Source organism: Ponticaulis profundi (genome assembly GCF_042659465.1).
Taxonomy (GTDB): Bacteria; Pseudomonadota; Alphaproteobacteria; order Caulobacterales; family Hyphomonadaceae; genus Ponticaulis; species Ponticaulis profundi.
In genome coordinates, this window is record NZ_JBHSSW010000002.1 from 1 (window position 1) to 57,671 (window position 57,671).

General features: G+C 54.8%; 50 protein-coding genes and 1 pseudogene (1 of these 51 running past the window's edge). 20 read left to right on the top strand and 31 right to left on the bottom strand.

Annotation, left to right across the window (positions count from 1 at the left end):
* Window positions 1-292, bottom strand: a pseudogene (locus ACFQDM_RS00905) (RNA recognition motif domain-containing protein); the annotation flags it as partial.
* 463 nt (window positions 293-755) lie between these two features.
* Here ACFQDM_RS00905 and ACFQDM_RS00910 point away from each other — a divergent pair.
* Entirely contained in the window at window positions 756-1,124 is a 369-nt protein-coding gene (locus ACFQDM_RS00910) for a hypothetical protein (RefSeq protein ID WP_377374255.1), read from the top strand.
* A 55-nt stretch (window positions 1,125-1,179) separates the two neighbouring features.
* Here ACFQDM_RS00910 and ACFQDM_RS00915 read toward each other — a convergent pair whose 3' ends face one another.
* The 4 genes from ACFQDM_RS00915 to ACFQDM_RS00930 are packed head-to-tail and all read right to left on the bottom strand — an operon-like array spanning window position 1,180 to window position 4,361.
* The gene (locus ACFQDM_RS00915; RefSeq protein ID WP_377374258.1) at window positions 1,180-1,728 is read right to left on the bottom strand and encodes a DUF3299 domain-containing protein; all 549 of its coding nucleotides are present in this window, start codon (window positions 1,726-1,728) and stop codon (window positions 1,180-1,182) included.
* Between the two features lie 12 nt (window positions 1,729-1,740).
* A complete protein-coding gene (locus ACFQDM_RS00920) occupies window positions 1,741-3,012 on the bottom strand; it encodes an ABC transporter permease (RefSeq protein WP_377374261.1) in 1,272 nt (423 codons plus the stop codon).
* A complete protein-coding gene (locus ACFQDM_RS00925) occupies window positions 3,009-3,737 on the bottom strand; it encodes an ABC transporter ATP-binding protein (protein ID WP_377374264.1) in 729 nt (242 codons plus the stop codon). Before ACFQDM_RS00925 ends, ACFQDM_RS00920 begins: the two co-directional genes overlap by 4 nt.
* Before the next feature lie 3 nt (window positions 3,738-3,740).
* Window positions 3,741-4,361, bottom strand: coding sequence for a ZrgA family zinc uptake protein (locus tag ACFQDM_RS00930; RefSeq protein ID WP_377374266.1), 621 nt, complete (start codon window positions 4,359-4,361; stop codon window positions 3,741-3,743).
* Between the two features lie 209 nt (window positions 4,362-4,570).
* On the opposite strand from ACFQDM_RS00930, the gene ACFQDM_RS00935 reads away from it, so the two are divergent.
* Complete coding sequence (locus ACFQDM_RS00935; protein WP_377374268.1) at window positions 4,571-5,284, top strand: ZIP family metal transporter; 714 nt, start codon at window positions 4,571-4,573, stop codon at window positions 5,282-5,284.
* Window positions 5,285-5,297: 13 nt separating this feature from the next.
* Here the strand turns inward: ACFQDM_RS00935 and ACFQDM_RS00940 are convergent, their stop codons facing one another.
* Window positions 5,298-6,134 (bottom strand): LD-carboxypeptidase, encoded by an 837-nt coding sequence (locus tag ACFQDM_RS00940; RefSeq protein WP_377374270.1) that lies wholly within the window; start codon window positions 6,132-6,134, stop codon window positions 5,298-5,300.
* Window positions 6,135-6,196: 62 nt separating this feature from the next.
* Between ACFQDM_RS00940 and ACFQDM_RS00945 the strand changes: the two genes are divergently transcribed.
* Window positions 6,197-7,594, top strand: coding sequence for a UDP-N-acetylmuramate--L-alanine ligase (locus ACFQDM_RS00945; RefSeq protein ID WP_377374272.1), 1,398 nt, complete (start codon window positions 6,197-6,199; stop codon window positions 7,592-7,594).
* 57 nt (window positions 7,595-7,651) lie between these two features.
* Here the strand turns inward: ACFQDM_RS00945 and ACFQDM_RS00950 are convergent, their stop codons facing one another.
* From ACFQDM_RS00950 to ACFQDM_RS00975, 6 genes are all read right to left on the bottom strand, one after another.
* The gene (locus ACFQDM_RS00950) at window positions 7,652-9,961 is read right to left on the bottom strand and encodes a TonB-dependent receptor (RefSeq protein ID WP_377374274.1); all 2,310 of its coding nucleotides are present in this window, start codon (window positions 9,959-9,961) and stop codon (window positions 7,652-7,654) included.
* A 252-nt stretch (window positions 9,962-10,213) separates the two neighbouring features.
* Complete coding sequence (locus ACFQDM_RS00955) at window positions 10,214-12,556, bottom strand: TonB-dependent receptor (protein ID WP_377374276.1); 2,343 nt, start codon at window positions 12,554-12,556, stop codon at window positions 10,214-10,216.
* A gap of 259 nt (window positions 12,557-12,815) precedes the next feature.
* Complete coding sequence (locus ACFQDM_RS00960) at window positions 12,816-14,204, bottom strand: sensor histidine kinase (protein ID WP_377374278.1); 1,389 nt, start codon at window positions 14,202-14,204, stop codon at window positions 12,816-12,818.
* On the bottom strand, window positions 14,201-14,872 hold the full coding sequence (locus ACFQDM_RS00965; protein ID WP_377374280.1) for a response regulator transcription factor: 672 nt from the start codon (window positions 14,870-14,872) through the stop codon (window positions 14,201-14,203). Before ACFQDM_RS00965 ends, ACFQDM_RS00960 begins: the two co-directional genes overlap by 4 nt.
* 8 nt (window positions 14,873-14,880) lie before the next feature.
* Complete coding sequence (locus tag ACFQDM_RS00970; RefSeq protein ID WP_377374282.1) at window positions 14,881-16,434, bottom strand: Do family serine endopeptidase; 1,554 nt, start codon at window positions 16,432-16,434, stop codon at window positions 14,881-14,883.
* Window positions 16,435-16,586: 152 nt separating this feature from the next.
* A complete protein-coding gene (locus ACFQDM_RS00975; RefSeq protein ID WP_377374284.1) occupies window positions 16,587-17,801 on the bottom strand; it encodes a bifunctional alpha/beta hydrolase/OsmC family protein in 1,215 nt (404 codons plus the stop codon).
* A 142-nt stretch (window positions 17,802-17,943) separates the two neighbouring features.
* On the opposite strand from ACFQDM_RS00975, the gene ACFQDM_RS00980 reads away from it, so the two are divergent.
* Entirely contained in the window at window positions 17,944-18,894 is a 951-nt protein-coding gene (locus ACFQDM_RS00980) for a radical SAM protein (protein WP_377374286.1), read from the top strand.
* Between the two features lie 16 nt (window positions 18,895-18,910).
* Window positions 18,911-19,969, top strand: coding sequence for a methyltransferase domain-containing protein (locus ACFQDM_RS00985; protein ID WP_377374288.1), 1,059 nt, complete (start codon window positions 18,911-18,913; stop codon window positions 19,967-19,969).
* Between the two features lie 9 nt (window positions 19,970-19,978).
* Here ACFQDM_RS00985 and ACFQDM_RS00990 read toward each other — a convergent pair whose 3' ends face one another.
* From ACFQDM_RS00990 to ACFQDM_RS01015, 6 genes are all read right to left on the bottom strand, one after another.
* Window positions 19,979-20,563 carry a periplasmic heavy metal sensor gene (locus tag ACFQDM_RS00990; protein WP_377374290.1) on the bottom strand — a complete coding sequence of 195 codons (585 nt, stop codon included), beginning with the start codon at window positions 20,561-20,563 and terminating at the stop codon, window positions 19,979-19,981.
* 2 nt (window positions 20,564-20,565) lie between these two features.
* A complete protein-coding gene (locus tag ACFQDM_RS00995) occupies window positions 20,566-21,000 on the bottom strand; it encodes a hypothetical protein (protein ID WP_377374293.1) in 435 nt (144 codons plus the stop codon).
* Window positions 21,001-21,004: 4 nt separating this feature from the next.
* The gene (locus ACFQDM_RS01000; RefSeq protein ID WP_377374296.1) at window positions 21,005-21,565 is read right to left on the bottom strand and encodes an RNA polymerase sigma factor; all 561 of its coding nucleotides are present in this window, start codon (window positions 21,563-21,565) and stop codon (window positions 21,005-21,007) included.
* A gap of 74 nt (window positions 21,566-21,639) precedes the next feature.
* The gene (locus tag ACFQDM_RS01005) at window positions 21,640-22,194 is read right to left on the bottom strand and encodes an EF-hand domain-containing protein (protein WP_377374298.1); all 555 of its coding nucleotides are present in this window, start codon (window positions 22,192-22,194) and stop codon (window positions 21,640-21,642) included.
* Between the two features lie 61 nt (window positions 22,195-22,255).
* Window positions 22,256-25,078: a bifunctional [glutamine synthetase] adenylyltransferase/[glutamine synthetase]-adenylyl-L-tyrosine phosphorylase gene (locus ACFQDM_RS01010; protein WP_377374301.1), complete on the bottom strand. Its 2,823-nt coding sequence runs from the start codon at window positions 25,076-25,078 to the stop codon at window positions 22,256-22,258.
* A 71-nt stretch (window positions 25,079-25,149) separates the two neighbouring features.
* Entirely contained in the window at window positions 25,150-25,587 is a 438-nt protein-coding gene (locus tag ACFQDM_RS01015) for an acyl-CoA thioesterase (RefSeq protein ID WP_377374304.1), read from the bottom strand.
* A gap of 68 nt (window positions 25,588-25,655) precedes the next feature.
* Here ACFQDM_RS01015 and ACFQDM_RS01020 point away from each other — a divergent pair, with 68 nt between their 5' ends.
* Window positions 25,656-25,937, top strand: coding sequence for a DUF3253 domain-containing protein (locus ACFQDM_RS01020; RefSeq protein ID WP_377374307.1), 282 nt, complete (start codon window positions 25,656-25,658; stop codon window positions 25,935-25,937).
* A gap of 1 nt (window position 25,938) precedes the next feature.
* Here ACFQDM_RS01020 and ACFQDM_RS01025 read toward each other — a convergent pair whose 3' ends face one another.
* The 3 genes from ACFQDM_RS01025 to ACFQDM_RS01035 are packed head-to-tail and all read right to left on the bottom strand — an operon-like array spanning window position 25,939 to window position 28,569.
* Complete coding sequence (locus ACFQDM_RS01025; protein ID WP_377374310.1) at window positions 25,939-26,769, bottom strand: hypothetical protein; 831 nt, start codon at window positions 26,767-26,769, stop codon at window positions 25,939-25,941.
* A gap of 58 nt (window positions 26,770-26,827) precedes the next feature.
* Window positions 26,828-27,724, bottom strand: a complete 897-nt coding sequence (locus ACFQDM_RS01030; protein WP_377374313.1) for a class I SAM-dependent methyltransferase — start codon at window positions 27,722-27,724, stop codon at window positions 26,828-26,830.
* On the bottom strand, window positions 27,721-28,569 hold the full coding sequence (locus tag ACFQDM_RS01035; RefSeq protein ID WP_377374315.1) for a TrmH family RNA methyltransferase: 849 nt from the start codon (window positions 28,567-28,569) through the stop codon (window positions 27,721-27,723). The genes ACFQDM_RS01030 and ACFQDM_RS01035 overlap by 4 nt, the downstream gene beginning before the upstream one ends.
* A gap of 91 nt (window positions 28,570-28,660) precedes the next feature.
* Here ACFQDM_RS01035 and ACFQDM_RS01040 point away from each other — a divergent pair, with 91 nt between their 5' ends.
* The 3 genes from ACFQDM_RS01040 to ACFQDM_RS01050 all read left to right on the top strand — a co-directional run bounded on the left by ACFQDM_RS01040 (window position 28,661) and on the right by ACFQDM_RS01050 (window position 32,403).
* The gene (locus ACFQDM_RS01040) at window positions 28,661-30,109 is read left to right on the top strand and encodes a hypothetical protein (RefSeq protein ID WP_377374316.1); all 1,449 of its coding nucleotides are present in this window, start codon (window positions 28,661-28,663) and stop codon (window positions 30,107-30,109) included.
* A 3-nt stretch (window positions 30,110-30,112) separates the two neighbouring features.
* Window positions 30,113-31,582 carry a hypothetical protein gene (locus ACFQDM_RS01045; RefSeq protein ID WP_377374317.1) on the top strand — a complete coding sequence of 490 codons (1,470 nt, stop codon included), beginning with the start codon at window positions 30,113-30,115 and terminating at the stop codon, window positions 31,580-31,582.
* 68 nt (window positions 31,583-31,650) lie between these two features.
* The gene (locus tag ACFQDM_RS01050; RefSeq protein ID WP_377374320.1) at window positions 31,651-32,403 is read left to right on the top strand and encodes a CPBP family intramembrane glutamic endopeptidase; all 753 of its coding nucleotides are present in this window, start codon (window positions 31,651-31,653) and stop codon (window positions 32,401-32,403) included.
* Here ACFQDM_RS01050 and ACFQDM_RS01055 read toward each other — a convergent pair.
* Both ACFQDM_RS01055 and ACFQDM_RS01060 read right to left on the bottom strand, forming a co-directional pair.
* The gene (locus ACFQDM_RS01055; RefSeq protein ID WP_377374323.1) at window positions 32,382-32,804 is read right to left on the bottom strand and encodes a GFA family protein; all 423 of its coding nucleotides are present in this window, start codon (window positions 32,802-32,804) and stop codon (window positions 32,382-32,384) included. The genes ACFQDM_RS01050 and ACFQDM_RS01055 overlap by 22 nt on opposite strands.
* 3 nt (window positions 32,805-32,807) lie before the next feature.
* Window positions 32,808-34,244, bottom strand: coding sequence for an amidase (locus tag ACFQDM_RS01060; RefSeq protein ID WP_377374325.1), 1,437 nt, complete (start codon window positions 34,242-34,244; stop codon window positions 32,808-32,810).
* A 289-nt stretch (window positions 34,245-34,533) separates the two neighbouring features.
* Between ACFQDM_RS01060 and amt the strand changes: the two genes are divergently transcribed.
* On the top strand, window positions 34,534-37,767 hold the full coding sequence (gene amt, locus ACFQDM_RS01065; RefSeq protein WP_377374328.1) for an ammonium transporter: 3,234 nt from the start codon (window positions 34,534-34,536) through the stop codon (window positions 37,765-37,767).
* Here amt and ACFQDM_RS01070 read toward each other — a convergent pair.
* Window positions 37,764-38,606, bottom strand: a complete 843-nt coding sequence (locus tag ACFQDM_RS01070; protein WP_377374331.1) for a metal-dependent hydrolase — start codon at window positions 38,604-38,606, stop codon at window positions 37,764-37,766. The two genes, amt and ACFQDM_RS01070, sit on opposite strands and share 4 nt — an antisense overlap.
* Window positions 38,607-38,684: 78 nt before the next feature.
* Here ACFQDM_RS01070 and ACFQDM_RS01075 point away from each other — a divergent pair, with 78 nt between their 5' ends.
* Window positions 38,685-39,302, top strand: a complete 618-nt coding sequence (locus ACFQDM_RS01075; RefSeq protein WP_377374333.1) for a TetR/AcrR family transcriptional regulator — start codon at window positions 38,685-38,687, stop codon at window positions 39,300-39,302.
* A gap of 36 nt (window positions 39,303-39,338) precedes the next feature.
* On the opposite strand, the gene ACFQDM_RS01080 is transcribed toward ACFQDM_RS01075, so the two are convergent.
* From ACFQDM_RS01080 to ACFQDM_RS01095, 4 genes are all read right to left on the bottom strand, one after another.
* Window positions 39,339-40,430: a glycosyltransferase family 61 protein gene (locus tag ACFQDM_RS01080; protein ID WP_377374335.1), complete on the bottom strand. Its 1,092-nt coding sequence runs from the start codon at window positions 40,428-40,430 to the stop codon at window positions 39,339-39,341.
* A gap of 48 nt (window positions 40,431-40,478) precedes the next feature.
* Window positions 40,479-41,435 (bottom strand): methylmalonyl Co-A mutase-associated GTPase MeaB, encoded by a 957-nt coding sequence (meaB, locus tag ACFQDM_RS01085; protein WP_377374338.1) that lies wholly within the window; start codon window positions 41,433-41,435, stop codon window positions 40,479-40,481.
* An 18-nt stretch (window positions 41,436-41,453) separates the two neighbouring features.
* A complete protein-coding gene (locus ACFQDM_RS01090; protein ID WP_377374340.1) occupies window positions 41,454-42,125 on the bottom strand; it encodes a hypothetical protein in 672 nt (223 codons plus the stop codon).
* 111 nt (window positions 42,126-42,236) lie between these two features.
* On the bottom strand, window positions 42,237-43,607 hold the full coding sequence (locus tag ACFQDM_RS01095) for a sensor histidine kinase (protein WP_377374342.1): 1,371 nt from the start codon (window positions 43,605-43,607) through the stop codon (window positions 42,237-42,239).
* A 173-nt stretch (window positions 43,608-43,780) separates the two neighbouring features.
* Here ACFQDM_RS01095 and ACFQDM_RS01100 point away from each other — a divergent pair, with 173 nt between their 5' ends.
* Window positions 43,781-44,191, top strand: coding sequence for a response regulator (locus tag ACFQDM_RS01100; protein WP_377374345.1), 411 nt, complete (start codon window positions 43,781-43,783; stop codon window positions 44,189-44,191).
* A 93-nt stretch (window positions 44,192-44,284) separates the two neighbouring features.
* Window positions 44,285-44,623: a carboxymuconolactone decarboxylase family protein gene (locus ACFQDM_RS01105; protein WP_377374347.1), complete on the top strand. Its 339-nt coding sequence runs from the start codon at window positions 44,285-44,287 to the stop codon at window positions 44,621-44,623.
* Window positions 44,624-44,687: 64 nt separating this feature from the next.
* Here the strand turns inward: ACFQDM_RS01105 and scpA are convergent, their stop codons facing one another.
* The gene (scpA, locus tag ACFQDM_RS01110) at window positions 44,688-46,856 is read right to left on the bottom strand and encodes a methylmalonyl-CoA mutase (protein ID WP_377374349.1); all 2,169 of its coding nucleotides are present in this window, start codon (window positions 46,854-46,856) and stop codon (window positions 44,688-44,690) included.
* 21 nt (window positions 46,857-46,877) lie between these two features.
* Complete coding sequence (locus tag ACFQDM_RS01115; protein WP_377374352.1) at window positions 46,878-48,905, bottom strand: methylmalonyl-CoA mutase subunit beta; 2,028 nt, start codon at window positions 48,903-48,905, stop codon at window positions 46,878-46,880.
* A 267-nt stretch (window positions 48,906-49,172) separates the two neighbouring features.
* On the opposite strand from ACFQDM_RS01115, the gene ACFQDM_RS01120 reads away from it, so the two are divergent.
* Window positions 49,173-49,361 (top strand): hypothetical protein, encoded by a 189-nt coding sequence (locus ACFQDM_RS01120; protein ID WP_377374354.1) that lies wholly within the window; start codon window positions 49,173-49,175, stop codon window positions 49,359-49,361.
* Window positions 49,362-49,474: 113 nt separating this feature from the next.
* Window positions 49,475-51,340 (top strand): alpha/beta hydrolase family protein, encoded by a 1,866-nt coding sequence (locus ACFQDM_RS01125; protein ID WP_377374356.1) that lies wholly within the window; start codon window positions 49,475-49,477, stop codon window positions 51,338-51,340.
* Window positions 51,341-51,413: 73 nt separating this feature from the next.
* Here ACFQDM_RS01125 and ACFQDM_RS01130 read toward each other — a convergent pair whose 3' ends face one another.
* Window positions 51,414-52,676, bottom strand: coding sequence for a M23 family metallopeptidase (locus ACFQDM_RS01130; protein WP_377374358.1), 1,263 nt, complete (start codon window positions 52,674-52,676; stop codon window positions 51,414-51,416).
* 403 nt (window positions 52,677-53,079) lie between these two features.
* Between ACFQDM_RS01130 and ACFQDM_RS01135 the strand changes: the two genes are divergently transcribed.
* From ACFQDM_RS01135 to ACFQDM_RS01155, 5 genes are all read left to right on the top strand, one after another.
* Window positions 53,080-56,349, top strand: coding sequence for an intermembrane phospholipid transport protein YdbH family protein (locus tag ACFQDM_RS01135; protein ID WP_377374361.1), 3,270 nt, complete (start codon window positions 53,080-53,082; stop codon window positions 56,347-56,349).
* Between the two features lie 48 nt (window positions 56,350-56,397).
* A complete protein-coding gene (locus tag ACFQDM_RS01140; RefSeq protein WP_377374364.1) occupies window positions 56,398-56,580 on the top strand; it encodes a YnbE family lipoprotein in 183 nt (60 codons plus the stop codon).
* A 13-nt stretch (window positions 56,581-56,593) separates the two neighbouring features.
* Complete coding sequence (locus tag ACFQDM_RS01145; RefSeq protein WP_377374366.1) at window positions 56,594-56,950, top strand: YdbL family protein; 357 nt, start codon at window positions 56,594-56,596, stop codon at window positions 56,948-56,950.
* Window positions 56,950-57,177 (top strand): hypothetical protein, encoded by a 228-nt coding sequence (locus tag ACFQDM_RS01150; RefSeq protein ID WP_377374368.1) that lies wholly within the window; start codon window positions 56,950-56,952, stop codon window positions 57,175-57,177. The genes ACFQDM_RS01145 and ACFQDM_RS01150 overlap by 1 nt, the downstream gene beginning before the upstream one ends.
* A gap of 190 nt (window positions 57,178-57,367) precedes the next feature.
* Window positions 57,368-57,671: the start of a histidine phosphotransferase family protein gene (locus tag ACFQDM_RS01155; RefSeq protein ID WP_377374370.1), read on the top strand. The gene runs 329 nt beyond the window's last position; the window shows 304 of its 633 coding nt (coding positions 1-304); its start codon is at window positions 57,368-57,370; the stop codon falls past the right edge of the window.

Here is a 57,671-nt window from a genome sequence, read left to right on the forward strand (position 1 = left end):
GGTATCCACCGCCGCCGCCGTCGCGATCACCACCGCGATAGCCGCCGCCACCGCCGCCGCGGTATCCACCGCCGCCACCGCCGCGATAACCACCGCCATCACGATCGTCTCTTGAACTCTTGTCGTAGCCACCCTGGCCGAAGTCGCTTCCGCCCGTGGGGTCTGCATAATGATCTGAAGGAGAACCGCCAAAATCATAGTCGTTGCCAAATTCTCTGCGACCGCCCCGCTTTGGGCGGCGCCCACGACCACCGTCACGCCCGCGGCGTGGTTCGTCGTCGTCAAAACTCATGTCTGATTGCTGTCCTCTCTCGCGAAGCGGATATCTGTTTTCCCTGGCTTCGCACTATCATCTGCGACGTTGCTACGTGTGGCCGGGATACCGCAGACTGCAGCCCTGCCGTTCACCATTATGCCTTATATTCCTCAGTTCAGCAAACAGATATGATGAGCTTTGCAGACAAGTTCCGATTGTTGTTATCCACAAAGCCTGTGTCTAAGTAATTTGACCGCACAGGCGGAAGTATAAAGCCATGTTTTTCGATATAAACATGATGAGTTGCTCTACTGCTTTGGAAACGCGCAAAGTCTGTCAGATTGAAGGAGGGGAAGCCGATTTTTGGCCCTTTTTCGTTCGAATTCGATGGACGTTTCTGATACGGCTTTTGAACTCATTCATCTTCTGGCTGTAGGTTCCGGAGATGATTCAGGATCACGGCCTGAACAGCAGTCGTGACGTGAGCCGGGGGGCATGTGTGCAAGCGCCAGTTTTGTTGATTGATGATCGTCAGGCCTTCGGCCGATTGTTTGAGCTATTCTTTGCTCAGACGCGTTATGGCGCACATCCATTCTGCTTTTCCATGACATTGGATAAGGCGTTGTCTGATATCGCGGCGCTCAAGCCAGCAGTCATTTTTCTGGATAATTATCTGCCACCTTATGATGACTTCCGTGATCCGCTGCGCCAGCTCAGACAGAAAACGGATGCGCCGATTGTTTTGACGACCGGGTCTGAGCTTTCAGAGCTGGGTTGCGATGATTTGCCGGATGGGTTGGATGCGTTTCTCTCGAAACAGGCGCTGAGTGCGAGCGCGATAGAGAACACGCTGGATGCCGTTCTGTAGGCATCCCACGCAGTCCCGGCGTCAGATGACAGCGGGACTGTGTGTTGTGCTTTGATTAGTACTGATACTCTTCGATGTTATCGAGAATGAGCGTGTAGGCAGTATCAGCCAGCTCGGAATTCTGCGTTTGCGTTTTCAGCGTGCCTTCGACCCAGACGGCCTGAGCCAGGTCGCCGATTTTGATCGGCTTTTCGGAAATCACATAAACGGTCTGGTTCGGCGGTGGTGGCGGGGCGTGCAGGCATGCGCCGAAATATGGCACGAGCAGAAACTCATTGATTTCAGCATTCGGGCCGTATTCGAACGGGACCGTGTAGCCGGGCAGTTTGATCTTCGTGTCGTTGAGATCATCAACCACATTGAACGTGCCAAACTGAACGGCTTTGTCAGCGGCGGAACCTTCCGCCACATTGCCCATGGCATAAAGAGATTGCTGTTGCTGAGCATACATCTCAAGCAGGCGCTCCTCTTCGCCTTCCGGCATCAGGTCTTCCCAGGCAAGTTCCTCATAAGCATGAGTTTCTTCGGCCTGGGCCGGCGCAATCATCGCCAGACTTGCCATTGCGACGAAACCTGCGGTCTGAAACGTTTTCAGAAAGGTCATAATTCGGAACCTCTAGAGTTTGATGGAGAGTCCATCTGCAAGTGAGTTACGGAGTGCCTGCCATCCCGGAACAATTCCTAATATGGCGGCGATTATGGTGACAGCAAGGAAGACTTGCAGATCAAAAACACCCGGTCCGAAGTCAGACAGGGCCAGTCCGAACCGTGTTTCAAGAATTGGCGCCAGCACATAAAGTCCGATCGCCGTGAGGACGATGCCGAACAGGCTGCCCAGCGCCGCGAGCAGGGCCGATTCACTGATCAGAAGAAACATCACATGGTGTGGGCCTGCACCGGTCGCGCGCAACACGGCCATTTCCCGGCGCCGTTCTCGCAGGCTCGTCATGATGGCCGTCAGGATGGAGACAAGGCCAACCAGAATGACAAAGCCGGACACAGCCAGCAGGGCGCGTTCTGCAACGCCGATCAGCTTCCAGATGCTTGCAATGGCCTGACTTGGAATGGCCGCGAGCAGGGCTTCCTGCGGATAGGTGTCGATTGATCGTTTCGCGAGGAATAAACGCTTATTGTCTGTCAGCCCGACAAGTGCGGCGGAAATCGAATGCGTTTCAAGGTCCATGCCTCTGACGCGATCTGGCGTCATCATGTTGGCAATCGGTGATTTTGCGCCGCTTTCCCAGCCGACATGGATGGCGGAGATGGCTTCCAGTGATACGAAAACAGACTGATCAACGGGGGTGCCCGTAGGTTCCAGAATGCCAACAATCCTGAAAGGCAGATTGTCGTGTCCTGAAAAGCTGACATCGCCCAGACCGTGCGTGAGAATGATGCCATCGCCCAGTTTGTAGCCTTGTTCTTCGGCGACGCGCGCACCGATGACGACATCAAACAGATCTGCGAAGGCTTCACCCTCTGAGAATGTCAGCGGTGTTTCATTACGGTATTTGTATCGTGCGAAGAAATCAGTGGTGGTGCCGACAACCCGGTGACCTTTGTGCGAGTCTCCCAGAGAGATCGGCACAGCCCAGTCGACATCTTCCCGGCCCTGCAGCCATTCGAAGCTCTCCCAGGTCATATTGGCCGACGGATTGCCAATGTGAAATACGGAGAACAGCACCAGACTTTCCGGGCTGGTGCGGGCACCAACGATCAGATGCGTTCCCGATATTGTGTTCTCAAAACTCGTTCGAGCTGCAGTCCGGAGTTTGTCGACACTCAGGAACAGCATGACGGATACGGCAACCGCGAGAATGGTCAGAATGGCTGAACCTTTGCGGCTCATCAGGCTCGAAAAGGCGAGGGCGATGATGGAGCGCAAATTCATGAGGTCGGCTCGTGCTGCTTTGAGAAGGCTTCATTGAGCGTGGAAAGTGCAATCCGGCGGTCAAACCGTGCGCCGAGTGATGGGTCGTGGCTAACGAAGAGCAGGCCCGCTTCTGCGGCGTCCGCTTCTTCCATCAGTAAGGCAAGAAACTGATCCCGATTGCTGGTGTCCAGGGCGGATGTCGGTTCATCCGCGATGATCAGATCCGGACTGCCGATCAGGGCACGCGCAGCCGCAACACGTTGCTGCTGGCCCACGGACAAGTCGGAGACCTTGCGATGGATCAGTCGCTCATCCGACAGGCCGAGCCTTTGCAGCAGGCGCCTGGCTTCGGCGTCTATTGTGTTGGAACGTTGAAGAGCATTTTCCTTCCGGCGTTTCGAAAACCGGCAGGGCAAAACAACATTTTCAATGACACTGAGATAAGGCAGCAGATTGAAGAGCTGAAAGATGACGCCCATGCGATCTGCGCGCAGACGGTCGCGCTTTCCGGAGCTCAGTTTATTCAATTCCGAGCCTGAGAAACGAATGGTTCCGGAGCTCGGTTGAAGCACGCCTGCGATCAGGCCGAGAAGCGTACTTTTTCCTGATCCACTTTCGCCCTCCAGAAAAACGCGGTCGCGCCGGTTCATCTGGAATGCGGGAATGTCGATCAGATCCGGTTCATTCGGCCAGTTAAAATGCAGGTCCCGAATGTCGATTAAAGGCGTATTGGTTTCCGTCATCGCTTATGGGCGTGAAATCTTGTCTGATGCACTTGAGACGGTTTTGGCTTCGGCACCGCTGTCGGTGTTGAACACGACGTTCACGGTTTCAAAGCCTTCAAACGTGTCGAAAAGTGACAGCGTGATCGATTTGATCTTGTCTGGCTTCGCGCAGTCGGCGGTCAGGCTGAGCAGAATATCGGCATGCCCCTCATGACTGTCGTGATCATCATGGGCGTGGTCGTCGCCATGATCATCACCATGGTCATCGTCATTGTGCGCGTGATCGTCGCCGTGCTCATGATCATCATCGTCGTGATCGTGATGCTCTTCGACATCGAACTCGCCGGTGAGTTCCAGTTCCACGCCTTCCAGCGTGCACTTCGCGCTTGAAGGCAGCGTGACGAAGTCTTCGAGTTCCTGGCTGGAGAGATCATATTCGCCGCCAGGAAGTGCAAAATTCGCTTTTGGCCCGGACAGCTGGATGAACAGTTCGTTTCCGCTCAGATTGATAAAGGCGTCACCTGTGCCGTGAACATGTGCGCTGGCCGAACGAACGGGCTCATGAGCCAGAACGGACGCCGAGAACGCTCCGGACAGACCGACGATACCACTGGTAACAAGAGCAAGGTTTCGAATTTTCAACACATCGACTCCAATAGAAGGCTTTTCATCCGAAAATATTATACTATAACATCCAGCCGCCGCGATAGGGGCGCAGACCTATAAAATTTTGTAAGACGTAGCGCGTCTGACTTTCGGAGTAAAAGCCCATTTTTTTCAGCAATCCGCTGCTTCCGCCGCTGTTTCTTTCCTTAACGGCAGCATTTGTCGCGACCGTCGGTCTCGTCATTGTGGCTGTGCGCAGCGACTGGAGCCGGAAATACTCGCATTTGTTTGCGGTCGCGGCGAGTGGCTTGCTTCTGACCATGGTCATTGGGCATCTGGCGCCAGAGGCTTTGCGCGGACATGAGGATGCGCCACTCTATATGCTGGGCGGCTTTTTCCTTGGGCTGTTGCTGCACGACGTATTGCGTATGGTGTTGCCGGTTGCCGATCCGCGAAGTCTTGCTGCCGGACTGACGCCTTTGATTGCCATTGGCATGCACTCATTCCTCGACGGGATGATTTATACGGTCACCTTCTCTCAGGGTTTTGACACAGGGTTGTTTGCGACGCTGGGGCTTGTCATCCATGAGTTCCCGGAAGGGATCATCACCTTCGCGCTTCTGCGCGGCGCGGGTCTCAGCAATCGCAATTCCTTTATTCTGGCATTCATCGCTGCGGCGCTCACAACGCCGCTCGGCACGGTCGCAGCCATTCCGATCACGTCAACGGCGAGTGAGGACATGCTGTCCCTGCTGTTCGCCATGTCGGCTGGCTTGTTGCTGTTCGTCTCCACAGGCCCGCTCATGGCGCATATGCGTGAAGAGCGGCCTGCGCGTGCACTTCCGGCGCTTGCCTTTGGCGTGGTGCTTGCCCTGATCATTGCATCAGGACATCTGCCGCATGGCGACGTGCATGACCACCGTGAGCCGTTCACCACTGTTTATGGTCATGAACATTGACGTCGATTGACGCCTAGCCTTTACCCCAGACGACAAGCTTGTTGTTGACGTCATGACCGATGTCCGCACGCCCGAGATAGGGTATGCCCTCGCGGTGACACCAGTCCTGCACGCTTTCCTCATAGGTCATGCCAAAGGCGATTTCGTTTTCAGGGATATCTGAGCAGCGTCCCAGCGCGATACCGGCAAGCTTTTTCAAATTTTCATTCTTGCAGAGCGTGAACATTTTTCGGTCGATCGCGTATTCATACTCGCCGACATCTTCGACCATCAGAACATGCCCCGAGAGATCCGGCATCCAGGGGGTGCCGACGAGATGCTCAATGATGGTCAGGTTGATCGCAATGCGAGGGTGAGGGGTGCGGATGCTGGATTCGATCCCGTCCAGGCTACGCCCCGATACATAGTCCAGCACGCGACGAATGCAGGCTTCGCCGCCATCCCGGCGGATTTCAACAGCGACCGGGCCATGAATTGGTCGACCAATCTGCATTTTATACAGACGTGCCAACAAAGCGCCCACATCACTGTATCCAATATAGGCTTTGGCGCGTGCATGATCATTCAGGCGTTCGAACATGCTCTCCTGCAGGCGCATGCAGCCATAGCCGCCGCGTGCGGCCCAGATAACGTCAATGTCAGGAGAGTTGGCGTATTCGAGAAAAGCCAGGCTGCGCGCTTCATCCGTGCCGGCGAAATGGCCATGCTGAAGGAAGCACTGTGGATGAAATACGATCTCCAGATCTTCGCTGTAGAATTCGGAGACAAATCGCGAAACCTTGTCAGCTGTTTCGCGGTCGATCCCCTTGGCAGGAGCTACGACACCTATCGTCAAGCGGGAGGAGCCCATATACACCTCTTGAAATCTAGAAACCGAACGAAACGATTATGACCGGAACCGGACCGACCTCAATGTCTAAACGATATTTCTTCTGCGGAATTGGCGGAAGTGGCATGTTACCGCTCGCGATGATCGTCAAAGGGCAGGGCGCGGACGTCTCCGGCTCGGATCGTGCGCGCGATCAGGGCCGTTCCGAAGACAAGTTTGCCTATCTCGAATCACAGGGTTTCCGGCTGTTCCCACAAGATGGTTCCGGTCCGGATGGCGCAGATCAGGCGCTTGTCGCATCTGCTGCTGTTGAAGACAGCGTGCCGGATGTCGCGGCTGCTCTGGCAAATGGAGCTGTCCGGCTCTCACGCGCTGAACTTCTGTCGTCGCTTTTCAATGCTGCGGGTAGGAGTATTGGCGTGGCCGGAACGTCCGGGAAGTCGACGACCACCGGGATGATCGGCTGGGTGCTTGCAGATTGTGGGCAAGATCCGACGATTATGAATGGTGCTGTGATGAAGAACTTCGTCGCGCCGGACGCGCTTTTCGCGAGCGCGAGAGTTGGCGCAGGCGATATTTTTGTCAGTGAAGTGGATGAAAGCGACGGATCCATCGCAGGCTATACCCCGCACATCGCCGTGATCAACAATATCTCGCTCGACCACAAAACCATGGACGAGTTGCGCGCTCTGTTCAGCGGATTTGCAGCGCGCGCAAAGCATGTCGTGCTCAATCTCGACAATGAAGAGACGCGGCTGCTCACCCGGCAATTCTCTGAGGCGGTCACATACAGCGTTCAGGACAATCTCGCTGACTTCGTTGCGAAGGACATTCTGCCTGGACCAACGAGTATCGAGTTTGATGTGTTTGAAGCTGCGAGCGGAAACACGGTGCGGGTTCATCTGAAAACGCCCGGTCTGCACAATGTGTCCAATGCCCTCGCAGCCATTGCAACGGTCACCCGCCTGGGTGTTTCTCTGGAAGATGCATGCGCATCGCTCGACAGATTTACCGGTATTCGCAGACGCTTTGACATTGTCGGGACCACGCCGGACAATATCACGGTCATTGACGACTTCGGGCACAATCCGGACAAGATCGCAGCAACATTGAAAACCCTGCATGATTTCAGCGGCCGTCTGCTGATCATGTTCCAGCCACATGGTTTTGGGCCGCTTCGCAAGATGAAGTCCGAATTTGTCGAGTGCTTCGTTGAAGGCTTGAAAGAGGGCGATGTTCTGCTCATGCCGCAGCCGGTCTATTTCGGCGGGACCGTCGATCGCTCTGTCACCAGCGAAGATCTCACACGTGAGATCGAAGCGGCAGGCTTTTATGCCAGGACGTTTGAGACGCGCGCTGACTGTGGTGAAAAGCTGCTCGAGTTTGCGCAGGCCGGTGATCGTATCGTGATCATGGGTGCTCGTGATGACACGTTGTCGGAGTTCGCGGCTGATATTCTGGAACGCCTCCAGCACGCATAAAAAAAGAGGGTGGCCCGAAGGCCACCCTTTGCAGGTCGGGAGGATGCACGCTGCTTCCTAGTACTCGTAAACGAGCTCCAGTCCGACAACGCGACCTTTTTTCAGCGGATAGAATGTACCCGCCGATGGATACTCATCGAATGGTCTGTCCACCCCATTGGACAGGTCTCCGCCAAACGGGATCTGGGTGTCGCCACCTGCGGTCACTTCATCGAGCAGATTGTTGCCGTAAAGTGAGAGCGACAGCCCGTTGTAAGCCGTGTTCCACGTAATGTTCGCAGACAGCTCGTCATGCTCAGGAATCCAGCCGAAATTGGTATCGGTGTAGGCAAATTCATCTTTGTGCTGGAAGTTGGCGCGGCTGACGAGTGAGCCGTACGCACCGAGATCCAGATCATAGATGAAGCCGATGCCGTAAGTGGCTTCCGGAACGCGTGGGATGGCCAGTGCGAGATCTTCGCCATCAACCGCGCCGTCGCCTGAAATATCTGCGTCCACATCCTGATATTCAGCGTCGATCAGACCGATATTTGCAGTCATCAGGAAGTTGTCGGTGAAGGCGTAGCGGCCTTCAACTTCAAGCCCAAGAATGTCCGCATCAGCCGTGTTGACGATGTTCTGAACAATACCGAGCGTTGGAGATGAGAGGTTCACCTCACGCTGCATATTCTTGATTTTGTTCAGGAAGACAGAGGTGTTCAGCTGACCACGACCATCATCTGTTTCGTATTTCACGCCAAGTTCGAAGCTGTCGACTTCTTCTTCGTCAAAGGCGCGTGATGCGTCTGCCGGGAAAAGCTCTTCAAACGCAGCCGGGTTTGTGATCCGGAAGTTATAGCCGCCCGAGCGATAGCCCTTCGTATAGCTGCCATAGAATTGTGTTGCGTCGTTGTAGAAGTATTGGAAGCCAAGACGCGGCGTCCAGTTCGACCAGCTGTCATCATCCTCAAAGCCATTGCTTTCGCCCGGAATGAAGCCGTTTGTACCATCGGTTGGGCAGGTGCCATCGACAACAGAGCAGGCTGGGCGTGGGCGGATATAGGTGATGCCTGCGTCCTTGGTTTCCTTGGAATAGCGCAGTCCGAGAATACCGACGAAGTCTGGTGTGAAGTTATAGTCGACCTGACCAAAGATGCCGAGCACCTGGTGATCCTGGCGACCACCACCATAGAAGGTCAGAGGTGATCGCGGCGGCAGATCGCGGACTTCCGTATAAGTGACTTCCTGATCGAAGTAGAAGAGACCGGTGGTGACTTCTGCTTTGCCAAACGTGCCCGCATAGCGCAGCTCGTTTGAAATCTGCTCCTGTTCCATTTCGGTGTTCGAATGGAAGAGGAAAGCCGGCAGCGCGTCGATATCGCCAAGCGTTGTACCCTCAAAGCTGCGATATCCCAGAATGTTGGTGATCGTACCATTGCCGAAATCGACATCAATGTCCGTGCGCAGCGTCGCGAAAGTTGTTTCGCTGTCATACTCGCCCGGTGCATCAATCGCGAAGTCGAAGTTGTCACGTTCGAACACGCCGCGGTTTTTCGTTGCCGCACCATCGCCGCGGGACTGGAAATGCTCTGCCTTGGCGAGGAAAGTGACCGTGTCTGACGCGAACCATTCCAGCGCGCCACGCACAATATAGGTCTGAGCCTCGCCTTGATTGTCGCCGTTAAAGAGGTTTTTGAAATAGCCCTCATCGCCATTGTAATAGGCGCCGATCTTACCGTTCAGCTTGCCTTCGACGATAGGTCCGGACACGAGCCCCTGAACATAGGTGTTCGGACCGCCGCGACCGCTGTCTACCGGACCATCAACGGCAACTCGCGCTTTCGCGCGGAACTCATCGGTTGGATTGCCGGTGTTCACGAGCACAGCGCCGCCGGTGGTATTGCGACCAAAGAGCAGGCCTTGCGGGCCACGCAGGATTTCCACGCTCTCCAGATCGAACAGGTCCATGACCAGTCCGTTATTCACACCGAGATAGATGCCATCGACGAAGACGCCGACTGCCGGATCGATGGACGGAATAGAGGAGTTGATGCCCAGTCCGCGAATAGAGAAGTTCTGGGTGCCGCGTGACGTGCCGAGGTCATCCAGCGAAACGTTCGGGCTCGAATAGCTGAGCGACTGCAGGTCGCGTACTTTCAGCGCTTCAAGTGTGTCTTCGTTGAAAGCTGTGACGGAGACGGGAACCGTCTGCACATCTTCGACATCCGCTTTCTTGGTCGCCGATACCGTGACCTTGTTCAGCACGCGTGCGACGGCGCTCTCGCGTTCAGCAGGTGCCTCGGCATCCGTTTCCTGAGCTGTTGCGTTGAATGAAATAGCCAACAGAGCCGCGCTCGCGCAGCTCGTGATCAGGTCCTTATAACCCATGAAATGTCGCTCCCTATTGCGGACTTTCAGTGTTTGATTGTCGTTTTCACGAAAGTTTAGGGAGACTTATGTTGACGTTTATACTGAAACAACTGTGACAAGTAATAGGTATAGTATTCTCGCCACACTATCAAATTCGATAGTAAAGATGTGTATACACTGATTACTTGTGCGTGTGTTCTGAAAGTATTCCAAAAAAATAGGGTGGTCCGAAGACCACCCTGCTTAGTTCGGGAGGAAACGCGTATCTGTTTAGTACTCGTAAGTGAGCTCTATACCGATAACGCGACCTTTTTTCAGCGGAGAGAACGTACCGGCTGCCGGGTAGGCACCGAATGGAACGTTCATTCCCGTAGAAAGGTTTGAAGAGCCTGGAACCAGCGGAGAGACATTGCCTCCAAATGGAACCTGAGTGTCGTTACCAACAGACACTTCGTCCAGCAGGTTGTCGCCATAGAGTGACAGGGCCAGGCCGCTATAAGGTGTGTTCCAGGTGACGTTCGCTGACAGGGCATCATATTCCTGAACCCAGCCGACATTGCTGTCTGTGTAGGCGAACTTGTCTTTGAACTGGTAGTTTGCTGTCGTCGTGACGCTGCCCTTGTCGCCAAGGTCCAGATCATGGACGAAGCCAAAACCGTAAGTCAGTTCCGGAACGCGTGGGATGGAAAGCGCGAGGTCTTCACCATCAGCAACGAGGTCACCTGAGATATCGTATTTGACATCAGTGTATTCAGCATCAATCACGCCGATATTCGCCGTCATCAGGAAGCTGTCCGTGAAGGCGTAACGACCTTCGACTTCTGCACCGAGGATTTCAGCGTCAGCCGTGTTGATGATGTTCTGAACGACGCCAGCCGTTGGAGACGATGCGTTCACTTCACGCTGCATGTCAGCGATTTCCGTGTAGAAAATCGAGGCGTTGACCAGACCTTTCAGGTCATCCGTCTCGTATTTCACGCCGATTTCATAGCTGTCGACTTCTTCTTCGTCGAAACCAGGCGAGCCGGTTTGTGCGACGATGTCAGAGAACACGTTATAGTCGGTGATCCGGAAGTTATAGCCACCGGAACGGAAGCCCTTCGTATAGTTACCGAAGAACTGCGTGTTGTCATTGTAGAAGTACTGGAAGCCAAGTTTCGGTGTCCAGTTTGTCCAGCTGTCGTCATCGCTGAAGCCGTTTGGCTCGCCAGGGATGTACGGGTTCGTGCCGGTCACTGGGCAGGAGCCTTCAACAACAGAACATTCCGGGCGTGGACGGATGTATGTGACGTCCGCGTCCTTGTCTTCTTTTGACCAGCGAAGGCCAAAGATACCCACGAACTTGTCTGTGAAGTTGTAGTCGACCTGTGCGAAAGCACCGAGAACCTTGTGGTCCTGCGCGCCGCCGCCATAGAAACCCAGAGGAGACGATGGTGGGATCGAGCGGATCTCAGTGTAACGCAGTTCCTGTTCGAAGAAGAACACACCTGTCGTGAAGTCGAGATCGCCGAATGTGCCCGCATAGCGAAGTTCTTCAGAGAACTGCTCTTGGGTGAACTCTGACAGAGAGTGGAACAGCGTCAGCGGCGTTGCGTCGATGTCGCTTGAGGTCGCTGAGTCGAGGTCGCGATAACCAATGATGTTGGTGATCGTACCATTGCCGAAATCAACGTCGATATCTGTACGGAGCGATCCGAACAGGGTTTCAGACTCAGCAAAGCCTGGATTGTTGATTGAGAAATCAAACGTGTCGCGCTCGAACAGACCACGGTTCTGACCGGCAGGGCCATCGCTGCGGCTGTCAGAATATTCGACTTTACCGAGGAAGGTCACATTGTCTGCTGCCAGCCATTCCAGAGCACCGCGAACAAGGTAAGTCTGAGCTTCGCCCTGATTGTCGCCGTTATACTGGTTTTTGAAGTAGCCTTCGTCACCGTTGAAGTAGACGCCGATCTTGCCGTTCAGCTTGTCTTCAATGATTGGGCCGGAAACCGTGCCCTGGATGTAGGTGTTGATGCCGCCGCGATCATCATCGATCGGACCTTCAACAGCAATGCGGGCTTTCGCCTGGAACTCATCTGTCGGATTGCCCGTGTTGATGAGGACCGCGCCACCAGTTGTGTTGCGTCCGAAGAGCAGGCCTTGCGGGCCACGCAGGACTTCGATGCTGTCGAGATCGAACAGATCCATCACGACGCCAGAGTTCACACCGATGTAAACACCGTCAACGAAGACACCAACGGCAGGGTCGATGGATGGAATGGAAGAGTTCACGCCAAGGCCACGGATCGCGAAGTTCGCTGAGCCGCGTGAGGTGCCGACATCGTCAAGCGACACGTTTGGCGAAGAATAGGAAAGTGATTCGAGGTCGCGTACTTTCAACGCTTCCAGCGTATCGCCGTTAAACGCTGTGACAGAAACAGGAACGGTCTGGACGTCTTCAACGTCTGCCTTCTTCGTGGCGGAAACCGTCACACGATTGAGGACCTTTGCAACAGCGCTTTCGCGTTCTGCTGAGGTGTCTTCTTCTGTTGTGTCTTGAGCGAATGCTTGGAAAGAGAACGCAAGCGCAGCAGCGGATATCCCGCTGGCAAGCAGGTGCCGATAGTTCATCAATGTCTCCCTAGACCTGAAAGGTTAGTCTATTTTTTTGGTTTGCTGGCGAGGTTGGTCCTCGCCTTATACTTCGATGAAGTAGGATATATTCGACTATATGGAAAGATGTTCCTACATATAAGTTCGATCGTGTGTTTTTCTTGCAACACGTTTCCGCCTTACGCCGCGGAATTACGGTATATTGGTGCGTGTATACTCCCTATTCAAGAAAAAAATTCTTGAACAACTTCGAGTTACTTTGCGTAACGCGTTATAACTATATTGAGAAAACGAGGGCGGCTCGCAGACCGGGATTCGGCTGTTCGCCTGGCCCATCGCCCAGAACAAGCTGGCCATTGTGCAATGCCGCAATGGCCGTCACCATTGCGAGGCCCAGTCCGTTGCCAGCTTGTGTGCGGCTCGCTTCAAGACGGACAAAACGTTTGGTCGCGCGTTCGCGGTCTTCCGCTGGAATGCCTGGGCCGGTGTCTGTTACCGAGATTTCGAGATCGCCCTTGCGCGTCATACGTCCGCGCAGGGTGAGGGCGCCGCCCTCCTGCGTATATTTCAACGCGTTATCCATGAGGTTGGAAATCGCCTGAGCGATCAGCGTTCGGTCTCCTTCCAGAGACAGGTCTGTTTCAATCTCGCTTGAAAAGGCCAGACCCTCGAATTCTGCAGCTGGTTCAAAAAGTTCGGCAAGCTCTTCAAGCAGGCCTGTGACATCAATGTGTTCGAAGCGGGAGGCATTGCCTGCCTGAATCTTCGACAGGTTCATAATGGCATTGAAGGTCCGCAGAATATTATCGACTTCATCAATCGCTTTTTCGACGGTGGCGGTCTGCTCATTCTCTTCACTGTCGCGAAGGCCGGCTTCCAGCCGATTGCGCAGTCGTGTCAGAGGGGAGCGAAGGTCATGCGCAATGGCATCGCCGGCATGGCGCGCTGTCAGCATGAGGTGCTCGAGCCGGTCCAGCATGGCGTTCAGGCGTTCGGAGAGTCGGTCGAATTCGTCTCCCGAACCGACCACAGGCGCGCGCCGTGTGAGATCGCCGGACATAACGCCTTCTGTCGTGCGAGTGAGCTGTTCGGCACGCCTCGCAGCTGATCTTGAAATGATCAGACCACCAATGAGTGACATGGCAAGGCCAATCGGAAGGGCAGTCCATATGGTCCGTGTGACACGGTCTGCAATATCGGTGCGCGTGCCAAGGTCGTAAGCGACCATCAGACTTGCCTGATTGGGGAGGCGAATGATGATCCCGTTCGCTGCGCGCAATTGTGGTTCGCCAAACCGGTCGATGGTCTGGTAGTCGAAGTTCGTCTCGACTGAGCCCTGTACGGGTATGTTGTCGGGAATGGCGGCAAAATCGCCGGAGATTTTTTCGCCCTCAGCGTCCAGCAGCACGTAGAAGAATGGCCCAGGAACGGAGGAGCGTTCAATAACGGACTGGTTCAGACGAGCCATGCCGCCGGAGTTGAAAGCCGCAGCGAGTGCCTGAACTTCGCCATCCAGTTCCGCAATCGATTGGCGGCGCAGATAGCCCGCCGTTGAGTGATAGACATAGACAAGCAGGCCGAGCGTGAACACGGTGAACATAACCGCGTGGACCACCGCCAATCGAAAGGTGGTGGTCCTGACAAAGTTCGGCACAGATAGCTTCATGCCTGCAGGCGATACCCGGCACCGCGGACCGTGTGCAAGAGCGGGCGATCAAAGTCTTTGTCGATCTTGCCGCGCAGGCGTGAGATGTGAACGTCGATGACGTTCGTCTGAGGATCAAAGTGATAGTCCCAGACTTTTTCGAGCAACATGGTGCGGGTCACAACCTGACCGGCATTGCGCATTAGAAATTCGAGCAGGCGAAACTCGCGTGGTTGAAGATCAATCTTTTCGTTGTCCCGCGTTACCATGCGGGAGAGCAGATTCATCTCCAGATCACCGACTTTCAGCGTGGTAACCGGTGCTTCACTGCCGCCGCGACGACCCAGTGCATCGACACGGGCGACAAGCTCGCTCGGCGCAAACGGCTTGGTGAGATAATCATCACCGCCGGCTTTCAGACCTTCCACACGGTGGTCGACATCGCCGAGTGCTGAGAGGAACAGGGCGGGAGCACTCCCGCCGCTGTCACGGAATTCCCGGACGAGATCCAGTCCGTTCTTTTTGGGCAACATCCGGTCAACAATCAGCAGGTCAATTTCCATCGACCGTGCCAGCGCGAGGCCGGATTCACCATCATGCACAGTATCGACGGTATGACCGACTTCGTTCAGCACTCGCTGAACGAAGTCTGCCATTTCGACATCATCTTCAATGACCAGAATTCGCATGCTCTGGATTAGTCCTTTTCTTCAATCGACAAAGGAATCACGGCCGTCTGACGGTCTTCGCGTACAGAGACGAGAATACTCGGACGTCCGGCTTCCCTGGCTTCTTCGACAATGGCTTCGAGTTCAGCAGGCGTGCTCAGCGCTTTGAAGTTGGCTTCGACGATCACCATGCCTTTGCTGAAGCCCAGACGGCCTGCGGCTGAGCTCTTGTCGACCGATGTGATCACAAGGCCTGTTGTGTCTGCGTCGAGGCTCAGTTGGCGGCGGTCTGCATCCTGAACAGGACGCAGTTTCATGCCGAGCATTTCTACGGTCTGCACAGAGTTAGAGACTTCAGGAACGACTTCGTCACCTTCATCGGTTGGCAGATCCGTCACGTTCTCTGGAAGTTCGTCGACTGTGACTTCAAGCGTCTGAACTTCACCGTTCCGCAGAATGGTGAACTCATGCGTCGTGCCTGCGATCAGGTTCGCGACGGTCCGCGTAACCTGCGTGGAGTCTTCCATCTCTTTGCCATCAATGGCGGTGATGACATCATTGATACGGAGGCCGGCCTTGCGCGCCGGGCTACCGACAACGACTTCGCGGACGAGGGCGCCGGTTTTGCCTTCCTGACCAATGGCTGCGGCCATCTCTTCAGAGAAGCTCTGAATGGAAACGCCCAGCCAGCCACGGGAAACCTTACCATCCTGAATCAGCTTTTCGGTGATCTGCTTGACCAGTTCTGCCGGGATCGCAAAGCCAATGCCGACCGATCCGCCTGAAGGTGAAACGATCGCAGTGTTCACGCCAACCACACGGCCATAAAGGTCGAAGGTCGGGCCACCGGAGTTGCCGCGGTTAATCGCAGCGTCGATCTGGAGATAGTCGGTGTATGGTCCGCCGCCGCGCAGCTGACGGCCATCAGCAGATACGATGCCTGCCGTTGCCGTGCCACCGAAGCCGAACGGGTTACCAAGTGCAACGACCCAGTCACCGCGGCGCAATTCTGTCTCGGTTTCAAATTCCACATAAGGGAAGGTGCCAGGCTCGGTTACGCGCAGAACAGCAATGTCTGTGCGTTCATCAGAGCCAACCAGCTCGGCTTCGAGTTCGCGGCCATCTTCCAGAACGACTTCGATTTCCGTCGCATCGCGGATCACGTGGTTGTTCGTGACGATCAGACCGTCTTCGGAAATGAAAAAGCCAGAACCCAGAGAGCGGCTTTCACGTGTTGGTGGCGCCTCGTCTTCTTCTTCGTTTTCACCGTCAGGATCATTGTTGTTGCCGAAATAGTCTTCAAATCCCGGACGATTGCGGAAAAATTCGAAGAACTCTTCCATGCCGGGAGGCACAGCAGCAATTTCCTGCTCGGATATCACATTCACACTGACAACAGCCGGGCTGACCTGCTCAACCAGCTCTGCAAAGCTGACCGGGGCGCCTTGCGGCGGAGAAACGACTATCGGACGAGCGTCAGCGGTGTTCACAAATGCCGGGGACAGAACAGCCCCTCCAAGCACTGTGCCCGCCAGCAGAGCGGTCGCAAAGCCCATGGTTTTGGTCCGGATAATTCGCATCATATGAGTCTAAACTCCAATTTGAGAGAGACGAGACAGTCTAAACCAGTGTTCAGCTTAACTGGAAATGACCGGCGGATTAAAACTCAGTCATTTACCGTAACGTCCGGGGTTATCGATTTACGTTAAGAGGGTTGGGGCGGAAACGGCTTCCGTCAAGAGGGCTCCTTCAGCTTCGTTTCTACCATGGAAGCATGTGTCAGCATCCGGTGGACAGGGCATTTTTCTGCAATTTCGACAAGTCGCGAAGTTTGCTCCTCTTCCAGCGCGCCGGAAACCGACAGCTCCCGTGTGAATATGTCCTGGTTCCAGCCTGTATCGTCTGCGGTTTCGGCCTTCTTGTGAGAGACGTCGACCGAAATGCCATCAACATTCCACTTCTTTCTGTTGGCATACATGCGAAGTGTGATGGTGGTGCAGGCGCCAAGCGCCGCACTCAGATATTCTGTCGGGGTCGGGCCGGTATCAAGCCCGCCAAGTTCGCTCGGTTCGTCTGACCGGGTCACATGATGTCGGGCCTGAACCTGATTGGCGTATCCTCCTGCGCCCGTTTCTGCGACACGGACAATGCCGCGAGGCAATTCAATTTGCGGGGTATCGTCTTCAGGGCCGATATATTTGGTCAGCCATGCCGCGATCATGTCAGCGGCATATTCAGCGTCCTCGCGCCGCGAAAGCAGGTGGTTGGCGCCATCCAGACAGACAAAGCTTTTCGGGTGCCGCGCAGCAACAAACAGCTCGGTTGCATTGTCCAGTCCGACCACAGCATCGTGTGGGGCATGCATAACGAGCAGTGGGCAGCGCAGAGCCCTTGCAGCCTCCTGAACGCGGGCCGAGCGAACATCCTCAACAAATTGCCGCTTGATGGTGAAGGGGCGCTCGTCGAGTTCGACACGGGCCATGCCTTCTTGCTCGATCGTTGCGAGCTGAGGCGCAAATTGCTGCAGCACATGGTCGGCGTCAGATGGTGCGCCAAGCGTGGCGACGGCCTTGAGGTCGGACATTCGGCTGCCTGCGACCACGACCGCCGCGCCGCCAAGACTGTGTCCGACAAGTATATCAACGCGTCCGTGTTCTGATTTCAGCCAGTTCGCGGCCGCCAGGAGGTCGTCAACATTCGAAGAAAAATTGGTATTCGCGAAATCACCTTCCGAGGCCCCAAGGCCCGTAAAGTCGAACCGCAGGACAGCGATACCGTGATCAGTCAGACGTCTTGAAATTCGTGATGCCGCCAGACTTTCCTTGGAGCAGGAAAAGCAGTGCGCGAACAACGCGAAGGCCCTTGGTTTCGTATCCGGCAGTTCCAGGCGCGCATCGAGAAGGTCGCCATCATGTCCTGTGAACTGGACCCGTCTGGTCTGCCCCATCAAATCCTCCTTAGCCGTTTTTCGCAGGTGGGAAGTCTGTCGTCCAACTTCCAGTTTTTATTTTGAAAATCCTGAATTTGACGCTCTCATCTTTGTTACGCAGTTGTGTCTTCTCAGTTTTCAAAGCTTTGATAGAGTCGATTTCATGACAACACTGCTGAATTCGCGCCCCGCGCAAAAATTTTCCCATCCGGACATCACGGCCAAAGGCGAACAACGCGCGAGCGTTGATTTTCGCAGCATGAAGACGCTTTGGTTCAACACCGGAACACTGTGCAATATCGAGTGCGTGAACTGCTATATCGAAAGCTCCCCAACGAATGACCGGCTGGTCTATCTGACTCATGCGGACGTCGTGCCATTTCTTGATGAACTTGAGGCGCGTTGGGAAGTTCCGATCGAGGTTGGCTTTACCGGCGGTGAGCCGTTCATGGCGCCGGACATTCTCAACATTCTGGAAGAGACGCTGCAGCGCGGACATGATGTTCTGGTGCTGACCAACGCCATGCAACCCATGATGCGGCCCCGGGTAAAGGAAGGGCTCGCACGCCTGATCGAGCTTTATCGTGATAAGCTCGTGCTTCGCGTCAGTCTCGATCACCATAGCGAAGCGCTGCATGATGAAGAGCGCGGCGCAGGAAGTTATAAACTGACCTGCGCAGGTCTTGAGTGGCTGGCGGAGCAGAACGCACGCGTCGCAATTGCCGGCCGAACCGTCTGGGATGAGGCTGAGGCGACGGCCCGGCAAGGGTATGCTGACCTGTGTCAGCGACTGGGATTGTCGCTCAATGTCAATTCACCGACAGAACTGGTCCTGTTTCCGGAAATGGACCCGTCAAAAGATCCGCCTGAAATCACCACAGATTGCTGGGGGATTCTGAACAAGGATCCGTCGGATATCATGTGCGCCAGTCAGCGCATGGTGGTGAAGCGGAAAGGCGCAGGCAAACCGACCGTTCTGGCCTGTACACTCCTGCCATATGACACCGCGTTCGAACTCGGTGATACGCTGGCAGAGGCCAGCGAGCCGGTCTCCCTTAATCATCCCTACTGTGCGAGCTTCTGTGTTCTCGGTGGTGGTTCCTGTTCTGCATAATTATTGAGTTATTTCGATGAAACACGATCTCGTTAAAGACTATTATGGCTCCACTCTGGCAGGGAGCTGCGATCTGCGGACTGACGCCTGCAGCACGCTGGCCGCCCCCTTGCCTTATGTGCGCAATGCGATTGCTGCTGTGCATGACGACGTTGCAGCCCGTTATTACGGATGCGGTCTTGCCATTCCGGCAGAGCTGGAAGGTCTTTCCGTTCTGGACCTTGGATGCGGGGCAGGGAGAGATGTCTACGCTCTGGCAAAGCTTGTCGGCGAGACCGGGCAGGTTACCGGTGTCGACATGACAGATGAACAGCTGAAGATCGCGCGCGAGCACGAGGCTTGGCATGCTGAACGATTTGGCTTTGCCAAGCCGAATACCCGGTTCGTCCAGGGCTATCTTGAAAAGCTTGATGAGCTCGATCTGAAGCCAGAAAGTTTAGATGTCATTATTTCGAATTGCGTCATCAATCTCTGTACCGACAAACCAGCGGTTTTCCGCGCTGCGCATCGCTTGCTCAAGCCGGGTGGTGAGCTTTACTTCGCTGATGTCTATGCAGACCGGCGCGTGCCGCAGGACCTGGTCGACGATCCAATCCTGTATGGAGAGTGCCTGTCGGGCGCGCTCTATTGGGGCGACTATCAGGCGATTGCGAAAGCCTCAGGTTTTGACGATCCGCGTATCGTGGAGCATCGGCCATTGGGTATTCTGGACCCGGAACTGAAAGCCCGGCTGGCCCCTATTCGGTTTGCCTCCGTGACAGCTCGTCTGATGAAGCTGGAAGGGCTGGAGCCTGCTTGTGAAGATTATGGTCAGGCCGTCATGTACAAAGGCGGCGTTGAGGGAATGGAGCGACTTTTCAAACTCGATGTTGAGCACGTGTTTGAAGTGGGAAAAGTCGAGCCGGTATGCAGCAACACACTCGCCATGATTACCCAAACACGCTTTGCTCAGTACTTTGAGGTCTACGGCGAAGGGGAAACCCATATGGGGGCTTTCCCGGGATGTTACGCCCCCGACGTGTTTGCGCCTGTTGGTGAGCCGTCTTCGACGCCGCTTGTGTCTGGCTGCTGCTGACCGGAACGCTTATTCAGGTTGCGGCCCGTCTTCCTCTGGAGGAGGTGGTGGAGGTCCATCACGACCTTCTCCTGGACCGGCTCTGTCAGATTTTGACCGACGTTCCCGTTTCCATTCTTCCTGTTGCTGGCGTACCGTCTCGATCAGTCGACGGCGTTTCTCCACCGGCATCTCTTCGAGAAGGTCGATCAGGCCGCTGTGCATGCGGTCCCTGAACCCGCCTTCTAGGGCGCGAATGTCGTCGAAAGCCGCCTCAACCGCTGAACGATCAAATGTTTCGGCAGAAATCAGCTCAAGCAGGGTCTGACGCGTGGTTTCGATTTCCTCGCGTTCACCTCGCGTGTTGCGCCACTCTTCGGCAAAGCGTTGCCGCAATTCCATGCGTTCTTCGCGAGACAGTTCGCGCATGGCAGTACGTGCAATCCGCTCTTCAATCGGGCCATGTGGACGCTCGCCATGTGCCTCACGGCGCGGCATGTCGCGTTGATCTGAGGCGAGTTTCCACACACCTGCTGCGATACCGCCAATCAGCGCAGCGTTCAGGCACAGTGAAGCGATCAGGAAAATCGGTAGAGATTTTTTCATTTCAGTCATTCCTATTCGCCCGCCCAGAAGGTTTCATCCATGGAGTAGGATGCAGACGCGACCAGAAAGGCGTCGGCGTCCGCTTCGGTCTGAAGCGAAGCGACCGATTGATAGCCGATCACCAATCCGAAAGTTGCGCAGGCAAAACTGGCGCCAGCCATGGTCAGAACACGCAGATTGAAAATATCGGACAAACGAAAGCGAGGTGATGTCTGTTTCGCGGGTTTGGGTGCCAGATCGAGCAGGCTGGCTTCAAACGCAGCGTCTGGTTCCTCGACAGTGTATTCTGACAGCGCATTGTCCAGCAGGGCGGCATCGGCCAACAGCAAACGAGCGTCTGACGATGTGGCGAGCAATGCCTGAGCGGCTTTGCTCTTTTCGGCTGGCCAGAGGTCCGGTTTCGAACCGTAGAGGTCGAGACAGGTTTCGAATTCATTCAAAGTCATCATCTCACTCCACTTGTCCCATCAGAACCGAACGTTCTGCGCTCAGTGCCTGTCGAAGACTGCGACGCGCCCGGGAGAGCAGGCTTTCGACGGCTTCCACAGAGATTTCCAGTACTTCAGCGGCTTCGATATTGTTCATCTCTTCATAGTGGCTCAGCAAAAGGGCCGCGCGCTGCCTTTCGGGAAGCTCAGCAATCGCGGCCTGAAGGCGAACCTGTCGCTGGCGTGCGAGCATCTGTTCGGGCGGTCCTGGACTGTCATCTTCGCGGTCGGGTGGTTCTGCCATGCCCATTTCACGCTTTTTGCGCAGGCGGTCGTAACATTGATTCAGCGTGACGCGGTGCAGCCAGGTCGAGAACTTGGCATCCTTTTGCACCCATTTATCAGCTTGCTGAAACACCTTCAGAAAAACCTCTTGAGAAACATCTTCCGCGTCTTCACGCGAACCGAGCATGCGTTGCGCGAGAGACAGAACGCGGGACGAGTGTCGGTTGATCAGCAGGGCTGATGCCTGACGATCCCCTTTTGCGCTCCGCTTGAGTAATGCCTCATCGGCGAGCTCCATGACGGTCCTTTCACGTCTTCTGGTGAATCTGCGGCGAACCATTCAGTCCGCCGCAGGGACTTCACAGCTGGAAGCTATTCCTGTTCGTCGGGACGGTCATCCCACTTCCTGGAGTGCTTCTTGCCTTTCCAGTCGCCGCGTTTGTGCTTGCCCATTTTTTCTTTCGCAGCCTGAATTTCGTCGGCATCGATCACGCCATCACCATTGGTGTCGGCCATGTCGAAGCCACGCTTCGGGCGGCTGGCGAATTCATCAGCAGAAATAACGCCGTCGCCATCCTGATCGAGATGCTCGATCATTTTTGCCTGACGACGTTCTTCCATCTTGCGACGCATTTCTTCGCGTTTTGCATCATGGTGCGCGGTCATTTCAGCGCCAGTCACGACACCATCGCCGTCTGCATCCATTTCAGCAAACATGGCAGCGTCATGTGCTTCGATTTCTTCAGCCGTGATCTCGCCGTCCGAGTTCAGGTCGAGCTTGTCCATCATCATTGGGAAGGGACCATGGCCGCGGTCGAAACCACCTCGCTCACGCTTCATCGGGGCGTCCTGAGCAACGGCAACTGCGCCGAAACCAACAGCAAGTGCGCTGGTCATCAGCGTCATTGTCATCAGTGTCTTTTTCATCGGGGTAACTCCTGTCGAAAGTTCTAAGGTTTCCAGCCCTTGTTGACCTTAGAACGTACGATCAGCCCCACTCCGTCGCGCCAGGCTGTATTTTTTTACAGAAAATGTCCCAGACGTCATTTTTTGCCTGCCCGATGGCGGCGCACAACGCGTCGAAATTCTCGTAGGAAAGCGCGCGCGCAGCCCGTCCTTTCAGAACAACAGGCCAGTCTTCGGGTTTTGCAGGACCGTCAAAGGCGACCCGCTGCAAGGAGAGCGTGACCTGCATGTCGTGATAGGTTTTCTTCAGCAGCTCAGCTTCGTCTCCGGTGAAAAGCCCGATCTTGCTGGCATGGCTCAATACGCCTGCAACATCACGTTGCCCCCAGTTTTCATTCGGGCGAATAAGCTGGGCAATCTGTGCCAGAAATTCGATATCGATCATTCCGCCTTTGATCAGCTTGAGGTCGAAGTCGTGTTTGGCCGGGCGATCCTTCAGCAACCGCTCACGCATCTCCCAGCCATCCTTGCAGACCATCGAAATGTCGCGTTCCAGAGACAGAAGCGCTTCTTTCTCGGTGGCGATTTCGTTCATCAGCTCCGGGTCGCCTGCAACGGGACGCAAACGGGTCAGCGCCATATGCTCCCACGTCCAGGCGTCCTTGCGATAATACTCGGCAAAGGCAGGAAAGCGTACGGCGACCGGGCCAGCGCGCCCGGACGGACGCAGCTGCATGTCTGCCTCATAGAGCAGGCCTTCTTCGGTTTGCGCAGACAGGGCCGTGATCAGGCGCTGCGTGGCCCGTGTGAAGAATTGTGTGGCTGACTGACCGTCATCCGGTTTGAAGATCACCATCAGATCAAGATCAGAGTTCGAGGTCAGATCCTGACTGCCGAGCTTGCCGAGACCGCAAATGGCCCATCGGCCAGGTGCCGGGCCGAGGCCCTGTTCCACATAGCGGAGTGTGACCGGCGTCAGAGCCTGAATGCAGGTGTCAGCCAGTCTGGTAAAGGCGAGGCCTGCCTGGTTGGCGTAGCGCGGCTCCTGAAGCATTTTGAACTTCACGCGGAAATGGGCGTCGTGAAAATTGCGGCGCACTTCATTCATCGCGCCTTCGAAGTCATCGATCAGGTCTGTGCGAACCTCGCGAATAGCTTCGATATGACCGCAAGAGTCTTCGAGAATGGGGGCAGCAAACCCGCCATCGAGTAGGGCTTCGAGGAGTTCCGGGCGATTGGCGAGATCACGTGCCAGACGTGGGGCGACCGAAAAGATCTCGATCAGATCGGTCAGAATCGCAGGGTTCGCAGCCAGCAACGACAGCGACTGAATACCGGATGAAAGTCCGCCTAGAAATGTGCGAAGGCCTTCAAATGCGGTGTCCGGATTGCCGGTTTCTGCCATCAGCTTGAACAGGCGCCGCTCCACAGCCGTCAGGAGCTGGCGCGAGCGTGTCGAACGCGTCGCGCGTATGCCGCCCCGGTGCCAGACCTGAAAGTCTGAAATGATCTGCGATGGGTTGGAGAAGCCGAGCCCTTTCAGTGTTTCCACCGTTTCCGGGTCTTCATCGACGCCTGTAAAGACCAGATTGCCCTCAACGCCGGACAATTGCTTGGTCTCCTTGAACAGCTCGGAGAAATAGTCGTGCACGCAAATGCGTAGCGCGCGCACCTCTGCGTCAAAATCCTTCAGCGTATCAAAACCGCAAAGAGCTGCGACGCGGTCGCGATACTCGTCCTGCTCTTTCAGCGTGTGCGTATGTTCATCATTCAGCATCTGAATGCGGTGCTCGATCCCGCGCAGACGCGCATAGATCGCGCACAGGTCATCAGCCGTTTTCTGGTCGGTATGGCCAGCCTCGGCGAGCTGTTGCAGCACATCGACCGTACGCTTGCCGCGCAGTTCCGGCGTCCGTCCGCCATGGATGAGTTGCTGCGTTTGGGCAAAAAACTCGATTTCCCGTATGCCGCCGCGGCCGAGCTTTACGTCAAAGGCAGGATTGTCGAGCCCCTGATGGCCGCCATGGGAGTGGATTTGCTGTTTGATCGCACGAATGTCTTCAATCGCCCAGAAATCGAGATGGCGGCGCCAGACGAAAGGCTCCAGCGTATCGAGAAAGGCATTGGCCGCATCCGGATCGCCCGCACAGGGGCGCGCCTTGATATAGGCCATGCGCTCCCAGTTCTGGCCGGAATTTTCGTAATAGAGTTCAGCGGAGCTCGTCGAAATCGCAACCGGGGTTGATCGCGGATCCGGACGCAAACGCAGATCCACCCGCAACACATAGCCATGCTCGGTCTGTTGCTCGAGCAATTGCGACATGTGCTGAATGATCCGTCGCGCTGCATCGCCCGCCGTCCGGGAGGCCGCAGGGAACAGATCCGGGTCAAACATCGCCACCAGGTCGACATCGCTGGAATAATTCAGTTCGTGTGCACCAAGCTTGCCAAGTGCCAGAACGAACAGGCCGGGCAGGGGCGCTTGCGGATCGTCCCAGCTGATCCAGCCAGACTGCGCCGCCTTCCAGCAGGCCATTCGCAGCGCCGATTCAATGGCTGCGTCTGCAAATTCCGAGAACGACCTGGTTACGGGTGCCCAGTCCCACTTGCATCCAAGGTCCAGATTCGCGAGCGCGAGGTGAATGTCGGATTTGGCCAGGCGCAGTGCTTTCAGGCCGTCTGCTTCCGGCGTATCATACGGGACGCTCGCCGCCTTTATGGCATTTCGCACGCAGTCTTCGCCGTCAGAAGATGCAAGGCATTCAATGGCGTCCGGGCGCGTCCGGCACAGACGCGACAGATAGGGAGATTGCGCCAGAGCGTTGGCCAGCGCAGGCAGCTTCTCAAGTCCTGGGGCCTCGACCAGATTTTGTTCCGTGGCGCGAGGCGGCGCAAGTTCGAACATCAGTTTCCTCCCTGAGTCGCGCTTGTCTGTGACAGGCGACGGGGCAGGGATCAAGTTCTAACGCGCGCCAATCAGCCCGGAACTTTGAACGTCTCCAATACATCCGGACCCACGCGGACCGGCTTTTTGGTTTCCGCATCTACCTGACACCAGTCAATTCGCGAGAAGGAAGAGAATTTCTTTGCTCCCGGCTTGCGAATGTCGACGAAGCGTTCGAAGCGCGGGCCGCGCGCCCGGCCGAGCCAGGTACGGGCTTCGACCGTTTCACCCGGCCAGACCGCATCACGATAGTCGATTTCGTGGCGCAGCATGACGAAGACGTATTTGTTGTGCAGCTGATCAGGAGCAACAACATCCCAGTGTGCGACGGAAATATACTCAACCCAGCGCACATAGACGGAATTGTTAACGTGTCCCAGAACATCAAAATCTTCTGGCTCAGGCGTGATCGGTCGCATAAAGGCGGTTTCGAAATCGACAGCTCCGACGCCTTCAGGAAGATCAGTCATGATAGTCTCCTCTCACAAGCCTGCTTTGGGCTGGACAAGCACCCTGTGTAAAGAGCAAGAGAGCGGAAATGAGTGAAAAAGACGAACCGACTTCAAAGAACCCGTTTCGGGAAGCCATTCTCGAGCAGATTGCGCAGCGCGATGCCAAGGACGGACGTACGATCAGCCCTGAGGACGCCGCGCGTGCAGTTTCGGCCCAGCATTGGCACAAACTGCTGAAGGATGTGAAAGCTGAAGCCATCCGCATGGCGCAAGCCGGGGAAATTGCCATTTATCGCAAAGGCAAGCCTGTCGATCCGACCGACTTCAAAGGCGTATATCGATTGGGCAGAGCTTATAATGCAGATTAGTTTACGCTTGTACGCGAAAAAGCTTTTGTAGAACTGATAGCGCCGTGCCTTGTTCTGTGGAGATTACTTGATCACGAAAGGAGAGAGTATCTTCGTCGTTCGTATTTAAAAGGGTGTTTGCTTCTTCGTCTTGTGTTTCAAATCGACTGTACACGTCACCTCTCTCATTAAAAATCTCAATAATATTTCCTGCTTGAACCCAGCTTACTTCGTTAACTCCGTTTCGAGATTCTTTTTTTATTGTACCGTCTTCAAGAAATTGCATCTTTGTGAATCCGTGTCTCCCCTTTGATTTTAGATATTGCTCTGGAGAAAAAACAAAAAAGTATTCTTTTGATGTTATTGAATTAAATATTTTTGATCGTTTCTTTCGTTTCATTTCGTTTGCCGCTGAAATTGATCCGAATATTGCTACTGCTCCTAGTAACGACAGAAATAAGAAAAATATTATTATTATTAATGTTGTGGCAGACTTGGGTGCCATCTCGCCTAGAAAGTTTCTTAAGAACTTTGTATTGTTGGACGTAATTAAAAACGCCAGCATAAAACATAGCGAAATTAAAGAGCTCAAAAGATGATCTATTTTGAAAGATATGGTGTTTCTTACTGTAGATATTTGGAGTGTCCAAAATATTTGTATCTGTATCAAATAATAAAAAGAAATGAAAAAGAATATTACATCAAGGAAATCGGTATTTTTTATTGATATGCCGAAAGCAGAAGATGTCGAGTCGATTCCTACGACAAGAAAAAGTAATAAAATCCCGCTGTTTGCCAAGAGGTAACGCTTAGCTCTTTGGTACAGTACGCTAGTCTCTTGATGTGATTCCATACCAATCATTCCATCGGGTATAAACTTCGATGTAAATCATAGGGCATAAGATCGGATTTTAGCAATCCCAGCGTGCAAAGATCGCCGTTGGCAGATTCACATCTCGCCCGGCCTCGGGAATGACCATTTCACCGGCTGTGATAACACCGCCGAGCCCATCAAGGTGATCACGCAGAGATTGGGCCAGTGCGAGATAGGAAAGCCGAACGGCATACACCGTCGAGGTAATGAAAAGCGGCTCATCGGAAAGCGTTTCGCGGCAGAGCTCCAACAACTCCGGCAGATTTTCTTCCAGTCGCCAGGTCTCATTCTTTGGCCCACGACCGAATTTTGGCGGGTCGAGCACAATGGCATCATACTTGTTGCCACGTCGCACCTCGCGCCGCATGAACTTCATGGCGTCATCACTGATCCATCGGATCGGTTTGTCAGAAAGCCCAGAAAGTACCTGATTGTCCCGGCCATAACCGATGGATTTCGGGGATGCGTCGAGATGCGTGACTTCCGCGCCGGCCGCTGCCGCTGCGAGGCTCATCATGCCCGTATATCCAAACAGGTTGAGCAGCTTGATCGGGCGACCAGCAGTCTGGATTTTTTCCATGGCGTGGCGCCAGTGAACCGAGTGTTCCTGAAACACACCCATATGACGGAACGCGGTGCGGCGAACGTCAAATTGCAAATCCCGCCAGCTCATGCGCCAGACGTCCGGCAGGCTCTGGCTTTTCAATTGCCATTTGCCGCGCTCATCATCGCCGGATGCAGAAAACACAGCATCTGCATTCCAGTTTTCGATCGGTGATGCCGGCATCCAGAAGGCTTGCGGGTCCGGCCGGTCAACCGTTTGGCTGCCAAACCGCTCGAGTTTTCGGCCATTGCCGGAGTCGAGCAGCTGGTAATCGGTCCAGTCATCCGCCTTGAGCAGAGTGGGGTTCGAAATCTGCGGTGTACCCGTCATGTGAAATCATAGCCTCGCTTTTGCAGGGCGGCATAAATCATAAGTGCGGTCGCAATGCCAACATTGAGGGAATCGGCGCCCTCGCGCATTGGAATGCGTGAAAGCGTATCGCAGGCGGCTTCAACATGTGGCGGAAGTCCGCTCTGTTCATTTCCCATCAGGATCAGCGTTGCGTCTCCATAATCGGCTTCATGATGAGCGACGGTTCCGTTCATGCTCGCGGCAATCATCGGAATGCCGGTGTCCTGTTTCCAGCTCAGAAATTCGTCTTCGCTGGCGAAATAGATCGGCATGGCGAAGAGAGAGCCCATGCTCGCACGTACCGCTTCCAGACTGTAAAGATCGCAACAGTCGCCGATCAGAATGACACCCTGAACGCCTGCGAAGTCAGAGGTGCGCAGGATTGTACCCAGATTGCCCGGATCACGGATCTGGTAGAGGCCGACAAATGTTCCCGAAGCCACGTCCTGTTTTGTGAGTTCGGAAAGCGGGCGATATTTTGGACGGAAGGTTGCCAGCAGCGTCTGCGGGTTTTCCTTGCGCGCGATGGAACCCAGAAGGCGATCATTGACGAGGAGCGGTCGAGCGCCCTTGTTCTCAGCCTGGTGGATCAGCTCCTGGCTGGCCGGTCTTGATTGTCCATCCGGTCCGAAGATAACGGTGACCGGTTCCCACTCATGAGCCAGGGCTTCACTGATAAGGCGCGCACCTTCCGCCAGAAACGCATTCTGTTCGCGTCGGCCTTTCTTGCGCTCCAGACTCTTGAGCGCTTTAACCTGTGGATTGGACGCGCTTGTGATCGCAACCAGATCCTGAGACTGTGGCGGTCTTGACGAATGTGTCATAAGTTTGCCTGCTTTCACTGCGAGTCCGGACCAGCAGACGCAAGGCGATCACGATTCGCCTGCGCATACATTGGGGATAACAACACCGACCATGACATGGCACAGACGAACGATACTGGATCTGATCCTGATACCGGTTGGTCTGATCGCAATGGCTTGGCTGTGTTGGTTCGCGATATATGCTGGACCGCACCGGGCTGACAAGATTGAAGCCGAATTGAGTGAAAAAGCACACGCTGCACTCGATCATCCGGACTTTGCCTGGGCCAATGTCGAAGTCACCGGTCAGAAAGCCATTATTTCCGGTGAAGCGCCTTTGCGGGAACTGGAAGCGCGTGCCATTCGGCGCGTGAAACAGGCGTCCGGACAGGGCGGCTTCTTCTGGGGCGGGATCACCCGCGTCGAGAATGCGATACAGCTTTTGCCAGCTCAGGATGATTACGTTTTTCGCGCCGAACATCAGAACAATCAGCTCACGCTGACAGGCTTTTTGCCGTCACTGGCCGCGCGTGACCGCATTATGCAAACACTCAATGCTCTTGGCAGGACGGAGCGTCATATCCGGGATGAAACCCGTTTTGCAGAAGGTGTCCCTGATGGCGACTGGCTCGGAACGGCTGAGCTGGGTCTGACGCAGATTTTGCGCATTCCGGACGGTGAGATGATCCTTGCGAACAAGCGCCTTACACTCATTGGACAGGCGCCAACACCAGAAATTCGCGCATCCATTCTGCATAAACTCACACGTCCACCGTCCGGATACGCTGCAGATGGCATGTTGCAGGGGCGTATGGTCTGGTCAGCCGTGCTCGAAGGCGATCAGCTTCGCTTTTCAGGTGCCGTGCCGGACGCTGCCGACCGGACGCAGATTGCGGAACTTGCCGAGCGCTTTTTTGCCGGCGAAATCATCAATGATATGGGCATCAAGCCCATGGAGAGCAGAAGCTGGGTCCTGGGTGTGCAATCCGTTCTGCCGAATTTCGTGAACTTTCAGTCGGGATACATCACTTATTACGGTGACGACTTGCTGATTGAGGGCGAGGCAACCGAATCCGTACTGGATTATCTGCGCGAGGACACATTGCGTGCCGAAGCCCTGGTCAATTTCCGGATCGAGGCGCAGCCTGCTTCTGTGCCGCTGGATGCCTTTGCGACGCTTCGACTGGATGAACGTCCGGATCGCGCGACCTGTCAGGCTGCACTTCAGGAAGCTGAATCCAATGGACCACTCATTTTCGAAGAACGCGATGACATGCTCGGACGTGAGAGCGCCCTGGTGATGGATGCGATCCTCACAGTTATGCGCCGTTGCGACGACCAAGTGTTTGAAATTTCAGCATATCAACAGTCGAACGGGCGTGCGATTGCCACCCAAAAGCTCACCGAAGCGAGACAGCAAAGCTTTGTCGACTATTTCATTGCTCGTGGAGTTCCGTTAAACCAGATTGACGTGGAACCGGTTATGGCCGATCAGGCAGCGCCGGAATGGCGGCTTGGGGATGAATTAAACCGCCAGATCCGTGTTCGGTTGAGGGAGTGACCAATGGTAGAGTTGTTGTCCACCATGTGGATCTATCTGGCTGGCGCCGGCGCGATAGGTCTCATTCTGGGGTGGGCATTTCGTGGCGCGTTTTTGCCACGGCCAAAATCAATCAATGTTGAAGTTCCGGTTCGTGAACCGCGCGACACAGAGCTGAGCGACGATCAGAAGCAGGCTCTCGAACGAGCGGAAAGAGCGGATGCGGCTGTTGCGGATCTGGAAGCCCGGTTGAAAGAAACTGCAGAGCGTGATGCGCAATTGCAGGCGGAAATCAATCAGGCGAAATTTGTGATTGATGAGCTGGAAGCTCAGTTGAACGCGGCAAGTCAGTCAGCGCCAGCGAGCGCAGAGTCTGCTTCAGAAGCTGATGACACCGATGCCCAGACCCTGTTTGAGGACGATCAGTCGGAGAATGACGATGAGGCGGTGACCTTCACGAATGATCCAGCGCTTGAATGGCGTGAGAAATACCTGAAGGCGCGTGTCTATTTTCTCGAAGATCAGCTGAAGGCCGCGAAAGAAGACGCTGAATCGTCTGACATGGCCAAGCCTGAAGCAGAGCCAATGTCGGCACCAGAGCCAATGGTTGTGCCGGTTGCAGAACCAATTGCTGATCCCGTGCTTGTGCAGGAACTTGAAACCGCCAAGGCACGCCTCGCCGAAGTGGAACCGGTTTTGAAAGAAGTGCCGGATCTGGTGAACAAGATCGAGCGCCTCCATGATGAGCTGGAGCGCGCCCATTCGATCAATGACGCGCTGAAAGCAAAAGAGCACGCTCAGCCAGCGACATCAGAGACACCGCAGCTTGGTCGTCTGAAATGGCAGAACCGATATCTGCAGGCACGTATTACCCATCTTGAGGCGAATGCGTCATCTGTTGAGACGGAAGCCGCTTTGCCCGTTCCAAAACAACCGGCTCCGCTTCCGGTTGCCAATAATGAGCTTGCCGAACTGAAGGCAGAGCTGGCGCGTATGGCTGCGGCAGATGGTTCTACGGAGCAGGAGCTGACCAAGCTACGCTGGCGCAATCGCTATCTGGAAGGACGGGTCAAATATCTCGAGGCGGCTGCTCTGGATGAAGAGAGCGAAGCAGATGATTCTGTTTTGCCAGCTGAGGCCAGCGCGACCCCCGTCACGATCGTTGAGGACGGCGAACCGGCTGATGACATTCCTGAAGAAGAAGGTGTGTTCGAGCAGGACGCCTTTGTCGATGACAGCGAGGAAGTTCGTCCGCCATCGCTTGATACGCCGCGTGGTGGGAAGCCGGATGATTTGAAAAAGATCGGTGGTATCGGTCCGAAAATCGAAGGCATTTTGCACGAATTGGGCATTTTTCACTTCGATCAGATTGCGAATTGGTCCAAGGGTGAAACGCAATGGATTGATAATTACCTGAGATTTCAGGGGCGCGTGCAACAGGAAGACTGGGTCGAACAGGCCCGTGATCTTGGAAGCTCGAATGCCAGCAGCTAGGTCAGAGCCTGCTTAAATATCGGAATTTGAAAAGCAGTCCCCGGACTGCTTTTTTATTGGGGGTTTTGATGCAGGATGAGGAAAGGCTCTCGAAGTTTATCGGCCTCGCCATCCTCTTCGCGCTTTTCGGCACGGACATTGTCTATGAGCTGATCTTTCAGACCCTCAACCTTTTACACTGGGCCACGGGCAATGATGCGATCGGTGCCCTGCTGTCAGCCTTGTTTGAGGCGTCCGCGATCAGTGACGTGTTCTGGGGGCTGGTCATGCTGGCGACAGCCGCGCTGGCTTACTGGTTCATCCGGCAGTTCCGACTGACCTATCTGGTCGCAAACCCAGGGCGGACGGACCCGAAGATGTTGGTCGTCATTTTGCTGGTCGTGCTCTTCGATTATGTTGGCAGCTTCGGTCTGGCGAATTTCTTCTACTGGATCACCGGGCAGACTGATGCCGATATCTACAGGCCCGGTTATGAGTATGAGCTCACCTGGTCGCTCTTGCCGTCAGATCTGTTTCTTGGCGTTGTCGCGGCGCCGATCAGCGAGGAGTTTCTCTTTCGCGGTGTGCTGATGGGCGTCCTGTTCGCTCGCGGATGGAAACCGGCGCCGGCCATCCTGTTCAGCGCAGCACTGTTCGCCCTCTCTCACGTGCAATATCAGCCAATTGGTGTGATTGTTGTGTTCTTTTCAGGGTGCCTGCTGGGGCTGCTGCGATGGTATTCCGGAGGATTATGGGTACCGATCATCGCGCATGCGCTCATCAATGCCATTATCACTTGCGGTGATGTCTGGGGGCTTGTCTACGGCGCTTCGGAGGCCTGATCCTTTGACTTGTTTGCCAGCGCAGCAGCATTTGCATCCCAGTTAACCCCGTCGAACGCGTTGATTTCGACAGATTCAAAGCCGTAGGGATCGTCCAGACATCGCCAGGTCACAGCGACACCATCCGGATTGGATCGTGGAATGTAGAAGCTCTTCACACCGCATTTCGAGCAGAATTTATGTTGCGCAACACCGGTGTTGAACGAGTAGTTGGTCAGAGCATCTTCGCCACACAACATGCGAAAACGATTGGCCGGGACGATGATGTGCGCATTCTGCGTCTTGAGACAGACCGAGCAATTACAGTCCTCGACTTCAATGCGGTCGGGCAATAGCACTTCGAAGCGTACGGCCCTGCAGTGACAGCCACCCGCGTGCCATTTCATCGATTGCTCCGACATGCATTAGCCTCCGAAAAAGACCTGCGGGGTCTTGTGAAACCAGGGTTTGGCCTGTTCCAGCTGGCGGGCCAGTTGATACAGAAGATACTCCTGCCCATAGCGGGCACCGAACATCATGCCCAGCGGTAAACCATCTTTTGTCCAGTACAAGGGGACAGACATGGCTGGACAGCCCATATGATTGAAAACGGCGCAATGAGGCGCAAAGCTGGCGACGTTTTCGGCATAGGCATCCGGATCAGCCGGTGAGAGGCTAAGCTCACCCAGCGGAGCAGGGGCGCGCGACAGTGTTGGCATCAGGCAGACGTCATATCCGCCTTCATCCATCCAGGTCTCGAAACGAATGGCCGCACGCTGAAAGGCCAGGTCTGCCCGCGCCATTTCTGCCATCGGTACAGTTCGGCCCAGCGCGGCCATGCTGTGTGTGATTGGCTCCAGATCATCATCCTGAAGCTCGCGCCCCAAAGCGGCGACGCGATCATCCACCATGGCAGCGATATTGGCCGAAATTACCATCAGCATGGCTTTACCAATCGCCGCGCCATCAATCTGAGGATCGCTTTCCTCCACGATGTGTCCCAGGCTTTCCAGCAAGGTCATGGTTTCGGCGAGACCGGCCCTGGCATCACTGTCGGGTTGGGTTCCATTTGGCGCGACTGGCCAATAGCCGACTTTCAGCGCTGGCAGACCCATCTGGCTTGCGGACCACATGCTCGACTGCGGCGGTGGTGCTTCATATCGCGAACCCGTCTCGCGCCCCATCGTGAGATCCATCAGAACGGCATTATCCCGAACAGAGCGGGACACAGCATGGACGGTCGACAATCCGTTCCAGTTTTCCGTCCTGTCAGGGCCCATTGGTATCCGCCCTCTTGAGGGCTTCATGCCAAAAAGACCGGTGCATGCGGCTGGAATGCGGATCGAACCGCCGCCATCACTGGCCTGAGCCATGGGGAGGACGCCACTTGCAACCGCCGCCGACGCTCCGCCGGACGAGCCACCGGATGTCCGACCGAGGTCCCAGGGGTTGCGTGTCTGGCCATAGAGCGCGCTCTCTGTCGATGTTGTAAGGCCGTATTCGGGACTGGTTGTCTGACCAAACAGTACAAGACCGGCTTTTCGATAACGTTCTACGATGACGGAGTCCCGCTGGGCGATATTCCCATCAAAGAGGCGGGAACCATTGGTCAAAGGTGCGCCCTGAACCTCGATGGCCAGATCTTTGGTTGCAAACGGCACGCCCGAAAGCGGGCTATCAGGAAGGCCATCATCGATCTGCTTTCGACCGATCTCAGGAAAGAGAGTGGTGAAACAATTGAGCGTATCCTGGGCAGCGTGTGCCCGCGAAAGGGCTTCGTCCAATAGCTCATTCGCACTGATTTCTTTGCTGCGTACCAGTGCGGCCAGACCCATCGCATCCAGCTCGGTATATTCGTTCATTGCGAACTCCCCCCAACATTCTGTTTTCGAAAGAGTTCCAGTTTTTTGAGCTGTTGTCGATCTATGGAACAGGTTGCTGAGTCAGGATGGGATCAGGGTTCAAGAATATACAATATTGGATCGAATATATATCGGAAACTCCTGATATTTACTTAGAATTTCCATTAATAATCAGAAGTTAAACGTGTAAAGACAGAATTTTCTACGTCATCTTCGCCCAAAAATTAACCTTAGACGTGCAGGGTTACCTCCTTGGGTTTTAGATTTCGATGGACGTCGGGAGATCATATTGAAGCGCTCGGTTCAGGTTCTGCTAAGTCTCGCAATGCTGAATGTGTTTCTGCCACAGGCACATGCAGCTCAGTCATCTCTCGATATTGCCAACGAGGATATCGGAAGCATTCTGAACTCAGTCTGGGTGCTTATTGCTGCCGCGCTGGTCATGATGATGCAGGTCGGCTTCCTGCTGCTTGAAGCTGGCATGGTCCGGTCGAAAAACTCCATCAATGTGGCGATGAAAAACGTCATGGACTTCACGGTGTCAGCGCTCGCCTTTGCGCTCATCGGCTTCATGATTGCTTTTGGCGGTTCCAGTATCCTGCCGTTTGGCCTTGATCTGGATATGCTTGCGCTGAACGAGCTGGACTCCGGCGTTTTGGTCTTCTTCATCTTTCAGGTGATGTTTTGCGGCACGGCGGCAACGATTGTTTCGGGTGGTGTTGCAGAACGTATGCGGCTGTCGAGCTATACAATCGGTGCGCTGGTCATCGGCGCCATTATCTACCCGGTTTTTGCGCATTGGGCCTGGGGAAATGCGCTTGGGAACAATGGCGGCGCCTTCCTGGCCAATCTTGGATTTGTTGACTTTGCAGGTTCGACGGTCGTGCACGCGACAGGTGGCTGGCTTGCACTGGCAGCTTGCATTGTGCTGGGCGCGCGCAAGGGCCGCTTTGATCGCGAAGGTAAACCCATCCGGTTTTCCGGGCATAGTACCGTTCTCGCTGCGACCGGGGCATTTCTTCTCTATATTGGCTGGATCGGCTTTAATGGCGGGTCCACACTGGAAGCGAATACATCGCTCGGTCTGATTATCGTCAATACGGTACTGGCAGGGTCTGTGGGTACGCTTGTCGGCTATCTCTGGACAATGGCGCGGGACCGGACCGTTCTTCCGGAAAAGGTTCTCTGTGGCATGATTGGTGGCCTGGTCGCGGTGACGGCGGGGTGCGCCGTTCTGAATGTGCCGGGTGCTCTGGCGATCGGGGCACTTGGGGCGTTGGCGACGAATGCGAGCAATGAATTGCTCGAGCGATATTTTCGGATTGACGACGCCGTGGGTGCGATTGGTGCACACGCTGTTGCCGGTGTTGTTGGCACGATTGGGCTCGCTCTTTTCGCCGCTGAGGCAAATCTACCGACAGCGTCTAGGTGGGATCAGTTGATCGTTCAGTTGCTGGGATCTGGCCTCAATTTCATCTGGGCGTTTGGGCTCGGTATACTGTTCTTCTCTGCCATGAAGGCTCTGATGGGCATTCGCGTTGCCGATACGGCCGAAGACTGCGGACTGAATGAGAGTGAACACGGAACGCGCCTCGGCATTGGTCACGTTGAAGAAGCGATGGACCATCTCGTTCGGGGGACCGCAGACCTCAATGCGCGCTTGCCGGTCGAAGCAGGAGATGAGGCTGAGCGCCTTGTTCTGACCTTCAATGCACTGCTTGATAATCTGCAGGAGCAGGAAAAGGTTCGTTTCGATGCGGTCGAAAACCAGCGGTCGGTGGAAGAGGCTGAACGGTTGACCGCGCTCGCAGATGCGACCTTTGAAGCGCTTTGCCTGTCGGTTGATGGCGTCATCATTGACGGCAATGCAGCACTTGGCAGATTGCTTGGTCTCGAAATGAACGATGTCCGCGGACGCAAGCTCAGTGACTTTCTTCCGGAACAACATGTACGCGATGTTGAAGAACTGGTGGCAACACGTCAGTCCGCTGCGCGCGAATTGACGGTGCTGAACGAGCTCGGCGAGGCTATTCCTGTCGAGGTGCGTGGACGGGATATTTCCCTGCGGAACCGAAAAACGCGCGTTCTGGCAATCGTTGATATCCGCGAGCGCAAGAAGGCTGAAGCACGTATTCGCTATCTGGCTCAGCACGACCCGCTGACCAATCTTCCGAACCGCGCGCTGTTCAATGAGCGTCTCCATGAGATGATTGAGCGGACCATGAAGCAAGGCGTGTTGTCGGCGGTGATCCTGATCGACCTCGACCGGTTCAAAGACATTAACGACCTTTATGGACATGGTGCAGGCGATGAGGTTCTGAAAGAGACGAGCGAGCGGCTGAAAATGCATGTTAGCAAGCGGGATTCCGTTGCGCGCCTGGGCGGGGATGAATTTGCGATCCTGCAGATCGACATCAATTTCACCAACCAGTCGGCCGACCTCGCTCTGAGACTCTTGCAGGAACTCAATCGCCCGATCACACTTACGGATGGCAATCGTGTCCATGTCGGGGCGTCTATCGGCATCGCGATTTGCCCGAGAGACGGGATTGACGGTGTTAGTCTGATTTCACGTGCCGACACCGCGCTCTACCATTCCAAGAGTATGGGGCGTAACCGGTATGCGATCTTTGAGAATGGCATGGATGAGCATGTGCGTCGTCGCCAGCTGATTGAGCTGGACCTGAAGAATGCGCTCGAAGATGGACAATTCAAGGTCCACTATCAGCCGCGTCTGAATACGCGCACCGGTAAGATCGCAAGCTATGAGGCACTGATCCGCTGGCATCACCCAACCCGTGGTATGGTAAGCCCGGCAGAATTCATTCCCGTTGCAGAGGGCTGCGGACAGATCATCAAGATCGGCGAATGGGTCCTGCGGACGGCATGTCTGGCGGCCGCGCGTGACATGAAATCGGGTCGTGTGAGCGTGAATGCGAGCCCGTTCCAGGTGCGCGACAAGAATTTCATCGAAACGGTTCGACGTGCACTGGAGGATTCCGGTCTGGAGCCGTCTCGTCTCGAGATCGAGATCACTGAGAATGTGCTCATCGACGACGACCAGCGCGCCCTGAGCATTTTCAATGCCCTCAAGCGCCTTGGCGTGAAGATCGCCCTGGATGATTTCGGGACAGGGTATTCATCGCTGAGTTATCTGAGCCGTTTCCCGTTTGATTCGATCAAGATTGATCGCTCTTTCGTTCAGGGACTCGATCATGGCGGCAGCGGCCTGGAGATCATTGATACGATTGTGCGTCTGGGCCGCGCGCTGAACATGAATATCGTGGCAGAAGGCGTTGAGACGCAATCGGCGTTTGCGACGCTGATCGCATGTGGTTGTGATGAAATTCAGGGCTTCCTTGTGGGCGCGGCAGAACCGCTGGAAAACATTCTGGAAATTGCGCCGTCACACATTCAACGCACGATTTCGACCAGCGAGCAGGTGGCGAGCCTGCAGGAAATGGTCCGCCGTATGGAGCGCGAGGAACTCGACCGGGCCCGCGAACAGAAAAGAGCGGGTTAGGTGGCCTGGGCGAGATCAAACTCGGCGCGCCATTCGTCCATGAGCGCGCGGTTGTCGTGATCCCAGGGATGGAAGCCGGGTTTGAACCAGCTTGCCCAGATCGAACCACCGCGCCTGAAAAAGCCTGGCTCTTTCCATAAGAAGCGTTTCACACGTTTCCGTGCATCCCGGGGCTCATATCCCTCGGCTTCGAGCATCCATGCGGCGTATTCAGCGATATTGTTTGTGAACTGGCGGCTGATGATCAGCATGGCCAGGGACCGTCGAACATAGCGTTTCAGGCCGGACCAGTTCTTTGTAGCATCCAGAAACACGTCATACGCAACCGCCTTGTGTTCTGTTTCCTCCAGGGCGTGCCAGCGCCAGAGGCGTTCGATTTCCGGATCCGTTTTGCTGAACAGATCATCATGGGTCACCATCATATCTGCGAGCATGGCGGTGAAGTGTTCCAGACATATCGTTGCCATCAGCATACGCATTGGCCCGAAATCTCTGGATAGAGCAATATTCTCGCGAACGCGTGCCTCAATTTTTTCGACCGGGTACTTATCCCGGTCGATCAGCTGATTGAGCATATGATGCTCACGCGAATGGATGGCTTCCTGCGCGATGAAGTCTTTCACATCCTGGGCGAGCTTTCCGTTGACCTGCGTGCTGTGGGCACGGACCGCGTCCATAAACAGGCGCTCGCCATCCGGGAAGGTCAATGAGAGTGTGTTGAGAACCGCTGTTGCGACCGAATCGCCGTTCAGCCAGTGAGGATTATCAGCAGAATCGAGATGAAAATGAAGATTTCGCGGTCGAATGGTAACATTTTCAGGTGTTCGTTTACTCGTCATCGCACACTCCTGATTTAGTTTAGCTACGCGACACAGAGGCATCCTGATCTGTGAGTAGTTAATTGATGACTGTTAAAAATGTCGATAGATAAAAAGTCTACACGTGTTCGGCGCTCTCCAGAGGCGTCACGTGAGAACATTCTCAATGCAGCTGAAACGCTGTTAGTGGAGCACGGTCCTCAGACGTTAAAGCTGACGGACGTTGCGAAGACAGCAAAGGTCGCGAACGCAACGGTGCTGCATCATTTCGGAACAATACAGGGTGTTCAGGCGGCGCTCATGGAGCGAATGATCCAACAGCTTGCAAACCGGATTCTCGATATTGATCCGCCGAGTGAAAGCCCTTTTTCAGCGCATGGGCATGATTTGCGCATGTTGTTCGATGCCTTTGAGCAACGAGGCGCGGCCCGGCTCGCGGCCTGGCTGGAACTTGCCGATGAGGCTCGACGTATGACGAGTGTTCGAGAAGCTGTCGAAGCGGTGATCGAGAAGCGCGTTCAGGCAGAAGGCGCAGAGCGCGACAAGGTGGTGGATTTCACGATGGTTTGTGTCGCGCTGGCTCTCGGCGTTGGTCTTTTCGGTTCGACGGTGGGTGAATTGATGGGACGCCCGGAAGGGCGTACGCGCGAAATGGCACTTGATATGATGATGAGCCATTTGCAACTCTTGTTGTCTAAATCGCATGTGGCTGAATAGGTCGACGACCGCTGTGGTAGTGCTTGGACTGTAGTTTTAGCCAAGAAAATCTTTGATATCACTGATCATGCCCGGCAAATTTCCGATGGACCAATCAGTTTGATGGAGGTTCTTGTTGGCCTCATCTCCATTAAACTCTTGCACGATTGCGAGGTCGAGCTGGAATTGAATGGCAAGCCTTGAGAACGTTGTCGTCCTCAAGGATGGCGACTGAATTTCAACGACTTTTGTTCCGGGGCGGCAGTACATGATGTTCGCAAGTCCTGCGCCGTGAAGCGCGACGACCTGCTCTGCGCTTCGAAACAGCATGACCTGCTCGTAGATATCGAGATCCGTAGTGTTGATTTCTGTAAAGCCGAGTTCCTCCAGGGCGGAAGAGAGTGCGTCCGTGTTCCGACAGACTCGCCTGTTGCTATCACGTCTTGCCAAAAAGATTTTCTCTGGAAACTGTCGGTCATGGTTTTGACGGACCGCCACGCTTCCGATCTTCTCCGCAACCCAGGTCAGCGCTTCAGGATAAAGTGTATCGTGATCACGTGAGTGATCCGAAATAGAGAGAAACTCCAGCTCTTCGGTGCGGATTACGCCGCGTGCGATTTGTGGGTGATGCCAGCTGACCAAGCCTAGTGCATGACCGGCCTTATGCTGCCAGTTGGGATTTATTGGAGGCAAGATATAGGGCCGGTTTTTCAGAGCCGATTTATTCCTCTGGGAGCGGCGCAGAAATTCGACCGCAGCAGGTAGTATCTCCATGCTCCAATGCGCATAGTTGCCACTATTGTTGTTCGAAATCAGTCGCGCCTTCATATTCAATTCGACAGGAGGCAGATCGAGAAATCGAGTGATGTCTTTATGTTTCAGCAAGCTGAGGTCGAAATACGGTGTATCATCGATGACAATGATATGCTCGGGCATGAGCAGGATCGGGTTCTTGACCGTCACATGCGTGATGGCTGGAAACTTGAACGTCTGATCCTTGTTAAGGTATCGCGCATAGAAGGGATTGGAAGACAAAACAGTTGGCCGGATCGAGACCGGACAAGGCTGTGCAGATTTTAGAACTTCGACCTTTGTGTTCCTAATTTTGGTCGGACTGTTGTAGATTTTCTTTCTATCTTCGCCCACCATCGTTTCTTCCTTAAAGTTTCAAAAGCGCGGGATCGTCCTAACAGGCTCTCAATTGTTATTATTCAAAAATAACGTCAGCAAATCGTCAGCCGCGGCTGAAGCCGGAATTTCCCCATTGCCGACCTTTTGACGCAACATGGGTAGTTCCGACTGAATAGCTGAATGTGCGCGGAAAGCGGTCATGAGGCCGTCCTGTATCAGCTCATTCATCCACTTGATCTGCTGATCGGCGCGGCGCTTCGCCCTTGATCCACTCTCGGTCGTCTTTTTGCGGTGGAGCTCAATGGTTTCCCAAAGCTCTGGAAGGCCTTCTGCCGTTGCACCCGAACAGGTGAGCACTGGCGGTGACCATGCTTCATCCGCAGGTTCAAGAATATGCAGGGCGTTCTGGTAGTGACGTTGCGCTCTGGATGCTGCTTTCGGGTCGATATCAGCTTTGTTGACGGCGATCAGATCGGCGACTTCAAGGACGCCTTTCTTGATGCCTTGCAGATCGTCTCCTGCATTCGGAAGCATCAGAACCAGAAAGAAGTCGACCATGTCGGCAACAACGGTTTCTGACTGACCCACGCCTACGGTTTCGACAAGAATGATGTCATAGCCGGCAGCTTCGCAGAAGAGGAGCGACTCGCGCGTCTTTCGGGCAACCCCGCCCAGCGTTTCACCTGCGGGTGATGGGCGTACAAAAGCATTCTCATCAACGGACAGGCGCGCCATGCGTGTCTTGTCACCGAGAATCGAACCGCGCGAACGCTGAGAGGTCGGGTCGACAGCAAGCACCGCGACCTTGAACCCCATGTCGGTCAGCATGGTGCCAAAGGCATCAATGAAGGTGGATTTCCCGACACCCGGCACACCGGTAATGCCAATGCGCTGCGTTTTTCCGGTTTTTTCCATTACCGATGTCAGAAAATCGCGCGCTTCGATCTGGTGATCGGTGCGGCGACTTTCGACGCGTGTAATGGCACGGGCAAGGCCACGTCGGGTAGACAAATCAAATTCCATATCCGATCCCTAATTCGGTTATGGCTCACCATCAAGCGCAAGCATGGCGCTTTGCCAGGCCGATTTCACATCTTCGTTCGCTGCATCATGGGGAAGGCCCAGGCACCACCAGAAGGCTTGGCCGGGAAGCGGCTGATGTCTTGACGTCGAAATCGGTGTTTCAGCAGACAGAATTCGAAGTGCATAGGGAAGCGAGCCGAAGGGCAGCGCTTGCGCTGCCTGTTGCGTCAAAGCTTTACGCAGACGGTTCAGGTCCTCTGGGAAATCATCAAGCGTGAGCGCCTCGCAAAGCTCTGTGAGGGGCATGGTGCTTTCCGCATCGGGCTGATCGAAGATCCAGTCCAGCTCAGTCTGTAGATCCTCACTTGGGTGCATGAAATCCATGATGGCGCGTGCTTCGACGTGACGCTCGAGTGTCCCTAACAGCGTTGCAGCGTCAGACAGAAAGCCATCTGCTTCAGTATGGGATAATGGCTGCTGGTGGGCCCAGAGGTCGCGGTATTTCAGCAGGGAGCGACAGTTTGCCAGGAATGGCCTGGTGTGCGCTTCAGAACAGAACAGGTCTGCATTTTGGCGCAGGATCTGCAGTGCGCCGCGTGCATCAAGGAGAAACCCTTGTTTTCGGACCGGGCTTGATGCCGGAAGGCCATCAAGTGGAGGGCGATCCGCAGCGGTAAGCGTCTTCGACACGAAGGGGCAAAGTCCACATCGCAGGATTTGGAGACCTGTTGCGATCCGGAGTGCTGGGCTCAAATGCCTGGACGATGGAGCGCGGGCCGGCATCACAGGAAAAATTCCTGTCTATGCGGATAGTCGGGTTGTGTCTTCGGTTTCCAGGGGAAGAGGTAGAGAGAACACAAAACGCGCACCATCCTTATAACTGGTGTCCAGATAGACCTTGCCGCCATGCGCCGAGATGATGGACTGCACGACAGACAGTCCAATTCCCTCGCCATCAGCTGTGTCCATTCCAACGCGTTTCAGCGGTTGGAAAATAAGCTCTGCATGTGACGGGTCTACGCCGCGACCGTTGTCTGTTACCGAAAACATCACACGATTCGTCTCATACCAGCTGCGAATGACGATTTCAGCGGGTTCTCCCTCGCGTTTATATTTGAGAGCATTGCTGATCAGGTTGGTGAACACCCGTTCCATCAAGGCAGGGTCGGCATAGATGTCCGGTAGATTTCCGTATTTGATGACGGTGTCTTTTGGCAGATCGTCTGGAAGGGCGCTGATAATCTGTTCAACGAGTTGAGCGCTGTTGAAATGCTGCTGCTCCGGATTTTGAAACCCTTTCTTCGCAAACTCCAGAAGCGATTCAACAAGACGCTTCATGCGGTCCGCGCTTTCCATGATCGCACTAAGAAACGTCTCCCGCTGATCTACGCCAAGCGAGTGATCAGCCGCAAGTTCTGCAAATGTGCGTACCTGCCGGGTAGGCGCTTTCAAATCATGCGCTGCTATACCAGCGAATTGGCGAAGCGCCGTGTTCACACGTAACAGGTCGGCGTTGTGCTGACGTTCCCGGTCGAGCACCTTTTGCTGAGCTGCGAACCGTTCACGATGCACTTTCTTCTGTTCAGCTTCGTAGAGAAGAAAGATGATGAAACATCCGCCCATAGCGATCAGTCCGACACAGATGCCCATGATCAGAATGATGAACTCGATCTGTTCAATGGATTCGACAAGATCATTTCGGACCTGCACCTGAAATGATAGAATTTCATTGAGTGCCGGATTGTCGTCATATCGCACCAGTTCGTCGACATCACTGGCTGATAAGCCAGCATCGATTCGTTTTTCCTGAATGATATCCAGTCGTTTTTCGTACTCTCCAACCATTTGTCGGGTTTCCGGAAGACGAATGGCCAGACCTGACTTCTCCGCGAGGGCTTCCAGATCTGAGATCAGGTCGCGCGCTTGCTCAGCGTTTTTGCGTGTAGCTTGCGCATAAGCCGGCTCATCCGGGCGAATGAGTGCATTCTTGAAATTGTGGATCAGGCCGCCAAAGCCAATAGCATTTTCAAGTTGCAGTGTCTTATCGACCGTCGCCCTTACGTCTTTTCGCAGATCTCCGAGGCTGCGAACCTGCCAGATACCCAGGGCAAGGTATACGAGCAGTGTGAGGGCGGGTATCGCGATCAAAGCAATCTTGAAACGATTTCGCACCTGTTCCTCCCAGATTCTTTTATCTTTTTACCATGAAAATCTGAACACGTTAATTATCAGTTCCACAACCTCAGGAGGACAAAATGATTGCGATGAATTTTTAATATATATTGATTGCAATACAGGTTTGACCTCTCCTACCATACATCAAACCAAGGCTTTTGGATCGTAACATGCGTAAACAGTGGGTACTGATCGTCGAGGATGATAAGCTTGATCGCTTTTTGATTGAGCATGCATTCAAAAAACTCGATACGAGCGTCGAATTCGATTTCGCTCATGATGCGGAGTCTGCCTGGGAAACGCTCGAAAATGGCAACCGCCCGACCCTCATCGTAACCGACCTGAACATGCCAGGTATTGGTGGGATGGAGCTTCTTTCACGTATCAAACGGAGCGATCAGTTGAAGACGATTCCAACGATCGTGTTCTCGACGTCGTCTGATGATGCGGATCTGCGCGAAGCCTATAATCGTTTTGCCAATTCCTACGTTGTAAAGCCGGGCGATGCAGGCGGGTATTCCCGATTTGCCGAACGCGTAAATGCCTATTGGATGCAAGAGAACAGGTATCCCTGCCACTAACGGCTGCTGGCTGCGGCATTGTGAGGAATGTCCGTCATTCCCCAATTCTCTTATGTTTGAATTGTATAAAGTTCGAACATAAGGCGCGGTGATATGAGCTATATTAACGACATTAAAGACATGCGCAGTGAACTGCGCGAGCTTAACAAAGCCATCCCTGAAGCGACTTCCGGGTTTGGAGCACTTTCCAAAGCCGTCAAGGACAATGGCGTTCTCAGCACCAGGGAAAAGGAATTCATCGCACTGGGTATGGCGCTGGTCCAACGCTGCGAACCCTGCATCAACTTTCACGTCGAAGCCCTGATGAAAGCAGGCGGCACGCGAGAGGAGCTGGGTGATGTTCTGGCTATGGCCGTTCAGATGAGTGGCGGGCCTGGCCTGATGTATGCCGGGCATGCTCTGGCATGTTGGGATGAGCTCGCGAAAGCCTGAGCGATACCGCAATAAAAAAGGCAGCCCTGGGGGCTGCCTTTATCTTGTTTCCAGTCAGTCCGGATTATTCTGCTGCTGTCTTGTGTCCCAGTGTCGGACCGAGCTTTTCAAGCAGGTCAATCGCGGCATCGGCAATGACGGTGCCCGGTGCGAAGATCGCTGTGGCACCGGCGGCATAAAGCTCGTCATAGTCCTGTGGTGGCACAACGCCGCCAACAATGATCATGACTTCCGGTGCGCCCTGGTCTGCCAGAGCTTTCTTGAGTTCTGGTACCAGTGTCAGGTGACCCGCTGCCAGTGACGAAGCAGCGACGATGTGAACATCGTTTTCGACGGCTTGTTTTGCAGCCTCTTCCGGTGTCTGGAAGAGCGGACCAATGTCCACGTCCCAGCCGAGGTCAGCCATACCGGATGCGACAACCTTCTGGCCGCGGTCGTGTCCATCCTGTCCCATCTTTGCGATCAGGATACGTGGACGACGCCCTTCAGCGGCTTCAAATGCGTCTGCGAGTTCGCGCGCCTTTTCGACGCGATCAGATTTAGCGCTCATACCGGAAGCATACACGCCCTGAATGGATTTGATAACGGCCTGGTGGCGACCGGTGACTTTTTCGACGGCTTCGGAGATCTCACCAACGGTCGCCTTAACGCGTGCGGCTTTGATCGCGAGGTCCAGCAGATTGCCTTCACCGCTTTCTGTTGCACGCGTGATCGCGTGGAGGGCCTGATCAACTTCGGTTTGATCGCGGTCCGCGCGCAGACGCTTCAGCTTGTCGATCTGCATACGACGTACGTTTGCATTGTCGACCTTCAGAACCGGCACATCTTCCGGCTCGTCGAGACGGAACTTGTTCACGCCCACCACTGTCTGAACGCCGCTATCGATACGAGCCTGCGTTTTCGCTGCGGATTCCTCGATGCGAAGTTTCGGCAGACCTTCCTCGATGGCTTTCGCCATACCGCCCATGCTCTCGACTTCTTCGATGTGCTCCATCGCGCGACGCGCCAGATCGTGCGTCAGGCGTTCCACGTAGTAAGAGCCACCCCACGGGTCGATCAGATTTGCTGCGCCGCCTTCCTGTTGCAGGAAGAGCTGCGTGTTGCGGGCGATGCGCGCTGAGAAGTCAGTTGGCAGGGCCAGTGCTTCGTCAAACGCGTTGGTGTGCAGGGACTGCGTCTGACCACCTGCGGCTGCCATCGCTTCCAGACAGGTCCGAATGACGTTGTTGTAGACGTCCTGCGCCGTGAGTGACCAGCCGGATGTCTGTGAGTGCGTCCGCAGGGAAATCGACTTGTCGTTCTTGGGGCTGAACTCTTTCGAGACCAGATTTGCCCAGAGAAGACGCGCCGCGCGCATCTTGGCGACTTCCATGAAGGTGTTCATGCCGATCGCCCAGAAGAAAGACAGACGCGGCGCGAACTTGTCGACATCGAGACCTGCAGCGACACCGGCGCGGATGTATTCGATACCGTCGGCAATCGTATAGGCGAGCTCCAGGTCAGCCGAAGCGCCTGCTTCCTGCATGTGATAGCCGGAAATCGAGATCGAGTTGTAACGCGGCATATGCTGCGAAGTATAACCGAAAATGTCGGAGATGATCCGCATGCTTGGACGTGGCGGATAGATGTAGGTGTTGCGGACCATGAACTCTTTCAGAATGTCATTCTGAATGGTTCCGGACAGCTTCGACTGGTCCACGCCCTGTTCCTCTGCGGCGACGATGTAAAGCGCCAGAACCGGGAGAACCGCCCCATTCATCGTCATGGAGACGGACATCTCGTCCAGAGGAATCCCCGCGAACAACGTACGCATGTCATAAATGGAGTCGATCGCCACACCGGCCATGCCGACATCACCCATCACGCGCGGGTGGTCTGAGTCGTAACCGCGGTGTGTCGCTAGGTCGAAGGCCACCGAGAGGCCTTTCTGACCGGCTGCGAGGTTGCGACGGTAGAAGGCGTTGGAATCTTCAGCCGTGGAAAAGCCTGCATACTGGCGGATTGTCCAAGGGCGCTGAGGGTACATGGTCGGGTAGGGGCCGCGTGCGAAAGGCGCCAGCCCCGGATAGTCATCCAGGAAGTCCAGGCCAGCTGTATCAGCCGCCGTGTAGACCGGCTTGACCTCGATCTCTTCCGGGGTCGTCCAGGTCTGGTTCTGCGAAAAGCTCTGTTGAGGAGCAGCCTTGCCACTCAGAGGAGCCAGATCGATTTTTGTAAAATCAGGATGTGCCATCTGTCGTTCTCCTCTCAAAACTTACGCGCTGACCAGGCCGAGTTCGGCATGGGCAATTTCAAGTTTCTGCACCAGATCGACGCCGACGAAAACGAAGTCGTCAATACCGGCATCACGATAGCCCGCTTCAGCTTCGCCCGGCTTGCCTGCCAGATAGATGCGCGCATCTTCCTTAGCGTCGCGAAGCGCTTTGGCGATATCGGCAGCCTGCTCCTCGTATTGGTCATCAGAGCCGCAAAGACAGCACAGGACAGCGCCGCTCTGCTTGAAATCAGCAACCAGAGCTTCGGTGCTCTCATAAGGTACATCGCCGATCTTAGCGGCAATGCCACCGGCTGCGAAGAAGTTGGCGGCAAAGCTTGCGCGCGCATTGTGTTTGGCGATCGGACCGATGCAAGCGAGGAATACTTCAGGCTGCTTGCCTGTTTTGTCTTTCATCGCATCGGCATGGTCGCGCAATTGCTCGAATGGTTCAGCCCAGCGGACCGGGAAGAGCGGATCGGCATGCGCGTGCGGCTCAGCGTCTTCTGGAAGCAGGCGGAAGAGTGTGCTGCCAGCTTTCGCAGCTTTGACGAGGTCACCAAACGCGCGAGAGGCAGGTGTGTCGCCTTCAGAGGCAGGCGCCGTCGGTGCCAGACCAGAAACGTCTACGACGTCAGGCTTTTCCTCATCGATCAGGGCAAATTCGGAAACACCCGTGATTGGCTGTTTGCGTTTTGCAATATCCTTGCGGGCCTGATTGCGTGTCTCGGAGACGCGGGACTGGAAGCCGCCTGATTGCAGACTTGCGCCAATGCCGCCTTCGTTCTCGATGGTCTGGAAGAGTTCCCAGGCCTTCTGAGCCAGATCATCGCCGATTTTGCCAACCGACCAGGTGCCGGCAGATGGATCAACCACTTTGCCGAGCGAGCTTTCTTCCTGCGCCATGATCTGCGTGTTGCGGGCCGTACGGCGTGCGAGTTTGCCTGCCAGTCCAATGGCGTCTGTGAAGGGGCGCACGGTGACGACATCTGCGCCGCCAACACCGGCTGCAAAGCAGGCGGCTGTGTTGCGAAGCAGGTTCACCCATGGATCGCGCTTGGTCAGCATGCGGCGGGAGGTGACCGCCTGGAGCTTCATCGGCAGACCGCCTTCGGCGCCAAAGCTTGTTGTCACCTGTGCCCAGAGGCGGCGCATGGCGCGAAGCTTCGCGATTTCGAAGGTGTAGTCCGGGCCGACGGCCAGCGTGAACAGAAGTGCCTTGTTTGCCTCTTCGAGTGAAAGACCAGCATCCAGAAGCGCGCGCAGATAAGCGACGCCAGAAGCGAGCGCCATTGCAAGTTCCTGCGCTTCGCTGCCACCTGCGCAGTGTGCCGGGCGGCCATCCACACGGATAAAGGTCGAGCTGGTGAATTTCGGTGCGGCTTCTTTGACGAAGGCGACGGTCTCCGCCATGGCGTCGTCGAGTGTCATCGCCAACGAACCGGAACGCGCAAGCTCTGCAATCGGTGCGACATTGAAATCGATCTTCTGCTTGGCCGGGTCCTTGCCGGTTTTCTCACACCAGGCTGCGAGCAGTGCTGCGCCCTCAATGCCAAAACCTTCAAGCGCGGAATTGGTCAGCGCGACGCCTGCGAGATCTGTCATGACGCCGTCGAGCAGTTTGGTCAGGTCATCGACGGTCTGAACCGCGATGCCGTTTTGGCCGCTTGCGTCCAGACGAAGCTCAATGGAACTGACGCCGCGCTCGAGATCCAGCATCAGATCGGCATGGGCTGCGTCGATTTGAGGATGCGCAACAACCTGGCGGATATCCCACGGCAGGTAGGCGTCATTTTCTTCATTCGCGCCGCGGATGAAGGGGGCTGTACCCGGTACGCCAGCAGGATCCGTTGCCGACGGATAATCTGTCTCGCGGTATAAGGGTTGAATGGTAATCCCGTCACGGGTTTTGCGAGCCAGAGTTTCTGGCCCTTTCCCTTTGAGCGCTTTCTCTACGAGCGCACGCCAATCTTCTTCGCTGGCGTTAGGAAACGCTGCGCTGAAGGGGAAAAGGGAATCGTCTGCCATGGATAAGCCTCTCACCTTGTTTGCGGGCAGAAAGAGAGCGGATTTACCCACGCGTCAAGTCTTGCCGCAGCGCAACCCGCTGAGAATGACGGTTTTGCCAGCCGACAACGGATGCTGAGACGGCGTGAAGTTTGTCGGCATTTCGCGCTGCGCGGCATTTTTACGCATTATCCAATTATACAAACCCACACGCACCTCAGGGGCTTGACTGCAATTGAGAACTATTCTCAACTTTGCTTTGGGGCAGTGACAGAGAAAGGAACGGTCATGGAATGCGATTGGAATGCCCGTGGTGATCTGGCGGAAACAGAACGCCTTAAAGACTGGTTGGAAAGTCAGGCTTGCGTCATGTCATTCTGGATGGATCGTCTGGTCGAGACAGCAGACGATGTCATGCTGGAAAGACTAAGTGCGCATCGCGACGAGCTGGACCGCCTGATCGGAACATTAGGCTAACAGCGAAATAAGCTTCTCATATTGCGCTTCCCTAAGACGCCACTTAGACACGTTAAAGTGGAAGTAGGGGCGTTATTATGAAAAAGCTATTTTATTTGAGTGCTTCAGTTTTTTTGCTGAGTCAGGCTGCTGTGGCCGATACCACGCAAATTGTAGAGACCTTTGGTCAGCCGAGTGGGCTGGCATCACCAGAAGTTTCATTCGATGGCAAGTATCTTGCGGCTGAGTGTTCTCCGATGCAGGAACCGGCGATCTGTATCTATAGTCTGACAACGAATGAGAATCCGAAACTGTTTCAGGTGCCGGATCAGGCGCGTCTGACAGGATTCGGATGGTATGGGCCGGGGCACCTGCTCATTTCACTGAATATCTTTGACACGATCGGCACGAGCAGTGGCCTAAAGGAATACCGGTTCGACCGAACGCTGTCGTATGACGTGAACACCGGGCAAAGCAATTTCGTCATGAAGCGCGAAGCGCGCTATAATACCGGCGCGCCTGGCGTCGTGGCGATCTTGCCGGATCAGCCTGATAAAGTTCTGACGATCTGGTACGCGAACAATCTCTATGAAGTTGATCTGAAGACAGGTGAGGGGCGTCGAAAAGATGATATCCGCTCAGACGCCATCGGCGCCTTCTTTACCGTCGATGGCGATATGGTCGCGACCACCTATTGGGATCGAGATAGTGGGCTATTTCGTCTGCGTGATGCGGACTACGACATTCTTGTTGAAACACTCAACAAGGACGACCTGCCGTATCACGTCTGGGGCTTCAACGCAGATAAGAGCGCGCTTCTGGCGTATACCGACACCGATGCGGACTATGGTCTGAAAGAGATCTCGCTGACAGATGGCAGCGTTCGTGATGTCACGCTGAATGATGAACCGGTCGGGGATGCAGGCGCCGTCGTCGACTATTTCACAAACGTCTTGATCGGTATGGACTACACGGACGATCTTTATGAGCAGACTTTCGTGGATGAGCGTTTCAAGGCGGCTCATGACGAACTGAAGACGGTGTTTCCGGATCAGACGGTCGTCATCACGTCCTGGACCCAGAACTATGATCTGATGACCTTGGCCGTGAGGTCTGCCGGCAAACCGACAGATTATTATCTGTATGACACGAAAGTGCCGTCGGTTTCGCCAATCGGAAATCAGATGCCGCATCTTCAGAACACGGTTCTAGGGAGCGTCGAGGCTGTGAGCTATCAGGCAGAAGATGGCCTCACCATTCCAGCCTATCTGACGCTGCCACCGGGCAAAACGCAAGCAGATGGTCCTTTCCCGCTTATCCTGTTGCCGCATGGCGGACCTGAAGCCCGTGACACAGCGGGTTTTGACTGGTGGTCTCAGGCGTATGCCGCAGCAGGGTATGCTGTTTTGCAGCCTAATTTCCGCGGTTCAACTGGTTACGGACAGGAATTTCGAAATCGTGGATATGGCGAGTTCGGTGGCAAGATGATCACGGATACACTGGACGGTGGCCGCTGGGCACAGAGTGAAGGCATCGCCACCACGGATGGGTTCTGTGTCATCGGTGGGAGCTATGGTGGATATGCCGCGCTACAAAGTGCTGTGCTTGCGAGCGATGAGATGAATTGCGCCATTTCCGTCAACGGCGTCAGCAATCCGATTACTCTGATCGGGGATTATTCCTCACAGGGAACGGGGTTTGCTTACTGGAAAGACTATATGGGTGTCACGCGCTTTTCTGATGACGCCGCTCTCGCAGAAATCACCCCGGAAAAGCAGATCGACAAGCTTCGCACGCCAATCCTGCTAATCCATGGCAGGCAAGACACCACTGTCAAATACGGACAGTCGCAATATCTCGCTCGATTACTCGAGCACCGGGATGATGTGAAATTCGTGACGATGGAAAGCGAGGACCATTATCTTGCATCGACGTCTGCACGGCAGACTGTGCTCAAAGAGAGCCTTGAGTTTCTGGCGAAATATCACCCCGTCAATTGATCAGATCTGACATAGAAAAAGCCCCGCAAAAAAAATTGCGGGGCTTTGGAACTTAATGACGCGTTAACAGTTGTTACTTTGTCAGAGAGATGTCGGCCTTGGCGAGTTCGATCTCTGAGTCGAGAGAAACGTAAGAAGCATATGGCGCAGTTTCTTGCTCTTCTTTCACGGCGTCGATCTCTGCACGCACACGGTTGAAGTCTTCCAGGGCTTTACCTTCAAGCGTACGGCCTGTTGGCAGCTTCAGGCCCATCGGATTGACGCGTTTGCCGTCTTTCGCGACTTCGTAATGAAGGTGAGGGCCGGTGGAGCGACCAGTGGTGCCGACATAACCAATAACCTGGCCCTGCTTGACGCGGACGCCAGATTTGATGCCCGGTCCATAGCGAAGCATGTGGGCGTAAGCGGTCTCATACCCATTCGGGTGCTGAATTTTCACGTAATTGCCATAACCACCAAACCAGGACGCGCGTTCGATAACGCCGTTGCCTGCAGCATAAATCGGCGTGCCGGATGGCGCGGCGAAGTCTGTGCCGGTGTGGAGCTTGTTGTAACCCAGAATTGGGTGGCGGCGATAACCGAAGTTTGATGAAAGGCGCGCACCGTTAATCGGCGTTTTCATCAGAAACTTGCGAGCGCTTTTGCCGTCCTGGTCGAAATAATCCGTTACACCGTCATCTTCTGGTGTGAAGCGATAAAAGCGGCGGTCGGCTGCGTGGCCGTCCAGAGACGCGTAAAGCACATCACCTGTGCGGACATACTGGCCACGTTCGTCTGTATAGACTTCAAAGACCATTTCGAATTCATCGCCCTGGCGCATTTCACGCTGGAAGTCGACGTCATACGCGAAAATCTGAGCAAAATCATAGACGTGTGCGTCTTTTGCGCCAGCATCCAGAGCGGCTTGATAAAAGCTTGTGTCGACAGATCCGCTGACGCGGCGGAGCTGCGGTTCAAGGCGCGTGTGAAGTTCGCGTGCTGTAAAGCCACCTTCCATGGTGCGGGAAACGACGAGAGAAGATTCGGTGGCGTTCTTCAGCGACAGGCCGATCAGGCGCACAGCTTCAGCGTTGTCTGCACTCGGTGAAGGTTCGACATATGCAGCAAGTTCAAGACCCGGGCGAACTTTTCGCGGATCAATGAGTTCCTGATCATACAGCGCATACAAAGCGGCGTTTGCTTCACTGCGCTCAATACCCAGTCGGTCGAGGAGGGCTGTCAGCGTATCCTTGGACTGAAGGGTCTCGCGGCGAACACTCGGTTCGGCGATCGGCTGCAGGTCCTGGAAGGATGTTAAAATGATGGGAGCTTCTGTTGAGATTTGTTCGTCAACCATGCTTGCCAACGGTGCAGACGTTAATTCTGCGGTATCTGTGGCTGCGGGACGAACGAGAAAATTTGCACTGACTAAACCGATGCATCCAACGAGTGCGGCGACTGCTCCAATGGAAACGGGATGTTTCAGATTGATGCCGCCACGGCTGGATTGTGTCTTCGGATCAAATACGCCGACCACTGAGGACCTCCATGTTCTGTGCTTTTCCAACACACCTTCACAAGAAAATTAACTTAAATCGTTAACAAGCACACAACAAATTCACGATCTATGCCAATATCTATAGTGACAATTTTTTTAGATTATTACGTTCTCCAGCATGACATCGCAAAATTCCAACCAGATGAAGTCAAAAAAGCAGCGATTCTGGCTAATTGCTGGAATAATTGCCGTTTTTCTGATTTTGCCGACCGGAATTTGGCTGGGGCGTCTGGAGGTCGGAGAATTTGTCGCACGGCAGTACTGCCGGTCTCATGATGTGCGGTGCGATCTCGAGTTGAAAGCGCTCGATTTTGATCGCCTTGAGGCGGGCGGGATCAATATTCAAAACGCCAGTGAAACCCCGCTCTCCATCGATTCGATCGACATTTCTCTTCGCTGGCCGCAGCTGTTTTCACCTGTTGTCACATCCGTGGAAGCAAACGCGCCATCGGTCGAGATTGATGCACGCGATGGCAAGGTCACGATTGGCGCGCTGAAGCCGTTTCTTTCTGAAGGCGGCAATGGGTCGTCTGGCATGCCGGATGTTCCACCTTTTCTGATCCGCGACGGTAAGGTCTCGATCCTGACGGATGCTGGACGCGTTAAGGGAGTCGTCAACAGCTCCGGTTCGCTACAGAGAGAATTGCAGACGCAATTCCGCCTGCAACCCGCCAACCTGAAACTGGGTGAGCAGATACTGCAGCTGAGGTCTGCGGAGGCAGATCTCGTCATTGCGCAGGACCGCGTGCACGGTAGCTGGAATGTCTCGCTCGGCGAGGTGAGGCTCAAGCGTGTCTCTGGTCAGGAGCTGGTACTGTCCGGCACCATTGAGACGCCTGCAGATCATACCTATCGCGCGGAATGGACAGCTGCTGCAGGCCATATCTCTCTGGACGAGGGTGATGTCTCGGATCTGCAGTGGAACGGCATTGCCGAGATCCTGCTGGAAGACTTGTCTGCGCCGGAAACGGCACTCATTCGTTCCGTGCTTTCGGACATCACGGTCGCAGCGGGACGGTATCTCGAGCATTCAGCGGGCACGAGCAAGGCAACGCTCGATCTTAGCGCGCTTGAGGCAGAGGGCGTTCAGGGAAATTTTTCCATTGAAGCAGAAGATGCCAGTATTGATCGCTTACTATTTGCGGAAAGCTTCGTGCTGACGGGTGATCTTGCTCTTGCGTCAGACCGCCTCGAGCTGCCTGCTGGTCGCCTCGATGCGACAGCGTCCGTGCGAGGGGCGACACTTGCGACGGAATTGGCACAAACCGCGACCGGAAGTCTGTCCCTGCCAGAACCAGTTGATGCGCATTCAGATGCCTTCGCAGGAAGCCTTTCAGAGCTTTTGTCGGCATTTAATGCTGGCGTGGAGGCGGCAGGGCGCTTTGATCTGGCGGAAATGCGCTTTGATGCAACCGTTTCGAGACCAGCTGTTGTCCGTAGTCCCTCGGGGCAGCTTGCGCTTTCCGTGCAGCCAGTCAGCGAGCATTGGCTGGAGATTGATCGCGACAATTTCCTGTTGGCAGGGCGAATGCGCTATTCGGATGGTGCGCGCGGCCTTGAGGCGAAAGCCTCAGAACTCAACGTCCAGCAAAACTTCAAAACGGGTCAGCTTCAGGTCTCAGGCGCAGGCGTGGTGATCGATCCGTGGCAAGTGGAAGGCCGTACACTGAGCCTTGCCTTATCGGAGCTTGCCTATCGACAGACGAATGCAGACTCTAGCGTCATGGCCGTCGGGAAGATCGGTTATTCCGGTCCTGCATTCGGTCTCGAACTGGATGATGTGACAATCGATGCGGCGCTTCAGGGACTGGCGACAGACAATGTCTGGAATATCCGGTTTGCCGGTAAGGATTGCTTTGACCTTGCTTTTTCAGATGTCCAGATCGCGGACACGGAGATCGGTCCTAGTGCCGGTGAATTCTGTGCGCCAGGTGGTCGCCTGTATTCGCGCGAGCAGGTTGATGGGCGCGATGTCCTCAAAGGTAGCCTCTCGACTCCAAAGCTCCGCCTGCCGGTAACGCTCGCTGGAACAGATGCACCGGTGATCCTGTCATCGACTGTCATTGACTGGACGTTGGCGGATGCCTTCAAGCTGGCGCTTTCCGCTTCGGAGGTTCAGGCACCATTTGAGATGGCTCCGGATGAGAAGGGCAATCAGCTGTCCGGCAGATTTTCCTCCCAGAGCCTGAAAGCGGGACTCGTCACGACGGATCAGGGGATTCGCGTCACGGCAAATCTCTCCAAGAACCAGTTCGAGATGAAGGATGCTCCGGTCAAAGCGGGTATTGATGCGCTATCCTTGAGCGGGCCGATCACCGATGCGGGTGCTAATCTGAGCTGGCGGGCAGATCGAATCCGGATCGAAGATGCGATTAATCCGCCTGAGAACGCGCTGTTCGCCCCGCTCCTCACCAGCGGTCAGGGACGAATGACGGCCGAGGAAATTACATATTCTGGAGGTCTGCTTGCCGCACGCTCCACAGTGGAAATCGGTCAGATTGACGTTACACATCGCTTCGATACGGCGAGCGGTGAAGCGAGCCTTCGCGGCGATGGGCTTCGTTTTGAGCCGGATGGTCTGCAGTTTGAGGATTTGTCAGAGCGTTTGCGTGGTCTGGCTGTCAATGCGACGGGGCAGGTCATTCCAACGGTTTCGGCGAGTTGGACGTCATCTGACGTTAAAGCTGCTGGTCAGATTGAACTTCAGTCTGTTTCCTTTTCCACCTTCCGTCTTGGTCAGGTTATCAATTTGAGTGGTGCCCTCAACTTCAATGACTTCATTAATTTCAAGACGCCGCCGGGACAGGTGTTCACGGTGGAACGATTGCAGATAACGCCTGCCTTCGGGCTGGAGAACGGACGAATTTCTCTGGAGCTTCTGGGAACGCAGGGCTTTCAGCTTGAATCGGCTCGCTGGCCATTCGTCGGCGGCGAACTGCGTATTGAGCCAACGCGCTGGATTTTTGATGAGCCTGTCCAGAACCTGTCTGTCAGTGCCGAAGAGTGGGAACTCAGCCGGTTGATCAATCTGTTCGATATCAAGGATCTCGATGTGCAGGGGCGGGTGTCTGGCGAGTTTCCAATAGAGATTTCCGGTGCGAATGTCTTTCTCAGAAACGCTCAGCTAAGCTCGGTTGAAGATGGATTGATCCGTTATCAGGGCGCCCTTGGGGAGCAGGCTTCAACCGCGGATCAGTACGCAAAGATGGCTTTCGATGCTTTGCGGAACTTTGAATATGAAGTTCTGGCTGTAGGTGCGGATGGCAATCTGACAGATGAGATTGTCGTGGATTTGGCACTCTCTGGCCACAATCCAAATCTATTGGAAGGTCAGGTCTTCAATTTGAATATCTCTCTGCAGTCAAAACTCGCAGAGTTGATCCAGTCCGCCGTGATGTCCGCCTCAGGGCAGGCAACAAGCGACGCGCTGGTTGAACTCGTTAAACAAAAACAAGCTGCTGAGAAGAATTGACCGAGGTTAAAACTGGGCACAAAGTCACTTCAATATGAGGAGAGACCCTTGCGACTGCTTTTTTTGATATGCCCGGTGCTGTTCGCTGCGGCATGCACACCGACGGTGCGTGTTGCGACACCGACAGAACCGATTACCATCAATCTGAACGTAAAGATTGATCAGGAAGTCCGAGTGAAACTCGACAAGGAAGTCGAGGATCTGATTACAAACAACCCGGATCTGTTCTGATAGGAGTATTATGATGATCGCGATCAGAAACCTGATGCTTGCCGGTTTTGCGGCGCTGATGCTGGCTTTCTCTGCCAGCGTCATGGCGGCCCATGCTGGCGACCCGATGATTGATGCTGCCAAAGACCAGGGTCTTATAGGTGAGCAAGCCGATGGCTATCTCGGCGCTGTAACGTCTCTGGATGCTGCGCTGAAGCGGAAAATGGATGAGATCAACACGCGCCGTCGTGAACTCTATACGCAAGTTGCATCCGAGCAGGGTCAATCTCTCTCGACGATTGCTCAGATCTCGGGGAAGAAGCTCGTCGAGGGCGAATCTTCCGGGCGCTATGTCTATGATGACACTGGGAGCTGGGTGAAAATCCCATAATGCTTAAATACGGTATCATGGCGGGCGTCGGCATTCTGATCTTTTTTGCCGGCGTCCTTTTTATTGAATTTTCAGGCGTCTTTGAGCCGTCTCATATTTCCGGTCATGGATGGTTTGCATTTGGCCTTGCGGCATGCCTGTCCATTCTTGTTTCGGTCGGCCTGTTCGCATTGATTTTTTTCAGCGCCCGCTCAGGCCATGACGATATCAATGATCTGAACAAATGAATGCAGACGCGCGTATGCTCGCGTCTTGCGTTGGCGAACAGAGAAATCCGGCATTTCGGTCTCGAATCGGGTAGCTTGCAATCTGAGAAGCTTGATGGTGTCTGTCTGACAAGGACGGCTGTTTATCGGCTTTATGTAACGTAACCTGCAGCGTATGCGCTGTTTGCAAACTCAAAGGACGGAACGGGAAATGAAGCTCGAACCAAACCGATTGGCGGCCTATCTGGCTTCGAAAATTTGTCACGATCTCGTTTCGCCTGTGGGGGCTGCTGCGTCAGCGCTGGACTTTATGGCGGATGCATCTGCGGCAGATATGCGCGAACAGGCTGAGCAATTGCTGGTGTCGAGCACGAACCGGACACTCAATCGGCTTCAGTTCCTGCGTTATGCCTTTGGCTCAATGGGAATGTCGCATGGCGGGGCAGACCTGCACGAGGCCAAATCAATCGTCGAAGGTTATGTCGACACACACAAAGGTAATGTCATCTGGGATA

What these genes read in the sequence shown, in the direction of transcription:
- ACFQDM_RS00915 (WP_377374258.1), bottom strand. Translation starts at nt 1,728, where the DNA reads ATGACCTTTCTGAAAACGTTTCAGACCGCAGGTTTCGTCGCAATGGCA.
- ACFQDM_RS00920 (WP_377374261.1), bottom strand. Translation starts at nt 3,012, where the DNA reads ATGAATTTGCGCTCCATCATCGCCCTCGCCTTTTCGAGCCTGATGAGC.
- ACFQDM_RS00925 (WP_377374264.1), bottom strand. Translation starts at nt 3,737, where the DNA reads ATGACGGAAACCAATACGCCTTTAATCGACATTCGGGACCTGCATTTT.
- ACFQDM_RS00940 (WP_377374270.1), bottom strand. Translation starts at nt 6,134, where the DNA reads ATGGGCTCCTCCCGCTTGACGATAGGTGTCGTAGCTCCTGCCAAGGGG.
- ACFQDM_RS00945 (WP_377374272.1), top strand. Translation starts at nt 6,197, where the DNA reads ATGTCTAAACGATATTTCTTCTGCGGAATTGGCGGAAGTGGCATGTTA.
- ACFQDM_RS00950 (WP_377374274.1), bottom strand. Translation starts at nt 9,961, where the DNA reads ATGGGTTATAAGGACCTGATCACGAGCTGCGCGAGCGCGGCTCTGTTG.
- ACFQDM_RS00955 (WP_377374276.1), bottom strand. Translation starts at nt 12,556, where the DNA reads ATGAACTATCGGCACCTGCTTGCCAGCGGGATATCCGCTGCTGCGCTT.
- ACFQDM_RS00960 (WP_377374278.1), bottom strand. Translation starts at nt 14,204, where the DNA reads ATGAAGCTATCTGTGCCGAACTTTGTCAGGACCACCACCTTTCGATTG.
- ACFQDM_RS00965 (WP_377374280.1), bottom strand. Translation starts at nt 14,872, where the DNA reads ATGCGAATTCTGGTCATTGAAGATGATGTCGAAATGGCAGACTTCGTT.
- ACFQDM_RS00970 (WP_377374282.1), bottom strand. Translation starts at nt 16,434, where the DNA reads ATGATGCGAATTATCCGGACCAAAACCATGGGCTTTGCGACCGCTCTG.
- ACFQDM_RS00980 (WP_377374286.1), top strand. Translation starts at nt 17,944, where the DNA reads ATGACAACACTGCTGAATTCGCGCCCCGCGCAAAAATTTTCCCATCCG.
- ACFQDM_RS00985 (WP_377374288.1), top strand. Translation starts at nt 18,911, where the DNA reads ATGAAACACGATCTCGTTAAAGACTATTATGGCTCCACTCTGGCAGGG.
- ACFQDM_RS00990 (WP_377374290.1), bottom strand. Translation starts at nt 20,563, where the DNA reads ATGACTGAAATGAAAAAATCTCTACCGATTTTCCTGATCGCTTCACTG.
- ACFQDM_RS00995 (WP_377374293.1), bottom strand. Translation starts at nt 21,000, where the DNA reads ATGACTTTGAATGAATTCGAAACCTGTCTCGACCTCTACGGTTCGAAA.
- ACFQDM_RS01000 (WP_377374296.1), bottom strand. Translation starts at nt 21,565, where the DNA reads ATGGAGCTCGCCGATGAGGCATTACTCAAGCGGAGCGCAAAAGGGGAT.
- ACFQDM_RS01005 (WP_377374298.1), bottom strand. Translation starts at nt 22,194, where the DNA reads ATGAAAAAGACACTGATGACAATGACGCTGATGACCAGCGCACTTGCT.
- ACFQDM_RS01010 (WP_377374301.1), bottom strand. Translation starts at nt 25,078, where the DNA reads ATGTTCGAACTTGCGCCGCCTCGCGCCACGGAACAAAATCTGGTCGAG.
- ACFQDM_RS01015 (WP_377374304.1), bottom strand. Translation starts at nt 25,587, where the DNA reads ATGACTGATCTTCCTGAAGGCGTCGGAGCTGTCGATTTCGAAACCGCC.
- ACFQDM_RS01020 (WP_377374307.1), top strand. Translation starts at nt 25,656, where the DNA reads ATGAGTGAAAAAGACGAACCGACTTCAAAGAACCCGTTTCGGGAAGCC.
- ACFQDM_RS01025 (WP_377374310.1), bottom strand. Translation starts at nt 26,769, where the DNA reads ATGGAATCACATCAAGAGACTAGCGTACTGTACCAAAGAGCTAAGCGT.
- ACFQDM_RS01030 (WP_377374313.1), bottom strand. Translation starts at nt 27,724, where the DNA reads ATGACGGGTACACCGCAGATTTCGAACCCCACTCTGCTCAAGGCGGAT.
- ACFQDM_RS01035 (WP_377374315.1), bottom strand. Translation starts at nt 28,569, where the DNA reads ATGACACATTCGTCAAGACCGCCACAGTCTCAGGATCTGGTTGCGATC.
- ACFQDM_RS01040 (WP_377374316.1), top strand. Translation starts at nt 28,661, where the DNA reads ATGACATGGCACAGACGAACGATACTGGATCTGATCCTGATACCGGTT.
- ACFQDM_RS01045 (WP_377374317.1), top strand. Translation starts at nt 30,113, where the DNA reads ATGGTAGAGTTGTTGTCCACCATGTGGATCTATCTGGCTGGCGCCGGC.
- ACFQDM_RS01050 (WP_377374320.1), top strand. Translation starts at nt 31,651, where the DNA reads ATGCAGGATGAGGAAAGGCTCTCGAAGTTTATCGGCCTCGCCATCCTC.
- ACFQDM_RS01055 (WP_377374323.1), bottom strand. Translation starts at nt 32,804, where the DNA reads ATGTCGGAGCAATCGATGAAATGGCACGCGGGTGGCTGTCACTGCAGG.
- ACFQDM_RS01060 (WP_377374325.1), bottom strand. Translation starts at nt 34,244, where the DNA reads ATGAACGAATATACCGAGCTGGATGCGATGGGTCTGGCCGCACTGGTA.
- ACFQDM_RS01070 (WP_377374331.1), bottom strand. Translation starts at nt 38,606, where the DNA reads ATGACGAGTAAACGAACACCTGAAAATGTTACCATTCGACCGCGAAAT.
- ACFQDM_RS01075 (WP_377374333.1), top strand. Translation starts at nt 38,685, where the DNA reads ATGTCGATAGATAAAAAGTCTACACGTGTTCGGCGCTCTCCAGAGGCG.
- ACFQDM_RS01080 (WP_377374335.1), bottom strand. Translation starts at nt 40,430, where the DNA reads ATGGTGGGCGAAGATAGAAAGAAAATCTACAACAGTCCGACCAAAATT.
- meaB (WP_377374338.1), bottom strand. Translation starts at nt 41,435, where the DNA reads ATGGAATTTGATTTGTCTACCCGACGTGGCCTTGCCCGTGCCATTACA.
- ACFQDM_RS01100 (WP_377374345.1), top strand. Translation starts at nt 43,781, where the DNA reads ATGCGTAAACAGTGGGTACTGATCGTCGAGGATGATAAGCTTGATCGC.
- ACFQDM_RS01105 (WP_377374347.1), top strand. Translation starts at nt 44,285, where the DNA reads ATGAGCTATATTAACGACATTAAAGACATGCGCAGTGAACTGCGCGAG.
- scpA (WP_377374349.1), bottom strand. Translation starts at nt 46,856, where the DNA reads ATGGCACATCCTGATTTTACAAAAATCGATCTGGCTCCTCTGAGTGGC.
- ACFQDM_RS01115 (WP_377374352.1), bottom strand. Translation starts at nt 48,905, where the DNA reads ATGGCAGACGATTCCCTTTTCCCCTTCAGCGCAGCGTTTCCTAACGCC.
- ACFQDM_RS01120 (WP_377374354.1), top strand. Translation starts at nt 49,173, where the DNA reads ATGGAATGCGATTGGAATGCCCGTGGTGATCTGGCGGAAACAGAACGC.
- ACFQDM_RS01130 (WP_377374358.1), bottom strand. Translation starts at nt 52,676, where the DNA reads ATGGTTGACGAACAAATCTCAACAGAAGCTCCCATCATTTTAACATCC.
- ACFQDM_RS01145 (WP_377374366.1), top strand. Translation starts at nt 56,594, where the DNA reads ATGATCGCGATCAGAAACCTGATGCTTGCCGGTTTTGCGGCGCTGATG.
- ACFQDM_RS01150 (WP_377374368.1), top strand. Translation starts at nt 56,950, where the DNA reads ATGCTTAAATACGGTATCATGGCGGGCGTCGGCATTCTGATCTTTTTT.